Genomic DNA, 55,847 nt, shown 5'->3' with positions numbered 1-55,847 from the left:
GCGCAGTTCGGCGGCGACCAGGCCGTTCTCGGCCGCCAATGTCTCGATGCGGTGCCGCAACCGGCGCATCGGAGCGAACTCGGCTTCCCCGCAAGGGCGCTGTGCGTGCTCACGGATCCGCGTGCCGACGGTGCGGAGGTGCCGGCCGGCTTCCTGGAGTTCCGTCGCGTTCTCCGTCGTGCGTCCCGTGCGGCGCGTGTACTCCAGCACCTGCCGGTAGTGACGGAGCGTCACCACTGTCCCGACGATGCCCACCAGGGCACTCAGCAGGGCACTCAGCAGGACGTCGGCGTGCATGCCGAGGAAGGGGGTCGATCCGAGCATGACAGGGGTGCTCCTTGTCCGGGGGACACCGCGCACCGCTCCCGACGGAGCGGCGCACGGTGGGGTGAGCGGTGGCGTCAGAAGGCGTCGGAATGTCCGGGGAGTTCCGCGAACGCCCGGAGCGCGGTGAGGTCGGTCACCACGAATCGGCGGTAGTGGCTGAGTACCAGTCCCCGCTTCGACGACCCCTGGCCGCCGGGAGGACGGCGCAGCTGGCGCAGGGCGTTCTCCATGGTGGAGACGCCCATCTGCAGCGAGTCCGCGAGGTGTTTCTGACTCGGTCCCACGACGACGGCGCCGGTGCCGGTGCCGGGCGCCCCGGCCACACCGGCCGTCCTGGCCAGGTGGAACAGCAGGCCGGCGACCCGCTGGGCGGGGGCGCGGGAGACCGTGCCGTAGATCAGCTCGTCCGTGCGATTGCGCGTCTCCAGGCTGCGCAGAAGAGCCTTCTGTATGTCCGGGTGCTTGCGCAGGAGCATGTTCATCCGGTCCACGGAGCACGGCATGATCCAGGTGTCGGTGAGGCACGTGGTCCGCACCACCGCGGGCAGTTCGATGAGCTTGCCCTCGCTGAGGAGCTGGCCGGCCGCCCGGAAGCGGGTGACCTTCGGACCCTCGTCCTCCTGCCCGGTGAGGAATCGTTCCTGGCTCACACAGCCGCCCAGGACGATATGCACGAACTGGTCGTCCGGCCGGATGGGCAGCACCGTGTCCCTGGCGTGCATACGAGCGTCCGAGCCCCATGCACTCACGAACAACGGCCAGGCCCCCGAGGGCAGGTAGCGCATGAAGGTGCCCAGGGGCATGTCCTGTCGGCCGGCCAGGACGTCGGCGGGCCGGATCGCGTCGATGTGGGGGACCACGGGATCACTCCCCCATCGCACGCGGGCGTGCGGGGGTACGGCGGCGGCGCCGGGCGCCGACGTGACGGGTCCTTGGGGTGTGACAGGTCGTCCGGATATGACGGAAGGCGGCCTGCCGGGGCCCGTCGGGCCCCGGCACGACAGCGCCATCGCTGATGGCGGTTCGCATCGGTCTTCGATCCTTCCCTCGTGGCAAGGGGGCTTCCGGGTGCGTCCCTCGAGGGGCACGCCCAGGGGTGGTGGGTCCAGCGCCCGTGTCCCTCGTGTTGTCTCCGCTGGTTTAGGTCGGAGGGAGTGACACGTCGTCAGGTCGCAACCATAACTCCCCGCGCGGGAAAAGCACCAGCCACTCCGGGGCCCGAGAAGCGGCTCCGACGCACTAGCCCCGCGACAGGGAGGTATCCACTCGACATCCCTTCGCACAGGGTTTTCCTTCCCTTTGCCTGCCGCACGTGACACGGGTCACAGCGACCGGCGCAACTGAAAAGAGAAGACGGGGGCAGAAGGGCAGCGGCGTAATGGCTTCACACGAAAGGGCCGCGGACGGGGTCACGCATTCCGCTTTCACCGGCCCCATGAGGACCCCATAAAGAGGGAGCCTCGGGGAACCACCCCCGAGACTCCCGAAGGGCCTGGACCCACCAAGGACCAAGACCGATACTCAGTACAACACCCCGAGCGTCCGGACGGTTACGCACCACGCACTATCCGCCGCCTTCCCCCCTACAACGAGGGGTTTTCACCGGGCGATCGCCCGGCACCGCCTCGCGCGCCGCACGACAGTCGGACGGAATGATCAACATGGCAGTTAGGCGCGTTATGCCTTCTTCGCCCCAGTATCCCTCCCCCGCCTCCCTCAGGAACCACACAGAAACACATATCACCGATCAATATCGATCGATCGATGACCGCACAAGAAAAAGCATCCCCGCCCACCCACACAAACGCTCACACGTTCGAAGGAACGCCCACTCCCGTCGAGCCGGACAGGCACACCACTCCGGAGCCACCCCGGAATTTCCTTCCTCGCGAGGACAGGAAAATAACGGCCGGCGCACTGAATAACCGCCCCCGGTCCCACGAAAGCCCCGCCCCGCCCCGCATTCCGCCCCTTCTCGACGAAAAGTAATCGACGTCGGGAAGACGGCAGTCGGATCACCCTCGTCGCGGAATGGGGGTGATATCACCGCCCGCACGGCCGCGCCACCGAACGAAGCGGACTGCGCCCCATCGCCCTTCACAAGCCGGACGCCCGGCAACCAGACGGAACACACCGTCCCACGACGCTACGTACGGTAAGGAAATCGAGACGGAGAGTTCTCTCAATGGAAAGGCCAGACGGAACGAGGACGGCGCGACGCTTTCGGCACGGCGACCGATCCCGCGTCAGGCGATGCCGTACTGCGCCGTGATGCCCGCCAGCAGCAGGGTCAGGCCCTCCTCGAAGTGGCGGTCGAAGCCCTCGAAGATTTCTCGTCCGGCCGCCGCCGTCAGGGGGTAGTCGGACAGCACGCGGGCGCGTTCGTCGAGGTCGTAGCCCTCTCGGCGTTCGTCGGCCATGGGCTGGACGCCCTGTTCCTCGGTGACGTAGCCGATGGTGTAGAGGTACGACGTCTGGGTCGCGCGCACCGCCTGGGCGAGGGTGAAGCCGGCCCCCGTGAACACGCGCAGGGTGTCTTCCATCTGCTCGGCGTGGACGGCGCCGGTGAAGCGCGAGCCGCTGAAGACGCGGGCGCCGTCGCGGTAGCCGAGCAGGGCGGTGCGCAGCCCGCGGTTGGCCGCCAGGAGCCGTTCCTGCCAGGTCTGGGCGTGGTCCAGCGGGATGCCCGCGATCATGCGGCGGTACATCTCCGTCGCCATCTCGTCCAGCAGGGCCTGCTTGTCCTTGAAGTGCCAGTACAGGGCGGGCGCCTTGACGTCCAGCTCGCGGGCGATGGCGCGCAGCGTCAGCCCCTCCAGGCCCACCTCGTTCAGCAGCCGCAGGGCGGTGTCGGCGACCCGCGCGCGGTCCAGGGGCGCACGGCGTTCCGCGCGTGCGGTGCCCTCTGCGCGTGCGGTGGTTTCCGGCGTCGTGGCGCTGTCCGTCCGTTCTGTACTCACGTCGGAAACTTTACCGCGTGCGCTTGACAACTTAACGACGTTAAAGGCATCCTCGACACGATCGCAATTTAACGACGTTAAGGAGAGGGACATGACTGCCACCGGAAACGCCACCGGAACGACCGACGTGACGACGGACGTCCTGATCGTCGGCGCGGGCCCCACCGGGCTCGCCCTCGGCGTGGACCTGGCCCGGCGCGGGGTGGACGCGCTGGTCGTGGAGCGGACGGACGCGCTGTTCCCCGGCTCCCGCGGCAAGGGCATCCAGCCGCGCACGATGGAGGTCTTCGACGACCTCGGCATGGTGGACGCGTTCACCGCCGTCGCCGGCGACTACCCCGTCGTCATGATGTGGCGGGACGGGCAGCGGCTGGGTGAGCACCACATGTTCGACCCGGTCGAGCCGAGCGAGGACGCCCCGTACAACCGGCCGTGGATGGTGCCGCAGTGGCGGACGCAGGAGATCCTGCACGCGCGGCTGCGGGAACTGGGCGGCCGGGTCGAGTTCGGCCGGGAGTTCACCGGGCTCTCGCAGGACGCCGACGGGGTCACGGCGGCCTTCGCCGACGGCAACGCCGTGCGCGCCCGGTACGTCGTCGCCGCGGACGGCGGCCGTTCGAGCGTACGGCGGGGGCTCGGCATCGGCATGACCGGCGAGCAGGTCGACCCCTACCCGAGCATGGTCGCCGACGTGCGGCTCACCGGCATCGACCGCGACAACTGGCACTTCTTCCCGCCGGTGGAGAAGGACGCGCCGGAGATGCTCGCCATCTGCCCGCTGGCCGGCACCGATCACTTCCAGGTCATGGCGCGCTTCCCGGAGGGCGTCACCCCGGATCTCTCCCTGGAGGGCGTCCGCAAGGTCGTCGCCGACCGCAGCCACCTCGCCCCCGAGGACGTCACCGAACTCCTCTGGGCCTCGGACTTCCGCCCCCGGACAGGGCTCGCGGAGCGTTTCCGGGACGGCAGGGTCTTCCTCGCCGGGGACGCGGCCCACGTGCACTCCCCGGCCGGCGGCCAGGGCCTGAACACCAGCGTGCAGGACGCCTACAACCTGGGCTGGAAGCTGGGCGCCGTACTGCGCCTGGGGGCGCCTCGGTCGCTGCTGGACACCTACGAGGAGGAGCGCCTGCCCACGGCGGCGGGGATGCTCGGGCTGAGCACGAGCGTGCACCGCGGCGAGACCCGCCGGGGCGGCGACACGACTCAGCTCAGCCTGAACTACCCGGAGTCGTCCCTGTCGGTGGAGACCCGGGAGGGCCTGCCGGAGGGCGCCCTGCGGGCGGGCGACCGCGCCCCGGACGCCCGGGTCGACGGCGTACGGCTGTTCGACGCGTTCCGGGGACCGCACTGGACCCTGCTGGCGGTCGGCACGGCGACCGACGTGCCCGACGCGGTCCGCATCGCCCCGCGCGGCGCCTACACGGCCGGCCTGTACCTGATCCGCCCCGACGGATACGTGGGCTGGGCGGGCACCGACGAGGCGGGGCTCGCACCGTACCTGTCGGCGATCGGCGCGTCGGTGGGCTCGTCGGAACGCTCGTCGGCCGTCCAGGAGGCCTGAGGGGGCGCCGCCGTCGGTGCGGCGGCCCCGGACCGTCCGTCGCCCGCCGCGCCGGTCACCGCGGCGGGTGCCGCGCCGGGCGGTCCACGCCGCGGTGGTTTCAGAACACGTCGCTGGGGACGTAGGTGCCCCACACCTCGCGCAGCGCGTTGCAGACCTCGCCGACCGTGGCACGGGCGCGCAGGGCGTCCTTCATGGGGTACAGGACGTTGTCGTCGCCCCCGGCCGCCTTCTTCAGGGCGGCCAGGGCGGCGTCCACCGCCGGCTGGTCGCGCTCGGCCCGGAGTTTCGCGAGGCGTTCGGCCTGGCGTGCCTCGATGGCGGGGTCCACGCGCAGGGGCTCGTAGGGCTCCTCCTCGTCGAGCCGGAACCGGTTGACGCCGACGACGACACGTTCACCGGCGTCGGTCTCCTGCGCGATGCGGTAGGCGCTGCGCTCGATCTCGCTCTTCTGGAAGCCCTGCTCGATGGCCTCCACCGCGCCGCCGAGGTCCTCGACCCTGCCCATCAGTTCGAGCGCGGCCGCCTCGATGTCGTCGGTCATCCGCTCCACCACGTAGGACCCGGCGAACGGGTCGACCGTGGCGGTCACATCGGTCTCGTAGGCCAGGACCTGCTGCGTGCGCAGCGCCAGCCGGGCACTCTTGTCCGTGGGCAGCGCGATCGCCTCGTCGAAACTGTTGGTGTGCAGCGACTGCGTGCCCCCCAGCACCGCGCCCAGCCCCTGCACCGCCACGCGCACCAGGTTCACCTCCGGCTGCTGCGCCGTCAGCTGCACCCCGGCCGTCTGGGTGTGGAACCGCAGCATCCACGACTTGGGGTTCTTCGCCCCGAACTCCTCGCGCATCACCCGCGCCCAGATCCGCCGGGCCGCCCGGAACTTGGCGACCTCCTCCAGGATCGTCGTCCGCGCCACGAAGAAGAACGACAGACGGGGCGCGAAATCGTCGACGTCCATCCCCGCCGCGACCGCCGTGCGCACGTACTCGATGCCGTCGGCCAGGGTGAAGGCGATCTCCTGCACCGGCGAGGCCCCTGCCTCCGCCATGTGGTAGCCGGAGATCGAGATCGTGTTCCAGCGCGGGATCTCCGCCCGGCAGTACTGGAAGATGTCCGCGATCAGCCGCAGCGACGGCTTCGGCGGGAAGATGTACGTCCCTCGCGCGATGTACTCCTTCAGCACGTCGTTCTGGATCGTCCCCGTCAGCTCCCGGGCCGGCACCCCCTGCTCCTCCGCCACCAGTTGGTACAGCAGGAGCAGCAGCGCCGCGGGGGCGTTGATCGTCATCGAGGTGGACACCTTGTCCAGCGGGATCCCGCCGAACAGCACCCGCATGTCATCGAGCGAGTCGATCGCCACGCCCACCTTGCCGACCTCGCCCGAGGCCAGCGGCGCGTCGGAGTCGTGGCCCATCTGCGTGGGCAGGTCGAAGGCGACGGACAGACCGGCCGTCCCGTTCGCGATCAGCTGCTTGTACCGGGCGTTGGACTCCGTCGCCGTACCGAACCCCGCGTACTGCCGCATCGTCCACGGCCGCCCTGTGTACATCGTCGGATACACACCCCGCGTGTACGGATACGCCCCCGGCTCCCCCAGCCGCTCCGCCGGATCCCAGCCCTGAAGATCCGACGGTCCGTAGACCGGTTCGATCGGCAGACCGCTCTCCGTGGACCGAGCACTGCCCGACTCCCGCGCCATGGTGTGTGCCTCCGTATTGCTTGGTGATCCCGCCGGTCCCCGCCCGTCCCCGCCGCCCGGCGAACCGCCCTGGTGAGCTGCCTGGTGAGCGGCTCGCGACCGGTTGGTTACCCGCCGGTACGAACGACCCTCGCCACGGACTGTAGCGGCGGGCGTGCGCGTGGTGGAGTGCGTCGAGTTGGGACCTTGCTCACAACTGTGCCCCTTCCCGCGCGGGGGAGCACGCGTGAGCGCCCGCACGGCGGGCAGAACACGGGGTGCGCGTGTGGCATCGATCGGCGAGCGGCGAGACGGCTGGGGGCGACGTGCGTAAGAGGGGTGTGCGGCGGAGAGGTACGCGGCAGCGAGGTATCCGGAGGAAGGCTTCGGTCCCGCGGCGGTACGGCCCGCGCGGGGGACGCGGGCGGCTCGGGAGGGGCGGCGCGATGCTGGCCGCCGGCGGGGCGCTGGTGGTGATCGCGGCCGTCGGCGGCTGCACGGTCCAGCCCACGGACGGCGACGGTCGGGGCGGGGGCACCTACCCCGTCCACATCGACGTCCCCGCCACCCGCGGCACGGGCACACCGGCCACGCATGGCACCGGCACCCCGGCCGGCCGCGGCGCCGGCAAGGCGGCTCCACCCGCCGCCCCGCGCGCCACGTCCGCGCCCCGTACGGTCGCACCGGCCCGGGTGCTGTGGTCCGACGGGGACCACGGCAGGGACGTACGGGAGCTGCAGGCGCGGCTGAAACAGGCCGCCTGGCTGTTCGACGGGCCGACGGGCACCTACGACGACCTCACCGCGAAGGCGGTCGGCGGCTTCCAGGGCAAGCGCGGCCTGCCGCGGACCGGCCGCACGGACACCGTCACCTGGCAGCGGCTGCTGGCGATGACGCACGAGCCGACGAAGTGGGAGCTGTACGCGTTCGGCGGGCAGCCGGCGGCGCCCCCGGACCCGCGCTGCCTGACCGGCCGGGTGCTGTGCATCAGCAAGACGAGCCGAACCCTGCGCTGGATGATCGACGGCCGCACGGTCTCGGAGATGCCCGTACGGTTCGGCACCGAGCTCACCCCGACGAGGGAGGGCGTCTTCCACGTCTACTGGAAGTCCCGGCACCACGTCTCCACGCTGTACGACTCGCCGATGCCGTACGCGATGTTCTTCAGCGGGGGCCAGGCGGTGCACTACTCGTACGACTTCGCGGCGCGCGGCTACGCCGGGGGGTCGCACGGATGCGTCAACGTGCGGGACGAGCAGAAGATCGCGGCCCTGTTCGCGCAGGTCCGCGACGGGGACAAGGTCGTCGTCCACTGGTGAGGAGCGGTGGGCCGGCGGTTCGACGGGCGGTGAGCGCCGGCAAACGGCTCGACGGAGGAGCGCCGGCGGGCGGGCCGCCCGGGTGTGGAACCGGTCCGCGCCCGGGTGTGACGTTTTTCGGCCGCCCGGCGCAGTACGTAATGGCCGACTGGTCATCGGCCGGCGCACACGAGCCGGGGTTCCCCCCGTACCCGTGGCTCGGCGCCATCGGCGCGGGCGGGACACGTTCCCCCGGTCCCGCCCGCGCCCCCTTACGACCCTGTGCCGCTCACGGCCGCTTCGGGCCGTGGGCGCCGGAGGCATGCCCGCCGCCCCGGTGACCGGAGCCCTTGTCGCCGCCGTTGCCGTTTCCCTTGCCGTGGCTCTTGCCGGGGCCTCCGCCACCGCCACCACCGTTGCCGTTGCCGTTCCCGCCGCCGTTGGCGTTGCCGTTGCCGTTGCCCTGGTTGCCGCCGGCGCCGTTGCCGCCGCCGTTCGCGTTGCCGTTGCCCTTGGCCTTGCCGTTCCCCTTGCCCTCGCCATTGCTCTTGCCGGTGTTCCCGTTCGTGGCGGCGGGGCCGTCGCCGCCGTCGGAGGCCAGCGCGGTCCGACAGTAGGACTTCACCCGGCCGGGGCCGCTGCCGCCCGCCGCGTCCTCCAGCACATCCCGCCGCTCCGCGCTGAGGGATGTGCCGTCGCGAACGTCACGACAGGAGTCGAGCACCTCGTTCCACCACTCCCGCGATCCGCGCGGCGCGGTCCCGTCCTCCCCGGCGCCGGACCGCGCGCCCGCGCCGCCCGTGTCGTCGTGCGAGGCGCCGCCCCCGGTCGCCTCCCCCGTGCCGCCCGGTGAGGCCGTGCCACCGCCGTCCGCCGTCGCGGTGTCGGACGGCCGGGACGTGACGCCGGCCGTCACCGAGGTGCCGGGTTCCGGTTCGTCCCCGCCGAAGGGGGTCGGCAGCATCCCGGAGCCTGCCGCCACCGCGACCCCGCCGAGCGTCACCGCGGCCAGCCCGGCCGCGAGCCCGAGCCGCACGGGCCGTCGCGTCGACCGCCTGCGGGGGGCGGCCGAGGGGCGGCCGAGGCGCACGAGACCGGCGTCGGCGCCCTGGGCCGCGGTGGCCTGCCCGGATTCCGTTTCGGCGCCGTCGGCCGTCCGCGCCGCGCGGAACGCGGCCAGTGCCGCCGCCTCTCCGGGGAGTTCGGCGTCGTCGCGCGGGGGCGGCGGGGCCAGGGCGCCCAGCACCTCGGACAGCCGGTCGGCCCGGGGCCGGGCCTCGTCGTCGACGGCCCGGTGCGGCTCTCCGCGCAGCAGACGCTCCGCCGTGTCGCGGTCCAGCCACCGGTACTGCTCGTCGGCCATCACACATCCTTCTGCGTCCGCGAACGCGACCGCGTCACACTTGCGGACGTCACCGCGCGTACCCGCGGTTGCCTCTGTGGGGGGAGCGCGTCGAGGGCGCTTGTTGACTCCGCGTCCGCTCCCAGCAACTCCGCGAGCCTCTTCAGACCCCGGTGCGCGGCGGTGCGGACGGCGCCCGGGCGCTTGCCCAGCGTCTCGGCGGCGGTGCGGGCGTCCAGTCCGACGACCACGCGCAGCACCACCGCCTCCGCCTGGTCCTGCGGCAGCCGGGCGATGAGCGACAGGGCACGGTCGGTGGCGAGCGCCTCGATGGCCTCGCACGCCGTGTCGGAGTCGGCGGCCCGGGCGGCCAGCTCGTTCTCGTCGCCGCCGATCACCGGACGACGTCCGCGCATCCGTATGTGGTCCAGGGCGCGGTTGCGGGCGATACGGGCGGCCCAGCCCCGGAACCGGTCGGCGTCCCCGCTGAACCGCCCCAGGTCACGGGCGATCTGCAGCCATGCCTCGGAGGCGATGTCCTCGGCGTCCGCGTCGCCGACGAGCGTACGGACGTACCCCAGCAGTCGGGGGTGCACCGTGCGGTACACCTTCCGGAACGCGGCCTCGTCACCACCCTGGGCCGCGAGCACCGCGGCGGTCAGCTCCGCGTCGTCCCCCACCGCAACTCCCTTTGCGCACGCACTGGCGCCGCCCCCACTGTCCGTTCGTCGGTCCTCGTCCGTACGGTGGGCTTCGCAGTCCGGCGCGAATGGCACGTTACGGCCTCAATCCGCGTCCCGTCCACGTCCGTACGTCACGCAACCGTCTCGACGAGTCACGGTGTGACAGAAATCGCGTGCTCGGCGCTGTACGAAGTGCGGGCCGCCGCGCGACCCGTGCCGAGCGACGACCGGGGCCTCTCCTGTGGGGGGTGGCGGTCCCGGTCGTCGCCCTCGGCCCGGTGCCTCAGTGGGGCAGTCCGCGACCGCGGGCCCGGCGGGAGACCACCGCGCGCAATACCCGGCGGCCCTCCGTGCACACCTCCAGGGCCGGGCGCAGTCCCGCCGCGCCGTGTTCGGCGACGAGTTCCAGGACCGCGGTCTGGCGCCGCAGTTCCGCCGCGACGAGCGGGGCGGCTCCCTCCGTACGGCCCTCCCGGTAACCGGGCACCGGATCGGGCCCGTCGTCCGGGGCGGACGGATCGAGCAGCCGGTGCACCCGCAGCGCGCCGAACGAGCACTCCTCGGCCCACGCCCGCAGGGCGTCGCCGTCCCGCGTCTCGGGCATCGCGTCGAGCATCCGCCGCGCCGCCGTGACCGCGGGGTCCGTGCCCGCCGGGGACGGGGCCGCCTCGTCCGTGCCCGGCAGTTCGCCGCGCACCTCGGCGACCCGCGCCGCCCATTCCGCGTCCTCGGCACCGGCCAGGCAGGCCCACAGGGGCCGCAGCGCCTCGTCCCCGCCTCCGAGCAATGGCACGCACCGGTCCAAACAAGCCAACCCGCTCGCGGCCAGCCCCCGTGCGTCGGCCTCGCCGATCAAGTCCAACAGGCTCATCGCCCCTCCCCGGAACGCCTTGCGAGGCGCCACTTTCTCACGGGAAACGCGGTTTGCCACTACTGAGCGCGATACGCCAGGAGCACCCCAGAGCCCTCTCTCGCCTCATGCACACCACCCCGCAGGGGCAAGTATTCAGCCACCGTCCGTCAGTTGACGGGACGTCACCCGGGGCCGGGAGTTCATCCGATCCGGTTCGCCAGGCTCTGGAAATCCTTCCAGGACAGCTCCGGCTTCCCCGGGTCCCACAGCTTCTGCACCATCGCCCGCAGCGGCATCCGGATGCCGGCCGCGACCTGGTCCTGGGTCTGGGCACCCGACATGTCGCACCACACCGCGAACACCCCGCCTCGTATGCGGTCGTCGTACGAGGCCGGCACGGCGGTCGTGCCGCGCAGCACCCGCGGCGTCCACTGCTCGTAGATGCGCTGCCCGGTCGGGTAGACGAACGTCTGCGGCTGGCCGAGCACGTAGTAGAGGAACTCGTCGTTGTAGTTGACGACCTCGCGGCCGGCCGCGAGGTACTCCGTCGGCTGCCGGGCCCCGTACTCCTTCCCCGTCCAGTAGGCGACCCGTACGTCCTTCGAGACGCTCGCCTTCTTCACCGAGCGGTAGAAGCCGTCGTTCCACGCCCGGGGGGTCCGCCCGTGCCGGGCGACCACCGCCGCGCGGTCGTTCAGCCAGCCCGTCGCCAGGTCGGCGACGGTCGCCCCCGCCCCGTACCGCTTCACGACCGCCGAGGCGAGCTGCGGATAGGAGGCGGCCGGGTTCGACGCGGTCAGCGCCTGGTACTCATCGCCGCCCAGGTGCCAGGCGGAGCCGGGGAAGAGGTCCGCGTACTCCCCCAGCAGCTCGTCGACGATTCTCGCGGCCCCCGGCTTCGAGATGTCCAGCGTGCCCCGGCTCGCCGAGGCGCCCTGCGCGTTGCGCAGTTGCAGGTCGGGGTGGGCGGCGATGACGGCGCCGAGGTGCCCCGGGGAGTCGATCTCGGGGACGACGGCGATGTGCCGCTCCGCCGCGAGGGCGACGATCCGCTTCACCTCCGTCTTGCTCAGGTGCTCCTCGGAGACCACCTCGGGGTGCGTGTCCGACTCGATGCGGAAGCCCTGGTCGTCGGAGAAGTGCAGACCGAGCTCGTTGTACTTCAGGTCGCCCAGTTCCCGTACCCGGTCCTCGATCCAGCCGGCCGTGAAGTGCTTGCGGGCGATGTCGAGCATGAACCCGCGCACCGGCTTGGCGGGCCCGTCACGCACGACGCCCTCGGGTGCCGTGCCGCCGTCGTGCACCTCCTGCTTGAGCGTGCGGGTGCCGTAGAAGACGCCGGCCTGCCCCGGCCCGGCGATCCGCACCCGGCCGCCGCCGACGGTCAGGGTGTACGACTCGGCGTCCCCGCCGCCGTCGAGCGCGAGTTCCACGTCCCCCGACCGGGCCCCGTTCCGCCCGCCGTACGTCATCCTCAGTTCCCCGGCGAGCAGCTTCCCCTCGTCGGCGAGGCCGTCGTCGTCCACGACGACGCGGGCGCCGCGCGCGGGCCGCCAGCCCGGTCCGTGGGCGGCGGTGTGCGCGCGCACGGCGGGGATGGTGTGCGGCGGCTTCGACAGCGGGTAGCTGCGGCTCGGTGACGGCGAGGCGCTGGTGGACCCCGTCCCCGCCGAGGCGCTGTCGGAGGCGCGCGTCCCGCCGCCCCCGTCACCGGCGGGCCACAGCGTCACGGCCGCCGCGACGGCGCCGCCCGCCACGACGACCCCAGCGCCCAGCAGCAACCCCCGACGCCCCGCGCGCGTCCTGGGTTTCGGGGCCCTCCTCCTGCGGCCGCTCACCGAACGAGCCTCCTTCCCACGTCGATCGTCATCTCAAGCCTCACCCGCACTCACCGCACATCCCGGCACCGCACGCGCTCGCGCCCATGTGCCCGCACACATCCGCACCCGTTCACTCCTCCGAACCTACGGCCCGCCACCGACACCCACGACCTCGTCCGACCCCCTACGTCCACCGCCGGTTCCGAAACTGCCCCGTCCGGGTGAAATCCCGGGCTTTCGCGGACAGTCTTCGACCGACCTCGATAACGTGATGTCACTTCTGCCACCTCATCCCCAGCCGATCCACCCGCCGCGTGCACACGACACCGCGGCCTCCCCTCGCCGAGGACCCACGCTGCCCGCGCATCGCCCGCCCCCCACGCCGGACCCGCACCGTTTCAACACGGTCCCCGCGGACGAGGCCGAGGGCGCCCTGCTGACCTGCTGCCGCAGCCTGCGCTGGGCCCGCCGGGTCGCCGCCCACCGCCCCTACCCCGATCTGCCCGCACTGCTCGCCGCGGCCGACGAGGCGGCGTACGACCTGGCGCCGGCCGATGTCGCCGAGGCCCTCGCGGGAGAGTCGCTCACCGTGCTCCCGGACGGCGCGTACTTGGCCGCGCAGACCGCGCTCAGCGCCGCGCACGCCGCGTACGAGAGCCGGTTCGGGCACGTGTTCGTCATCTGTCTGGACGACGTGGCGCCGGACGAGGCGGCCGACCGGGTGCTGGCCGGAATCCGGTCACGATGGAACAACGATCCCGAGGACGAGCGGGTCGCGGCCGCCGACGAGCTGCGCCGGCTGGCCCGCGGCCGCCTCACCCGACTCGTCGGCAGTTACGCGGCCGGTGCCGGACAGTACACGGTCGGTGGCGTGGAGTACGCGGACGGCACCCAGGAGTACACGGCCCGGTAAGGACGGGAACGCCCCGCGATCCCCCGGTTCGGAACGTCCCAGTAGGCCGTACGTGCCTCATTGATTGCCAGTTTGATCACATCGGCAGGGGCCGGGTGAGCGTTCCGACAACACGTCGCTACGATGGCCGGGGCCGGTGGACCGTACCCGGCCGGGCCCGTCCGACACACCGAAGCCGGCCGGCCCCAGTCCCCGCTTTGGAGAGGGTTCTTCCGTGCCGGCTGGAACGCTGTACCGCGGCCGGGAAGGAATGTGGTCCTGGGTGGCTCATCGAGTCACCGGCGTCCTCATCTTCTTCTTCCTGTTCGTTCACGTACTGGACACCGCACTCGTCCGTGTCTCGCCCGAGGCCTACGACAAGGTCGTATCGACGTACAAGACGCCCGTGGTCGCGGTGCTCGAGTACGGCCTCGTGGCGGCCATCCTCTTCCACGCGCTGAACGGCCTGCGGGTCATCGCCGTCGACTTCTGGTCGAAGGGGCCGCGCTACCAGAAGCAGATGCTGTGGACCGTCGTGGGCGTGTGGGTCGTGCTGATGCTCGGCGCGATCTACCCCGTCCTCGGTCACGCCGCTCGAGTCGTGTTCGGGAGCTGACGCGCAATGTCCACTGAGACCACCGCAACCGGAATCGGCCCCGTCGAGGGCTCGGGCGCGTTCGAGGCGTCGTACGGCGTCGACAACCCGGCGCCCGTCATCGAGCCCCCGCGCAAGCGCACGAAGAAGACCCCGCGCTCCACCCGCGGCAACTTCGAGATGTACGGCTGGCTGTTCATGCGGCTGTCCGGCATCGTCCTGGTCGTCCTGGTCCTCGGCCACCTGCTGATCCAGCTCGTGCTGGACGGTGGCGTGTCCAAGGTCGGCTTCGCCTTCGTGGCCGGCCGCTGGGCCTCGCCGTGGTGGCAGGTCTGGGACCTGGCCATGCTGTGGCTGGCGATGCTGCACGGCGCCAACGGCCTGCGCACCATCGTCAACGACTACGCGGAGAGCGCGAAGAGCCGCCTGTGGCTGAAGGCTCTGCTCTACACCGCGACGGTGTGGACGATCGTCCTGGGCACGCTGGTGATCTTCACCTTCGACCCGAACATCCGCTAGGCACGGGGCTGCGAGAATCATGAAGATCCACAAGTACGACACTGTCATCGTCGGCGCCGGCGGCGCGGGCATGCGCGCGGCCATCGAGTCGACGAAGCGCAGCCGCACGGCCGTGCTGACCAAGCTCTACCCCACCCGCTCCCACACGGGCGCCGCGCAGGGCGGCATGGCCGCCGCACTGGCCAACGTGGAGGAGGACAACTGGGAGTGGCACACCTTCGACACGGTCAAGGGCGGTGACTACCTGGTCGACCAGGACGCCGCCGAGATCCTGGCGAAGGAGGCCATCGACTCCGTCCTCGACCTGGAGAAGATGGGCCTGCCGTTCAACCGCACGCCGGACGGCACCATCGACCAGCGCCGCTTCGGCGGTCACTCCCGCAACCACGGCGAGGCCCCGGTCCGCCGGTCCTGCTACGCCGCGGACCGCACCGGCCACATGATCCTCCAGACGCTGTATCAGAACTGCGTCAAGGAAGGCGTGGAGTTCTTCAACGAGTTCTACGTCCTGGACCAGCTCCTCAGCGAGGTCGACGGCGTCAAGAAGTCGGCGGGCGTGGTCGCGTACGAGCTGGCCACCGGTGAGATCCACGTCTTCCGGGCGAAGTCCGTGATCTACGCCTCCGGCGGCACGGGCAAGTTCTTCAAGGTGACGTCGAACGCGCACACCCTGACCGGTGACGGCCAGGCGGCCGTGTACCGGCGCGGGCTGCCGCTGGAGGACATGGAGTTCTTCCAGTTCCACCCGACCGGCATCTGGCGCATGGGCATCCTGCTGACGGAGGGCGCCCGCGGTGAGGGCGGCATCCTGCGCAACAAGGACGGCGAGCGCTTCATGGAGAAGTACGCGCCGGTCATGAAGGACCTCGCCTCGCGCGACGTCGTCTCGCGCTCCATCTACACGGAGATCCGCGAGGGCCGCGGCTGCGGTCCCGAGGGCGACCATGTCTACCTCGACCTGACCCACCTGCCGCCGGAGCAGCTCGACGCCAAGCTGCCCGACATCACCGAGTTCGCGCGCACCTACCTCGGCATCGAGCCCTACACGGACCCGATCCCGATCCAGCCCACCGCGCACTACGCGATGGGCGGTATCCCGACGAACGTCCAGGGTGAGGTGCTGACCGACAACACGACGGTCGTCCCCGGCCTGTACGCGGCCGGCGAGGTCGCCTGCGTGTCCGTGCACGGCGCCAACCGGCTGGGCACCAACTCACTGCTCGACATCAACGTCTTCGGCCGCCGCGCGGGCATCGCCGCCGCGGAGTACGCGCAGAAGGCGGACTTCGTGGAGCTGCCGGAGGCCGCGGAGAGCCAGGTCCTCGCGCAGATCGAGCGGCTGCGCTCCTCCACCGGCACCGAGCGGGTGGCCGAACTGCGGCGCGAGCTGCAGGAATGCATGGACGCCAACGTCATGGTGTTCCGCACCGAGCAGACGATCAAGACCGCGGTCGAGAAGATCGGCGAGCTTCGCGCCCGGTACAAGAACGTGGCGATCCAGGACAAGGGCAAGCGGTTCAACACGGACCTGCTGGAGGCCATCGAGCTGGGCAACCTGCTCGACCTGGCCGAGGTCATGGCCGTCTCCGCCCTCGCCCGCAAGGAGTCCCGCGGCGGTCACTACCGCGAGGACTACCCGAACCGCGACGACGTCAACTTCATGCGCCACACCATGGCGTACCGCGAGGTGGGCGACGACGGCAGCGAGTCCATCCGTCTCGACTACAAGCCGGTCGTCCAGACCCGCTACCAGCCGATGGAGCGTAAGTACTGATGGCAACCCCGACACTGGACAAGGCGGACGCGGCCGGCACGCCCGAGCCCGGCTTCGCCGACTCCCCCTACATCACGGTCACCCTGCGCGTGCGCCGCTTCAACCCCGAGGTGGCGGCCGAGGCGACCTGGCAGGACTTCCAGCTCGAGATGGACCCCAAGGAGCGCGTCCTGGACGCCCTCCACAAGATCAAGTGGGATGTGGACGGGACGCTGACGTTCCGCCGCTCCTGCGCGCACGGCATCTGCGGGTCCGACGCCATGCGGATCAACGGCAAGAACCGGCTGGCCTGCAAGACTCTGATCAAGGACATCAACCCCGAGAAGCCGATCACGGTCGAGCCCATCAAGGGTCTGACGGTCCTGAAGGACCTGGTCGTCGACATGGAGCCGTTCTTCCAGGCGTACCGGGACGTGATGCCCTTCCTGATCACGAAGGACACCAACGAGCCCACGCGGGAGCGGCTGCAGACCGCGGAGGACCGGGAGCGGTTCGACGACACGACCAAGTGCATCCTGTGCGCGGCGTGCACGTCGTCCTGCCCGGTGTTCTGGAACGACGGCCAGTACTTCGGTCCGGCCGCGATCGTGAACGCGCACCGCTTCATCTTCGACTCGCGTGACGAGGCCGGGGAGCAGCGGCTGGAGATCCTGAACGACAAGGACGGTGTCTGGCGCTGCCGGACGACGTTCAACTGCACGGACGCCTGCCCGCGTGGCATCGAGGTCACGAAGGCGATCCAGGAGGTCAAGCGGGCGCTGATCACGCGCCGCCTCTGATCTCCGGCGTCTTCCGCACGCAGGCCGAGGGCCCGCTTCCCCTGGGGGAGGCGGGCCCTCGGCGTACACGGTGCTCGGCGACGCGCGTGCGTGGCTCCGGAGGCTTCCGGGGTCACCCGGGGGCTGGAGCGGCAGCCCTCGGGGCGGTCGCCGGGGGTCAGCCGCGCAGGACGCGGCCCTGGCTGTCCGTGCGGTCGTTGCTCGTGAGGAAGATGATGCCGTCGATCAGGGCCCAGAAGCCCAGGCCGCCGCAGGTGAGGAGCTGGGCGATGCCGACGCCCACGGAACCGACGTAGAAGCGTCCGATACCGAGCGTGCCCAGGAAGAGCTGGAGGATGCCCGCAACGATCTTGGACTTGTCGGAGTAGGGACGGCCCTGCGGGTCGAAGCCGTAGGGGGCGTCAGGGGTGGGGACGGTCATGGTGCAGCTCCTGAATGACTGAAATGTGTCCGGAGCACATCGCTCCGGGCGCCGCAGGAGGGACCCGTGGCAAAGTCGCCAAAGGTCGCGCACGCACGCTCATCCCCCCTGTGAGCAGGGAGCCTAGGGAGCCTTGTGGGGCTTAGGCAGCACTAACGGCCATTTGTGTTCATCCCGTGATCAAACTATGACCAAGCAACGGTCAAGTCCGAAATGCGTCAGGCTCGCAGCAACGCCTCGCTCAGCGGACGTTGCGAGCCACGGTCCAGGCCACCGCCAGGAGCAGGATCAACACCTGCGTGCGCGGCCGCAGTCGGGGGCGCCAGCGCCTGCCCCGCAGCCCCTCCAGCCCCCATCGGGCGAGCAGCGCGAGGGCGAACGGTGCGGCGAGCAGCAGCATCCTGTTGTCCAGCCAGGCCTGCTCGAACCGACCGTGCATCAGGTCGTACACCATGCGGGTGCCGCCGCAGGCGGGGCAGAGCAGTCCGGTGACGAACCGGAAGGGGCAGCCCGGCAGCACGTGCCCCGGCTCGTGCGGGTCCGTCACGTAGAGGTAGCCGGCGCCCGCCGGCCCTGCGGCGCAGACCGCGAGCGGCGCCGCCTCGGGGCGGCGCAGCGCGGGGGGCAGCCACCGGAGGGCCGGCCGGGGACCGGCCGGCGCCCTCCCGGTGTGCGGGCCCGCGTCAGCCACGCAGGATCCGCCCATTGGAGTCCGTGGTGTTGTTGCTGGTCAGCAGCACGATTCCGTCGATCAGCGACCAGATACCCAGACCGCCGCAGGTGAGCAGCTGGGCGATGCCCAGGCCCACGTGCCCGAGGTAGAACCGGCCGATGCCGAGGTAACCGAGGAAGATGCTGAGGACCCCCGCGACGATCTTCGACTTGTCGGAGTACGGCCGCCCGTAGGGGTCGTATCCGTAGGGGGCGTTCGGGTCGCCGACGTACGAGCCGGGCGGCGGCACCGCGCCGCCCGGCGGGTAACCGCCGGCCTGCTGGTAACCGCCGGCCTGCTGGTAACCGCCCGCCTGCGGGTAGCCGTACTGCGGCTGCTGGTAGGGACCCGCGCCCGGCGCGGCCCCGTAGGGGTTCTGATCGCCCGAGTTCGGGTATCCGTAGCCCGGCGGCTGATTCGGGGGCTGCGGCGGCTGGTTGGGCGGCTGGGTCATGGCGACCACTCCTGGTGAAGTCAGATGCGCATAAGTATGAGTGCAGGTCATCTTGCAGGAGAACCCCTCCCGGAGAGAAGCCGGGGCCATGCCTCCTCCGCGCGGGTGACCCCGCCGCCGGTGCGCACGGGCCACCGGGAACCGGGAACCTAATCTGATGGCATGTCAGACGACGAGTCGTACGAGCTGCTCGGCTTCGACAATGTGCTGCTGTCCGTCGGCGACCTGGACGAGGCCGTGGCCTTCTACGAGGCGGCCGGCTTCCCGCTGCGGTTCCGGCTCGACGAGGCCGGGATCGCCCTGCTGGGCGTGGGCGGCGAGACCCCCGGCCTGCTGCTGCGGCACGAGGAGGGCCTCGGCCACCGGCCGCCGCCGTGGGCCGCGCCCCGCGTGTGGCTGGAGGTGCGCGACGCGCGCGTGACGGCGCGCACGCTGGCGGCCGCCGCAGTGCGCCCGCTGGACGAGCCGTTCGCCGGCGCCACGGGGTGGACCGTCGAGGTCGCCGACCCCTGGGGCAACGTCCTGGGCTTCACCGACTACGGCAAGCGGCCCGAACTGGGGCGTGTGGCGGGGCGGCACGGGGCGGGCGCGCGCTGACGGCCCGTCGCCGCCCCTCCCCCGCTCTCCTGTTCGGGATGTTCGGCACTTCCTTGGATGAGCCGTTCGACGCACCCTTGCTTGAACGTGTTCAAAAACAGGTCTACAGTCACCCGTGACAACGTTTTGAACGTGTTCAAGAAAGGTGGGGGAATGGACCTCACAGTCGTCGCGTATGTCATCTACCTGGTGATCAGCGTCGCCCTGACCATCTGGGTCGCCCGGACACTGAGCCGCAACGGGCGGCTCTTCCTCGCCGACGTGCTGCACGGGAACGAGAAGCTCGCGGACGCCGTCAACCACCTCCTGGTGGTCGGCTTCTACCTCGTCAACCTCGGCTTCGTCGCGCTGTACCTCAACGGCGACGCCACCGTCACCGACGCCCGCGGCGTCTTCGAGGCCCTGTCGACCAAGATCGGCGTGGTCCTGCTGGTCCTCGGCGTGATGCACCTGGGCAACGTGTACGTGCTCAACCGGATACGCCGGCGCGGGGCGATGGAGCGTGAGCAGTTCCCGCCGGTCCCGCCGCAGGGCTACGTCACCCCGCAGGGCCCCCTCGCCCCGCCCGCCGGAGCGTGAGGCGATGCGCACGCCGGACGCGGCGGCCGCCCCGGCCCACGCCGCCCAGCGGGCCCCGCACCCCGCGCGGCCCCCGTGGCCCCCGGTCCGCCGGCTCACCGTGCTCTACGACGACCGGTGCTCCCTGTGCCTCTTCGTCAGCGGCTGGCTGGCCCGGCAGCGGAAACTCGTCCCGCTGGACTTCGTCCCGGCCGGCTCCGCCGAGGCCCGGCGGCGGCTGCCGGAGCTCGACCACGGGGCGACCGCGGAGGAGATCACGGTCGTCGGCGACGGCGGGCAGGTCTACCGCGGCGCCGCCGCCTGGATCGTCTGCCTGTGGGCGCTGCGCGGACACCGCCGGCTCGCCCACCGGCTGTCTACCCCGGCGGGTCTGCGCACGGCCCGGGGCGCGGTGCTCGCCGCCGCGAAGTGGCGGGAGGGCTACCGGACCCGCGGGCCCGCCGGCCGGCCCCACCCCTGGGGCGGCACCGTCTACGTGCGCCGGGACGGCTGGGTCTACGACCCCCGCGCCGGCTGGACCTACCGCGGTCCCGCCGGACCCCGCCCCACCGCTCCCCGTCCCGCCGCCGCTCACCCCACCACGCCCCACCCGACCGCCGCCCGTCCCGACGGCACTCCTACGACTGGCTAGGCTCGGCCCCGTGCCTGCGAAGAACGACCCTCCGGTGACCAAGAGCGAGCAGACCCGTGCCCTGATCCTGGAGACCGCGATGCGGCTCTTCCAGGAGCGGGGGTACGACAAGACCACCATGCGGGCCATCGCCCAGGAGGCGGGGGTCTCCGTCGGGAACGCGTACTACTACTTCGCGGGCAAGGAACACCTGATCCAGGGCTTCTACGACCGGATCGCCGCCGAGCACCGGGCGGCGGTCCGGGACGTCCTGGCCCGGGAGACGGACCTGCACGCCCGGTTCGCCGGAGTGCTCCGGGCCTGGCTGGACGTGGCGGCGCCGTACCACGAGTTCGCGGTGCAGTTCTTCAAGAACGCGGCCGACCCGGACAGCCCGCTCAGCCCCTTCTCCGCCGAGTCCGAACCCGCCCGCACGGAGGTGCTCGCCCTGCACCGCGAGGTGCTGGCCGGCTCCCGCACCAAGGTGCCCGCGGACCTCAAGGACGTGCTTCCGGATCTGATGTGGCTGGCCCAGATGGGCCTGGTGCTGTACTGGATCTTCGACCGCACCGAGGGCCGTGAGCGCAGCTACCGGCTCGCCGACCGCGGCGCCCGGCTCACCGCGCGCGGCGTTGTCCTGTCCCGCTTCCGGGTACTGCGGCCCCTCGTCCACGAAGTGCACGAGCTGTTCACGGACTTCCTGCCGGGGATGACCAAGGCATTGCCGGACCCCGCCGCCAAGGGGCGACGGGGTCCGGCACGCACGGCTCGCTCGGGGGACCGGGGCCCGGAGGAGGAGGGCCAGGAGCTCCGCGGCCTCCGTGACCTCCGCGACCGGCCCTAACCGATCACGTCCACCTCGCCCGGCCGCAGTTCGACGTCGTAGACCAGGGGCGCGTCGCCCACCTCCACGCGCTGCGCCCGCGCGCCGTACAGCGTCGCCGTGACCGTCAGCAGATAGGTGCCCGGGGCGGGCGCGGCCACGATGTACGAGCCGTCGGCCAGGGAGGTCACGCCGTCCAGCCGGCGTCCGCCGCCCTTGGACAGCAGCGTGACCGAGGCGTGTTCGACGGGTCGGCCGTCCGCGTCCCGCACGAAGCCGTGCACCGCCGAGCGCCCCGTACCGGCCGAGCTCCCCGCACCGTCCGCGCCCCACGCGCCGGCCGTACCGTCCGCCTGCGCGGCCGCCGGGGCCGGCGGCTCCGCGTCCTCCGCCGGTTCCACCGCCAGGTGCGGCAGCCGCTTGTCGAGCCAGGCCGGGAGCCACCAGTTGGAGCGGCCCAGCAGGTGCATCGCCGCCGGCACCAGTGCCGTCCGCAGGATGAACGCGTCGAGCGCGACCGCCGCCGCCAGTCCGACGCCCGCCATCGCCGCGCCCGAGTTGCCGCTGAGCACGAAGGCGACGAAGACGGCGACCATGATCAGGGCGGCGCTGTTGATGACCCGGCTGGTCTCGGCGAGGCCGACCCGGACCGCGCGGGCGTTGTCGCGGGTGTGCACCCACTCCTCGTGCATCCGGCTGACCAGGAACACCTGGTAGTCCATGGAGAGTCCGAAGAGCAGCGACAGCATGATCACCGGCAGGAAGGCGTTGATCGGCCCCTCCTTGCCCAGGCCGAGCAGGTCCAGCCCCCAGCCCCACTGGAAGATCGCGACCAGTACGCCGAAGGACGCGGCGGCGGCGACCAGGTTCATCACCGCGGCCGTCAGCGGTACGACGAGCGAGCGGAAGGCCAGCAGGAGCAGCAGGAAGCCCAGGGCGATGATGGTGCCGACGAACAGCGGCAGCCGGTCGCCGGTGACGGTGGCGAAGTCCTTGGAGACCGCGGTGACCCCGCCGACGTGGGCCGTGACCCCGGCCTCGGGGATGACGTCGTCGCGCAGCCGGTCGATGAGCTGGGACGTCTCCTTCGACTGCGGTGACGTGGTCGGCACCACCTGGATGAGGCTCACCCCGTGCGCGGGCGGCAGCGCGGCGGCCCGGGCCACGCCGTCGGTGGACTCGATTCCCTTGACGAGCGCGGCGCTGTCGCCGCCGTCCACCACCACCTGCAGGGGTCCGTTGAAGCCGGGGCCGAAGCCTTCGGCGAGCATGTCGTAGGCCTGGCGGGTGGTCGTCGTGGTGTCGTCGTTGCCCTGGTCGACCGTGCCGAGGCGCAGCGACAGCACCGGCACCGCGAGGACCGCCATGACGACGACGGCGAGCGCGGCGGTGCGCCGCGGGCGCTTCTGCACCTGTGCCGACCAGCGGGCGGCGAGTCCGGTCGTCCGCTCCGGCGTGGTCTCGGGCCCGTCGGCGGCGAGCTTGCGCCGCTGCCGGCGGCTGAGCACCCGGGTGCCGAACAGGCCCAGCAGCGCCGGGAGCAGCGTGACGGCGGCCAGGACGCTCAGCACGACGGTGAGGGTGGTGCCGATGACGACACCGTCCAGGAACCGCAGGTTGGTCACGAGCATGCCGGCGAGCGCGATGCACACCGTGCCGCCCGCGAAGAGGACCGCGCGGCCGGAGGTGTTGAGCGCCGTCATCGCGGCGGCCTCCGGGTCGAGTCCGCGCAGGATGCCGCGCCGGTGCCGGGTGACGATGAACAGCGCGTAGTCGATGCCGACGCCGAGGCCGATCAGTGAGGCCAGCAGCGGCGCGAGGTCGGGGATGTTGGTGCCGTGGCTGAGCAGCTGGATGCCGAAGTCGCCGATGCCGACGCCGAAGACGGCCACGCACAGCGGCAGCAGCATCGCGAGCAGCGAGCCGAAGGCGAGGAAGAGGATGACGGCGGCGGCCCCGAGGCCGACGATCTCCGCGAGCCCGGTCGGCGGCTCCTCCACGCGCTGGATGGCCTGGCCGCCCAACTCCACCTGCAAGCCCTGCTGTTCGGCGCCCTGGGCGGTGTCGACGACGTCCTGCACCAGTTCCTTGGGCAGGGCGTCGGCCTGCTTGGTGAAGGTGACCTGGGCGTAGGCGATCCGCCCGTCCTCGCTGATCTGCGCGGCACCCCGCTTGCCGCCGTACGGGCCGACGACCTCGCCGACGCCGTCCATGCCGGCGATCTTCTTCAGGGCCGGCTCGATCCGGGTCCGTACGGCGGTGTCGGTGACCTTGCCGTCGTCGACCTTCCACACCACCGTGTCGGTGTCCCCCGAGGTCTGCGGGAAGGCCTTCTCCAGCAGGTCGTACGCCCGCTTGGAGTCGGTGTCCGGCAGCGAGAACTGGTTCGCGTAGTTCGTCCCGGCGGAAGTGGCCGCCGCCCCCACCCCTATGAGTGCCGCCAGCCACAGCAGCACCACCAGCAGCCGGTGCCGATAGCACCAGCGCGCCAAAGTTGTCACGTCTTCCTGCTCCTTCTTCAGGGTCCCCCGAGCCTGGACCCTCAGCATCCGGGACAGCGGCGGGGTGAACCACGAAGCGGGGCGCACTCTCAGGGAACTCCAAAGCGCCGACCCCCGACAACCGGGATCCCGGTGCGGATACTTGGGGGCATGACGAGCGATGCCGAGAAGAGTTCCCGCCCGGGGGACGGGGCCCACGAGCAGCAGCGTCCTCCGGGGGACGGGGCGACCGTGCTCCTCGTGGAGGACGAGGAGTCGATCGCCGACGTCCTCGCGATCGCCCTGCGCTACCACCGCTTCCAGGTGATGAGGGCGGGCACGGTCCGCGAGGCCCTCGCGCTCACCGAGCGGGTACGGCCCGACGCGGCGCTGCTCGACGTGATGCTCCCGGACGGCGACGGCCGCGCGCTCGGCAAGGAACTGCGCAGCCGGCTGCCCGGCCTCGCGGTGGTGTTCGTCACCGCGCGGGACGCGCCCGCCGAGATCGTGGGCGCGCTCGGCTTCGGCGACGACTACATCACCAAGCCGTTCCACATCGACGAGGTCGTCGCCCGGGTCACGGCGGTACTGCGCCGCACCCGGTCCGCCGACGTCCTCCCCCATCCCCCGCCGCTGCGCTACGGCGACCTGGAGCTGGACGAGACGACGTACAGCGCGCACCGCGCGGGCCGCACGGTCGAACTCACGCCCACCGAGTACGCGCTGCTGCGCTTCCTGGTGCGCAACGGCGGGCGCATCGTGACCAAGGAGCAACTGCTGCGCCATGTCTGGGACTACGAGCACACGCCGGCGGAGTCGACGGTGGTGGAGACGTACATCAGCTATCTGCGCCGCAAACTGGCTCCGCTGGGCCCGCCGCTGATCACCACGCGGCGCGGCGTCGGATACGGGCTGGCATGAGGCGTCCCCGACGCCCGCGCGCGCTCTCCCCGTCCGCACCGCGCGCCTCGGTCCGGTGGCGCGGCACGCACTCCATACACTCCCTGCGCACCCAGCTCACCCTGGCGAACGTGGCGCTGCTGGCGATCGGCGTCATCACGGCGACGGCGGTCAGCCTGGTGGGCACGGGGCACTACCTCCTCGGCCAGATCGACGCGCACCTGCTCCGCAGCCGCGACTCGCTGGACGAGTCCCACCTGACGCTGCACCAGCTCGACAACCTGGGCGCCACAGCCGTTGTACGGGAAGGGCTGCTGCCGCAGCTCGGCGGATCGGCGACGCCGGACGACATGTTCGCCGTGGTCGACGGGCACGGCACCGTGCTGAAGGTGGCCGAGCTGCGGCCGACCAGGGCGCAGCGGGCGCTCGGCGCGGCGGTCGGGGACCCCACGTCGTTCGCCACGGCCGTCGAGCCCCAGGGCCTGACCGTGAACGGCGCCTCCTACCGGGCGACCGCGAGCCGGCTGGACGACGGCACGTACGTACTGTTCGCCAGCTCGACGGACGCGCTGGACAACGGCATCCACAAGGCGCTGAAACTCGATCTGACCGTCGGGGGGCTGCTGCTGGCGCTGCTGTTCTGCCTCACCATGGTCAATGTGCGGCGGCGGATGCGGCCCCTTGAGGACATGGTGGAGACGTCGTCGGCGATCGCCGAGGGAGACCTCACCCGGCGGGTGCCCTCGCGGCGGAAGGCCAGCCTGGAGGTGGAGCAACTGCGCCTCGCGCTCAACTCGATGCTGCACCAGGTCGAGTCGGCGTACCGCACGCGCGAGCGCAGCGCGGCCCAGCTCCGCCGGTTCGTCGCCGACGCCTCGCACGAGCTGCGCACCCCGCTGTCCGCGATCCGCGGCTATCTGCAGCTCTACGACCGGGGCATGCTGACCGATCCGGACGACCGCAAGCGGGCCTGGGAGCGGATGAACGGCGAGGTGGACCGGATGGGCCGGCTGGTCGACGAGCTGCTGACCCTGGCCCGCCTGGACCAGCGCCCGGAGCTGCGGCTGCGCAACGTGGACGTGAGCCGGCTGGTGCGCGACGCGGCGGAGGACCTGCGCGCGCAGCAGCCCGACCGCCCGGTGACGGTGTCGGCGTCCGGTGCGCTGCTGGTCCGCGCCGACGAGTCCGGCCTGCGCCAGGTCCTCGGCAACCTGGTGGCCAACGTCCGCACCCACACCCCGGCCGACGTCCCCGTGTGTCTCACCGCGCGGCGGTCCGACGGCACGGTCCGTCTGACCGTCAGCGACGAGGGCCCGGGCCTGCCGGAGGAGGACGCCGCCCGCATGTTCGACCGCTTCTTCCGCACCGGCTCCACCGCGGGCAGCGGCCTGGGCCTGGCCATAGTGCAGGGCGTCGTCGAGGCCCACCACGGTGACGTCACCGCCACGACGTCCCCGGGCGACGGCCTGACGGTGACGGTGGTGCTGCCGGCGGGGGTGAAGGGGGAGTGAGCGGCGGCGCGGCCGGCCGCCGCCGCGATCGGCCGGTTGTCGGTGGCGGCTGCCATCATCCGCGCATGACCGCGGAAGACAGCGAAGCCGAGAACGGGAGCGAGCGCGAGAAGAAGGCGTTGGCGGAGTTCCTCGCGGCGCAGCGGGCGAGTGTGCCGGCGATCGTCGACGGCCTGGACGCGCGGGCCCTGACCACACCGGTCGTGCCCTCCGGATAGACACCGCTCGGGCTGACGGAGCACCTGGGGTACGCGGAGCGGCACTGGTTCCAGGAGGTCGCCACCGGGTCGGCCGAGCCGCGCAACTGGCCCGACGACCACGCGCCGCTGACGACGCCCCGACCGCCGGAGGTGGTGTTCGCCTTCTACCGCGAACAGTGCCGGCGCTCCGACGCCGTCCTGTCCGCCACGCCGCTGTCGGCCCCACCGGTGGGCCGCCACCCCGGCCCCGACGGCGACGACGTCACCGACCTGCGCTGGATCGTCCTCCACATGATCGAGGAAACCGCCCGCCGTGCCGGCCACCTGGACCTCGCCCGCGAACTGCTCGACGGACGCACGGGGCTGGGGCCGCGTGAGCGGAGCCGCGGGAGGGCGAGGTCGGGGCGAGCGGTTCCCGCCGGCTGCGGTCAGTGGCCACCTGTGTAGGCGAAGGAGCTGGCCTCCCGCTGCCTCATGTACTGCGTGAAGAAATCGTTGATCGTCGCAACCGCAGAGATGTCGCCGTGGAAATAGGCCGCTGCGAGCTGCTCAACGGTGACGTATCCCCCAGCGATGGCGTCTCGGACGAATTTCAGCTCACCTTGGTAGACCCGGCTGTCACTGTTGCGGGAACAGCGGAAGTCGACACCAGTGGCCCGGGTTGTCCAGTATTCGGTGATGCCTTCGACCAGCCCGTTCTCCAAGCCTCTCGTCGAGCCGTGTTCCAGCACGTGGAAGAGCTCGTGCACGACTGCGGGGAAGGTGTAGTTCGCCCTGTTCATACCGACGGTGCGCTGCCCACGCGGATCTGCGGTGGTGATGCCTTCGACCGACTCCGCATCGCCGTGGGACTGTTGCCGCACCACCCATTCCCACAAACGACGGTCATGGAAGGTGACGCTCACACTCTGAAGGGCTTGCTCAACGCTCGTCTCTTCGAAGTGGCCTATGCCCATGCGCTCGAGGAACCGGGTCACGAGAAAAGTGGCTTGGCGGACCTTGGCCTCCTCGGTGGCTTCTCTGACCGTGTCCCGCCTCCCGTGCCCACTGCTCTCGACCAGCTCGACCTCGTCGTTTCGGGCGTTGGTGAACCTGATCTCCCCTTGCGGCCTGTGCAGTTGCTGGGCGATCTCCTCTCGCTGGTCGGGATCCGTCCCGCTGGGCAGGAAGACCACCCAGGGCTGCTGGGGATTCTTGCGCTCGCAGAGGACTTTGACCTTTGTACCGCGCGTGCCAATGCCTACGTGTACGGTTCTTCGCTCCGGACCCGAAGGCCCGTCCTTCTTCCGCTGCACAGCAGGCGGCCCAGCCTGTCCGGCCACTTGTGTCCGGTGTACCGCCGCGCGTTGCACGGCCGCCTCGGTATGGCCACACCCCGGGCCGTGTTCGTGCCGTTGTGCCTCCACCGCGCGCGTCACCGCCCGATTGCCCGCTGCGCGCTGCAGGGCCACCAGATGCCCACCGGCAGCGCGTCCCGGACCCGGCGGCGGTGTCACCGTACGGCGACCGACCGTTCGGCCTCCGGCCTCGTCGACCCGCTCTTGACCCCTGGCACGCACGGATGCTCCTTCCTGCAGCTGATTCCTTCATGCTTACCGCCGGGACCGTGGGCGGGCCAGAGTCTCAGGGGCAGCAACACTTGCCCGCCGGTCACTGGTCACTCCGGCCGCTCCGAGGTCGGCGAGTTCCGCCGGGCCGGGCATCGGAAAGGCGACCGACCCCGCGCCGTCGGTCTTCACGGCCGCGCCGTCGGTCTTCACGGCCGCGCCTTCGCGTCATGGCCTCAGGCCTGGCGGGAGGCCAGTTCCACCACCGTGATGTCCGACGGGGCGCCCACCCGGGTCGGCGGGCCCCAGGCGCCGGCGCCTCGGGTGACGTAGAGCTGGGTGTCGCCGTAGGTGTCCAGGCCGGCGACCGTGGGGTTGGCGGCCTCGGCGACGAAGTTTCCGGGGAAGAGCTGGCCGCCGTGGGTGTGGCCGGAGAGTTGCAGGTCGACGCCGTGTCTCACCGCGTCGTGGATCTGGGCGGGCTGGTGGGCCATGAGCACCACCGCGCGGGAGGTGTCGCGGTCGCCCAGGGCGCGGTCGAAGTCCGGACCGTGCCCCTCTCTCTCGCCCTGGAGGTCGTTCACCCCGGCGAGGTCGAAGCCGGGGAGTTCCGTGCGGGCGTTCTCCAGGGGATGCAGGCCCAGGTCACGGACCTCCTCGATCCACTGGGCGGCGCCGGAGAAGTACTCGTGGTTGCCCGTGACGAACCACGCGCCGTGGCGGGCGGTCAGCCCTGCCAGCGGGGCGGCGGCCGGGCCCAGGTCTTTCACGCTGCCGTCGACCAGGTCGCCGACCACCGCGATCAGGTCCGGCTGCGTCGCGTTCACCGTGTCCACGACGCGCTGCGCGAAGCTCCGGCCGAGCACCGGGCCCAGGTGGATGTCGCTCACCACCGCGATCCGGAACCCGTGCGCCGCGCGCGGGAGCTTCGCCAGGGGGATGGTGATCCGCTTCACCCGGGGGCCGTTCAGGACGCCGTACGTGCCGAGGCCCACCGTACCGACGGCCGCCGTGGCGACCGCGCCGCCCACCACCCGCGAGACGAACAGGCGGCGGGAGGGGGCCGACGGTGCCTCGGGCACCCCGGCCGCCCCGGGTTGCGGCGTCGGCGGGACCGTCTCCGGGACCGCCTCCCTCGTCCGCTTCGCGGCCCGGCCCGCCACCAGCCGCCGTACCAGCGGACGTACCGCCTCGCCGGCGATGAGCGCGAGCAGCAGATACAGGCACAGCGCCATCCACAGGAATCCCGGCCAGCCCAGCGTCCGCTGGAGCCAGAACGGGGCGTGCGCCTGCTCCGCGACCAGCGCGCCGAACATCAGCACCGGTCCGGCCACGAGCACCGCCGTGCCGGTGCGTCGTGCGGGGCCCGGGCCCGAGGTGGTGTCGCGCACCAGGCGGCACCAGGCCCACCGGTGCAGCGCCACGAACGCGGCCAGCACCAGGAGTGCGACCACGACGAAGACGACGATCACGGTTCCCCGTTCCTCCAGCCGTACAGCCCTGCGCGGTGCGGTGCGGTGCGGCAGGTCACCCGCCGTCCCGATGCTAAGGCACTGAGCTGCGAGGGGGACACTTGCGGTGCACGGCTCCCCCTCACACCTGGCGTACCCGTCGTACCTGTCGCACCAGAGGACTCCTTCCATGAAACTCGGCCGCTCCGCCTCCTGGTTCCTTCTCGCCTTCGGCGTCTGGTCGTGGGTGATCTGGGTCACCTTCGTCAAGAACCTGATCAAGGACGCGAGCGGACTCGCCTTCGACGACGGCAGTCCCACGGCCTACTTCTGGGTGCACCTCACTCTGGCCGTCACGTCGTTCGTCCTGGGGACGGCCGTCGGCGCGATCGGCTTCCGGAGTCTTCGCGTGCACGCCAAGGAGTCCGTCTCCTGAGCCGAGGCCGGTCAACCGCCCCTCAACTCGCCCTCTCCAGCGCGCTCTTGATGCGCCGGGCCTGCTTGACCGTCTGCGACGAGCCCGGGCGGGCCGCGAGTTCGTCGATCTCGGGTATGGACCCGCGGGCTCCGCAGCCTTCCGCCGACTCGGCCGCGAGGGTGAGCACGGCGGGGAGCCCGTGCGGTGCCTCCTGCGACAGCAAGGAGGGCAGGGCGGCCGAGAGGACCGCCCACACCGTGGCGTGGGCGCGGGTGCGCACGATCTCCCGCAACGCCGTGGCGACCCGGTGGAGGGCGAGCCGGCGCAGGCTCGTCAGTTCGGCGATGTCCCGGCCGAGCCGGTCCGCGTCGAGTTGGCCGCGCGCGGCCAGGACGAGCAGCGCGTCCACGGTGAACAAGCGCTCGTCCGCGCGCCGGGATCCGAGGCCGTACGCCAGGAGCAGGTGGGTCGCGGGCCCGGCCGGTCCGTGCGACTCGGCGAGTGCGGGCAGTACGGAAGCGGCCTCGCCGATGTAGTCGCCCCCGGCCGTCCCGGCGACGGTCACCAGCATCCGTGCCGCGACGATCTCCCGGTGCTGGGGCAGCAGTGCCAGCGACTGCGCGGTGCAGTCCCCGCCGCCCTGGCACCGGCACCTGCTCCTGAGGGGGTCGTACGCGTCGAGCAGGGAACGGAACGGCTCGGAGAAGTCCTCGTGTCCGGCGACGGCCTCGGTGCGGACCAGCACTCCGGGGCGCGGGGTCCGCAGCCCCAGCCGCTCCTTCTCGCGGAAGACGGCGGGATCGGGCAGGGGGCCCGCGGCGAGCCGGGCGGCCAGCCGCCGCCCGGCCGCGGAGGTGAGCTGCGCGGCGGCCGCCACCGCGCCGGGCGGCACCTCCCGGTCGAGCCGCAGCAGCGCCAGGTCGAGGTCGGCCCGGCCGGGCTCGGTACCGGCGCGTTCGTACGCGGCGAGCCGCTCCACCAGCACCGAGGGGTCGATGGTCCCGGTAGACCAGGTGGGGGTGGCCAGCAGGAACGGCAGGGGATCGGTGTGCAGCCGCGCCGCGATCTCGGCCACCCGGAGGAGGGGGACGCGCCCGACGGCCGAGTGCGGACACTGCCTGTCGAGTTCGCGGCGGCGGATGGGCTCCACCTCCTCCTCCGGCAGGGCTCCCATGACGGAGACGAGCAGGGACGGCTGCCAGTACCAGGCGAGGTAGAGGTTCCCGTCCCGGGTCCACGTCTCCGTCCAGCGCCCTACGACCGGTTCCAGAGCGGCCCGCAGGCCCGGCAGGTCGGCGTGCGCATGCGTCACGAGGGCGCTCAGCACCCGTTCCTGCCGCACCGGCTCGGCGTCGCCCCAGGGCAGGGCGGCGATCTCCTCCACGAGCTCCGCGGTGGTGAGCGGCGCCGCCTCGAGGGGCTCGGGACTCGGCACGGGCGGCAGCCCGTCACCCTCGTCGGAGGGCAGGAGGCTGCTCTGGCCTGCGAGGACGTCCCCGAACGCTTCCGTCGCGCGGACGCGCAGGTCGGGGCCGAGCTGGTCCAGGCCCGCCGCGATCCCGGCGAGGACGGCGTCGCTCGCGTGCTTCCGGTGGCGGACGAGCAGGGCGAGGCCACGCTCCTGAAGGCTGTGCTCCTCGTGGCCGAAGACGTCGGTGGCGGCGAGGAGCAGCTCCTGTACGCCCGGTCCGCCACGTTTGACGGCCTTGTCCAGCATGGTCAGCTGGGCCCGCACGATCTTCTTCTCGGGCCGGGTGAGGGCGGCCCGGGAAACCTCGACCAGGTGCTCGCTCTCCAGGCGTCCCGCCGCGTCGAGCCCGGCCAGCACCTCCTGGGCCCGTGCCGCCGCCAGCGGGTGGGCGTCGGGCACCATCCGCACCCAGGTGAGGGTGCGCGCCGCGTACTCGTCCTCGGTCGGGGCCAGGGCGGTCAGCAGGATGAGGAAGCCCCGCACGAGACCGAGCCGGGTCTCGCGCGAGAGCCGGGACAGGCAGCCGTCGAGCAGCGTCTCCCGGTCGAGCCGGCCCTCCTCGGCGAGCCCGGCGAGGGCCGCGGCCCACCCGGGGTCATCGCTCCAGGCGGTGTACTGGAGGTTCGAGCCGGCCTCCGGCACCTCGAACAGCCGGGGCACCATGACCGTCAGGAAGGGGTCGTCGCCCAAAGCCTTCCTGACCGGGGAGCCCACGGATCCGATGCCCGACAGCTCCCAGCCGAGGACGAAGCCGTCCGTCGTGGGCGGCTCGCAGCCCGCGGCCCGCACCAGCCCGGCGATCAGCGGGTACTCGTCCCGCGCGACCGCGCGGCGCTCGGCCATCCGGTGCGCCACCTGGCCCAGCCAGTCGGGGTCGCGGTCACCCAGGGCCTCGAGGATCGGTGACGAGTCTCTCGCGGACCATCGCAGTTCAGCGGCCGCGAGCCACTGGACGGCGGCCGTCACGCCGGTGGAGCAGGCGGCGCCGGCCGTTCTCAGGGCCGTGCGGATCCTGTCGTGCCCGTCGGCCCAGTCGTTGCGCACGCCCTTGCGCCACGACTTCAGGACCGGCAGGCACGCGCGCCGCTCGGCGGCGGTGAGCGGCGCGACCAGCTCGGCGACGTCCTCGGCACGGCCCTCGCGCACGGCGTGCAGCAGCGCGTGGGCGTCCGTGGTGATCTCGTCGGGGATGTCGTAGTCGGGAAGTCCACGCATCAGACGGCTCCGGTGGAAGAGGTGGGGGTGTCGGTCACGGTGTCGGTCACGGTGGTGTTCGCGGTGCCGGCCGCGGTGCCGGCCGCGGTGCCGGTCGTGCGTGGTGTGGCCGCGCGGCGGACGATGCGGACGGCCAGCGCGTGCCTGCACGGCCCGCGGCCGCCGCGGTACGTGGCCCACCACAGGCACGTACAGCTCAGGCGTCCCTCGGCGGACCTGACCCGGTGGACATGGTCATCGACGGCGACCGTGGCCATTTCGGCGTCGTCGAGCCGCACCGCGCCCGCTTCGACCAGGGCCCGGGCGGCGAGCAGCCGGGGGTTGTGGCGCTCGGCCCGCCCGGTGTCGTACGGCAGTTCGCGGTGGAAGTAGGCCGCCTCCGCCACGTCGTAGCCGATGCGTCCGGCGGTGCCGAGCCGGGTGAGCGCCGCCCGTACCCGCGCGGGGGTGAGCCCGCTCTGCTCGGCGAGCCGGGCGGGGTCGACGGCGGGGTCCCAGGCGAGCAGTACCGACACCAGTTCGGCGTCCTCGCCGGACTCCTCCGTCGCCAGGGCGTCCAGGACACCGCCCTCGCCGGAGAAGCCCCGCGAGGGGTCCGGGGACAGGGTGAGGGTGAGACGCATGCCGGGGAGCCGCATCTCCCACGCGCTCGCCACGGCGCCGCTGCCGGACGTGACGGCCGGCCCGTGCAGGCGCAGGCCCGTCGCATGGCGCAGTACCCGGCTCAGTGCGGCGAGCCGGTCGGGGCCCGGCAGGCACACCGCTCCGGGGACCGGCCGGGTGGTGGCGCGCAGCGAGCGTCCGGCCGGGACGACCCAGCGCACCGCCCGGGAGCTCCCGGTCCCGGAGCGGGGCAGTGACCGCAGGAAGCGCACGGCCTCGGTGGCGGAGAGCTCGGCGCGCAGGTCGAACCCGGAGGCGATCACCTGGGTCTCGGCGAATCCGCGCAGCCAGCGGTCGGGCAGCGGCACCTTCTTCTCCACCACGGGCCCGTCGAAGGTGGTGAGGGTCAGCTCGTCGGGCCCGACCTCCAGAAGCATCGGGTCGGCCGGGCCGATGCGGGTCAGGGCCTCCCGGAGCGGGAGGTTCACGTCGACGTTGGTCGTGCCGTGTCCGACGTCGTCCCCGTCGAGCGCGTCGCCGAGCAGGTCGAGCCGCGCGTAGACGCCGCCGCAGCCGGAGAACGACTCGAACCGCAGCCGGTCCCCGTTCCCGGTGACCACCGGGTCGCGCCAGCCGGGGCGCAGCGGCTGGTAGTAGCGGGCGGCGGCCACGTCCGCGACGCACAACAGCCCGGCCGCGGCGATCGGGGGGCGCGTCAGGAAGCCGCGGAAGAAGCTCGGATGGGCCTCGGGCCCCGCGGGTGTCGTCCCGCCGGAGGTCTGCAGGCTGAGGGTGCCGCCCTCGGCCGTGCGATGCACCGCGGAGGGACGTAAGTAGGCGTACGTCTGCGCGTGGTGAGTCATGCGCCACAAGCTACGGCCCACCACTGACAACGCCCCCCGGCCCTCCCGTCGCACCCCGTCCGCCCCTCCACCGCAACCCTCACGGGGTCCCGACGCTCTTCTTGGGGAGGGAGGCGACGAGCACGCACGCCACACACGCTCGCCCGCCCGCCCGCTCGTGAAAGGTGATCCGGATGACCCAGCTCCCCACCCCCACCCCCACCCCGCGGCCCGGGCCGCGTGCCCGGCGGGCGGGTGGAACGGCGGGTTCCGGCCGCGTGGCGGAGGGACGGCCGGGGATACGGCCGAAGGGGGGTGCGACGCCGGACGGGGCGCCCGGTACGTTGCACTGCGTGCCCGCTTCCCACACGAAGACCGGCAGGCGCCGCGCGCCGGTCGCCGCCGTCGTCCTGCTGTCCCTGCCCGCGCTGCCGTTCGCGCTGCCCGGCGCCGCCTTCGCGGCACCGATGCCACCGATCCCGGGGTCGGGCAGCAGCACCGCACCCGGCCTGCCCTCGGGGTCCGGCACGAGTACGACCCCGGGGCCGGGCACGAGCGCGACCCCCGGGTCGAGCGCGAGTCCGGGGGCCGGGGCGAGCAGCGGCGCCGGTACCGGTGCGACACCCGGCGGCAGCCCCTCCGCCACTCCCCCGGCGACGATGTCGGCCGTCGGCGGGGCGCGGCTCGCGCTGCCCGGGACGCAGGCCGAACTCGGCAGCGGTGCGCCCGTGCTGCCCAAGGACGTCACCGCCCGCTCCTGGATCGTCGCCGACGCCGAGTCCGGCGACGTCCTGGCCGCGCACAACGCGCACTGGAAGCTGCCCCCGGCCAGCACCCTGAAGATGCTGTTCGCGGACACCCTGCTGCCCAAGTTCCCCCGCACCACCGAGCACGAGGTGACCGCCTCCGATCTGGCCGGCATGGGCGCCGGATCCAGCGTGGTCCCGCTGCACAAGGGCGAGACGTACTCCGTGCGCGACCTGTGGCTCGGCGTCTTCCTCAAGTCCGGCAACGACGCCGTGCACGTGCTCTCCGCCATGAACGACGGCGTCGCCGCGACCGTCGAGGACATGCGGGCGCACGCCAAGGAGCTGCGCGCCCTGGACACGACCGTGGTCAGCCCGGACGGGTACGACGCCCCGAAGCAGGTCTCCTCCGCGTACGACCTGACGCTGATCGCCCGCTCGGGGCTGCAGAAGAAGGACTTCCGCGAGTACTGCTCCACCGTGAAGACCGATTTCCCCGGGGAGACGACGAAGGGCGCCGACGGGAAGAAGACCCGCAAGACCTTCGAGATACGCAACACCGACCGGCTGCTGGCCGGTGACACCGACGTCCCCGCCTACCCGGGCCTCGCGGGCGTGAAGAACGGCAACACCACCAAGGCCGGGGCCACCTTCACCGGTGTGGCCGAGCGCGACGGCCGGGTGCTGCTCGTCACGGTGATGAACCCGGAGAACCACGCGCACAACGAGGTCTACAAGGAGGCCGCCAAGCTGCTCGACTGGGGGTTCGCGGCGGCGGGCAGGGCCACGCCGGTCGGCGAACTGGTCGCCCCCGAGGGCACGGGGAACGACGGCTCCGGCACCGGGACCGGGATGCCGGGTTCCACGCCGGGGCCGTCCACCGAGCCGGTGGCCGCCGCTTCCGTACCGGGCCGGTCCGGCGGGATGGGCGTGGCGCTGGGGGTGGCGGGCGGCCTGCTGGTGCTGGTCGCCGCCGGGATCTGGCTGGTCAACCGCCGCTGGCCGCTGCCGGGTTCGGCACGCCGCGGGAAGGACGGATGATCCCCTCCTCGGCCTTGCTGCCGGTGGCGGTCCAGGAGGCGCAGTACAGCACCAGTTTGGCCGTGAAGTTGATCCACAGCAGCAGTGCGACCGGCACGCCGAAGGCGCCGTACATGCTCTTCGCGGCGATGCCCTGGATGTAGCCGCTGAGCAGCAGCTTGAGGATCTCGAAGCCGAGGGCGCCGAGCAGCGCGGCGACGAACAGCCGGTGCCGGGACGGCTCGACGCCGGGCAGCAGGGTGAGGACGTACAGCAGGAGGAGGAAGTCGGCGAGGACGGCGACGGCGAACGCGGCGGCCTGCAGCAGCGCGCGGCCCCAGCCGGCCTCCTCCACGCCGAGCCGGTCGGCGCTCCAGCCGACCAGGGCGGTGGCGCTCACGGACACGGCCAGGGTGAGCAGGACGGCGCCGCCGAAGCCGACGAGGACACCGGCGTCCTTGACCCGGCGCAGGACCGGGTTCTCCTCGTCGTCGGGCAGTTCCCAGACCGTGCGCAGACAGTCCCGCATGGCGTCGACCCAGCCGATGCCGGTGAACAGCAGCACGACGGCCGCGATGACGCCGACGGTGCCGGCGTTGTCGACCAGGCCGTGGATGTCGAGCTGGTCGGCGATGCCGGGGACCTGGTCGGCGACGCGGTCCTGGAGGGTGCGCTGCTGGGCGTCGCTGAGGGCGGCGGCGCCGAGGGTGGCGGCGAGGGTGAGGACGGGGAAGAGGGCGACGAAGCTGGTGAAGGTCATCGCGGCGGCGAGGCGGGTCCACTTGACGCGGTCGAGGCGTTCGTAGGAGCGCCAGGCGTGGGTGGTCTCCAGCTGGGCCAGGGCGGGGCCGATGCCGGGGAGTCTTTTCAGCCAGTCCATGATCCTGACGATCCCCTCTTGTCCGCGTCCGCATGCCGCGATGCCGCGCTGCTTGCATTGCGGTTACCCCCCGGCGGGGGTGGTAGCGGCGCGGAGAACGGCGTGTTCTGAGCAGGTGCATACGGTTTCGACCGATACCGTCGGCCACATGATGGACGGCTATCGCCCCCCCGCCTCCCTGCTCGTGCTCGGGGGTACGTCCGAGATCGCGCTCGCCACCGCCCGGCGGCTGATCGCGCGCCGGACGCGGCTCGTATGGCTGGCCGGGCGGCCCTCGCCGGCGCTGGAGAAGGCCGCCGAGCAGATCCGCCGGGCCGGCGCGGAGGTCCGCACCGTCGCCTTCGACGCGCTGGACCCCGAGGCGCACGAGGCCGTGCTCGGCAAGGTGTTCGCCGAGGGCGCCGTCGACATGGTGCTGCTGGCCTTCGGCGTGAGCGGCAACCAGGCCACCGACGAACGCGACCCGGTGGCCGCCGCCCGGGTCGCGCAGACCAACTACACCGGCGCGGTCTCGGCCGGCCTGGTGTGCGGGAAGGCGTTGCAGACGCAGGGGCACGGCTCGCTGGTCGTGCTGTCGTCCGTCGCCGGGGAGCGCGCCCGCCGCTCGGACTTCATCTACGGCTCCAGCAAGGCGGGCCTGGACACCTTCGCGCAGGGCCTGGGCGACGCCCTGTACGGCACCGGGGTGCACGTGATGGTCGTCCGCCCCGGGTACGTCCGCACGGCGGCGAGCACCGAGCGGCCGGACGTGCCGTTCACGACCACGCCGGAGGCGGTGGCGCGGGCCGTGGAGCTGGGGCTGCGGCGCCGTTCGGAGACGGTGTGGGTGCCGGGACGGCTGCGGGTGGTGATGTCGGCGCTGCGGCACGTGCCGCGGCCGCTGTTCCGGCTGCTGCCTATGTGAGCGGAGCTGCCGGTGCGGGCGGGGCGGCCGATGTGAACGGGCCGGCGCCGCCCGGTCAGCGGGCGTGCAGGGAGGTGTCCTCGGGGGCCGTCGCCTGCGGCGGGACGACCGTGGAGCCGAAGGGGAAGTCGCGCAGCTTGCGCCACACCCCGTCGTCGCCCTGCTCGTGCAGGCCGAAGCCGCGTGCAGGGCCACTCGGCCGCGTAGTCGGCGAGTTCCTCGTAGGCGCGGTCCATGGCCGCCTCGTCGATGCCGTGCGCCACGGTGACGTGCGGGTGGTAGGGGAACTGCAGTTCGCGGGCGACGGGCCCGGAGGCGTTCCGTACCTGCTGCTGCAGCCGGGCGCACGCCTCGGCGCCCTCCACCACCTGGACGAACACCACCGGTGACAGCGGCCGGAAGGTGCCCGTGCCGGACAGCCGCATCGGGAAGGGCCGGCCGGCCGCCGCGACCCGCGCCAGGTGCGCCTCGAGGGCGGGCAGGTCCGCCTCCTCGATCTCGGTCGGCGGCAGCAGGGTGACGTGCGTGGGGATGCCCCGCGCCGCGGCGTCGCCGAAGCCGACGCGCCGCTGCTGGAGCAGGGTGCCGTGCGGCTCCGGGACCGCGATCGACACACCGATCGTTACGGTCCCCACGTCGTCTCCTTCGTCGTCGGGTCGGGCGTTGCCCGTCGGGGCGGGCGTTGCTCGTCGGGCGGGTCTCGCCGGCCGGCTGTGCGCCGCCCGGCTATCGACTGTACGGCCACGGCTGTGCCCCGGGCAGGCGCAGCGGGAGTGATGTGCAGCGCTCTGCCCGGTGGTACACGGTGTCCGTACGGTGCTGGTGCGTGCTCGTCGCGCGGTCGTGCGCGGGTCGGCCGGTGGGACCGGCCGGTGTCAGCGGCGGCCGGGCAGGAAGCCGACCCGGTCGTACGTCAGGGCCAGCGTCTCCGCGGCGACGACGCGGGCCTTCTCGGCGCCCTTGGCGAGGATCTTGTCGAGCGTCTCGGGGTCGTCCAGGTACTCCTGGGTACGCTCCCGGAACGGCGTCACGAAGTCGACGATGATCTCGGCGAGGTCGGTCTTGAGCGCGCCGTACCCCTTGCCCTCGTAGCGCTGTTCCAGTTCGAGGATGCCCGCGCCGGTGAGCGTGGAGTAGATGGTCAGCAGGTTGCTGACGCCCGGCTTGGCCTCGGCGTCGTAGCGGACGACCGTGTCGGTGTCGGTGACCGCGCTCCTGACCTTCTTCGCGGTGGTCCTCGGCTCGTCCAGGAGGTTGATGAGGCCCTTCGGCGTGGACGCCGACTTGCTCATCTTGCTCTTCGGGTCCTGGAGGTCGAAGATCTTCGCCGTCTCCTTGAGGATGTACGCCTCGGGGACGGTGAAGGTCTCGCCGAAGCGGTCGTTGAAGCGCTTGGCGAGGCTGCGGGTGAGCTCGATGTGCTGGCGCTGGTCCTCGCCGACCGGTACCTGGTTCGCCTGGTAGAGCAGGATGTCGGCGACCTGGAGGATCGGGTACGTGAACAGGCCGACGGTGGTGCCTTCGGGGCCCTGCTTGGCCGACTTGTCCTTGAACTGGGTCATGCGCTGGGCCTCGCCGTAGCCGGTGAGGCAGTTCATGACCCAGGCGAGCTGGGCGTGCTCGGGCACGTGGCTCTGTGTGAACAGCGTGCAGCGGTCCGGGTCCAGACCGGCGGCGAGGAGCGCTGGGCGGCGGCGAGCCGGGTGTTGGCGCGCAGTTCGGCCGGATCCTGCTGAACCGTGATGGCGTGGAGGTCGACGACCATGTAGAACGCGTCGTGCGTCTCCTGGAGAGCCACCCATTGGCGGACGGCGCCAAGGTAGTTTCCGAGGTGGAACGAGCCTGCGCTGGGCTGGATTCCGGAGAGCACGCGGGGTCGGTCAGTCGCCATGCCCACCATTCTCTCAGGTCCGGGGACCCGCTTCGGACGCGACGGGAACAGGCGGGCATCGAACGGTTCTTCGGGATGCCACAAGGGGCAAGGGCCCGGTGGCACGAGCGGTATGGCCGGCACGACCGGCACGAGGCGTGCGGGCACGAAGGCACGAGGACTTACGTGGAAAGGGTTGCGGCGTGATACGTCGTACGGCCGTGGTGGTGGCGGGTCTGGTGGTGTCCGGGGCGTTCCTCGGGGTGGGTGCGCCCGGGGCGTGGGCGGCCGGAAAGGACGTACCGGATCTGGCCATCGTCGTGGCGAACGATGCGGACGGCGGTGCGCGGACGAGCACGCTCCGCTCGGGGGACGCGCGGTTCGCCCGGCTGTGGGACCTGTTCCGGCCGGACGAGACGCGGAGCGAGAAGGTGCCCTGGGCGTGGCAGCGGGGGCGGCTCCCGCGGGTGCGGGCGACCGTGGTGTGGGGGCTGACCGGGATCGGGGGGTGGCCGTACACCGAGCGGACGCCGGGGGGCGATGTCGCGATCGAGCGGCAGGACCAGATGTTCCTGGCGGAGGACGGGACGCCGTGGATCCGCAGTGATCCGGCGCCGGACGTCGCCGACGACGACGTGCGGTGGCACCGGGGGGCGCGGGCGGCCTACGACCGGCTCGACCGGGCAGGGGTGTTCGGCTCCGCCGAGGGGGCGGGGGACTCCGGTGCGGGGGTGCGGGTGCGGTGGGGGGGCTGGGGTGTGCTGGTGGGGCTGCTGGTGGGGGGTGGGGGTGTGTCGTGGCTCCGGTGGTGGGGCGCGCGGCGGGACGAGGCGGTCGTGGTGCGGGAGCCGCGGCAGGCGTTGATCGATCTTTAGGGGGTGGGGCGGAGGGGTGGGTGTGCGCGGACTTCTCTCGCCCCCGCCGCCCCTGCCCTTCCCGTCCTTGACCTGGGGCGCTGCCCCGGGCCCCCCGGGCGCGGGAGAGCTCGGGGGGCGGGGTGCGCGGGCGGGTACGGGTCAGGTCAGGTCGACTTCCGGGTAGAGGGGGAAGCCGGAGACCAGGGCCGTCGCGCGGTGTGCGGATTCTTCCGCGATCTTCGGGTCCAGCACGTGCTGGGCCTTCGACGGCGCGCCCTTCGCCGTCGTGCCCGGCTCCGTCGCCGTCAGGACACGGTCGATCAGCGCGGCGATCTCGTCCATCTCCGCGATGCCCAGGCCCCGGGTCGTCAGCGCCGGGGTGCCGACGCGGATGCCGGACGTGTACCACGCGCCGTTCGGGTCGGCGGGGATCGCGTTGCGGTTGGTGACGATGCCCGAGTCGAGCAGCGCCTGCTCGGCCTGGCGGCCGGTGAGCCCGTAGGAGGAGGCGACGTCGATCAGGTTGAGGTGGTTGTCCGTGCCGCCGGTGACCAGCGTGGCGCCGCGCTTCATCAGGCCCTCGGCGAGCGCGCGGGCGTTGTCGACGATGCGCCGCGCGTAGTCCTGGAAGGACGGCTGCCGGGCCTCCGCCAGGGCGACCGCCTTGGCGGCCATGACGTGCGGGAGCGGGCCGCCCAGCACCATCGGGCAGCCGCGGTCGACCTGGTCCTTGAGGGAGTCGTCGCACAGGACCATGCCCCCGCGCGGACCGCGCAGCGACTTGTGCGTGGTCGTGGTCACGATCTGGGCGTGCGGCACCGGGTCGAAGTCGCCGGTGAGGACCTTGCCCGCGACGAGACCGGCGAAGTGCGCCATGTCGACCATGAGGGTCGCGCCGACCTCGTCGGCGATCTCGCGCATGATCCGGAAGTTCACCAGGCGCGGGTACGCCGAGTAGCCCGCGACGAGGATCAGCGGCTTGAACTCGCGGGCCTGCGCGCGCAGGGCCTCGTAGTCGATGAGGCCGGTGACGGGGTCGGTGCCGTAGGAGCGCTGGTCGAACATCTTGCCGGAGATGTTCGGGCGGAAGCCGTGGGTGAGGTGACCGCCGGCGTCCAGGGACATGCCGAGCATGCGCTGGTTGCCGAAGGCCTGGCGCAGCTCGGCCCAGTCGGCCTCGGAGAGGTCGTTGATCTGACGGACACCGGTCTTCGCCAGGAACGGCGCCTCGACGCGGTCGGCGAGGACGGCCCAGAAGGCGACGAGGTTGGCGTCGATGCCGGAGTGCGGCTGGACGTAGGCGTGCCGGGCGCCGAACAGTTCGCGGGCGTGTTCGGCGGCGAGCGACTCGACGGTGTCGACGTTGCGGCAGCCGGCGTAGAAGCGGCGGCCGACCGTGCCCTCGGCGTACTTGTCGCTGAACCAGTTGCCCATGGCCAGCAGCGTGGCCGGGGAGGCGTAGTTCTCGGACGCGATCAGCTTGAGCATCTCGCGCTGGTCGGCGACCTCCTGGCCGATGGCGTCGGCGATGCGGGGCTCCACGGCGCGGATCACGTCGAGGGCACTGCGGAAGGCGGTGGTCTCGGTGGACAGGGGCGGCTGCTCTGACATCTCGGCCTCCGGGGCTGCGTGGCGTTCAGCGGTCACGTGTCACGGTTTCGGCCCAGGCGCACGGCTCACACACGCACGGATCCTGACGGTCGAGGCAGGCCCGGGGCCGCTTCCCGATGGTCGGTCCCATCCCAGCGCGCCAGTCACGGCCCGCGGCCAGCCTACCGGGCGGGACGCGGCGTTCGGGTCCCGCGTCCACCATGCGGGCGAGGAGGGGAGGTGCGGCGGGATCTCTTCCGCACGGGCGGAAACGGTACGGAACGGAGGGGAGACCGCACCGACGGAAAGGGGATCCCCCGTGAGCACCGCCGACGACCTGATCGCCGAGGCCGACGCGCACTGCGCGCGCACCTACCACCCGCTGCCGGTCGTCGTCGCGACGGCGGAGGGCGCCTGGATGACGGACGTGGAGGGGCGCCGCTTCCTGGACTTCCTGGCCGGGTACTCGGCGCTCAATTTCGGCCACGGCAACCGGCGGCTGCTCGACGCCGCACGGGCCCAGCTCGAACGGGTGACGCTGACCTCGCGGGCGTTCCACCACGACCGGTTCGCCGCGTTCTGCGCCGAGCTGGCCGCGCTGTGCGGCAAGGAGATGGTGCTGCCGATGAACACGGGCGCGGAGGCGGTCGAGACGGCGGTGAAGACGGCCCGGAAGTGGGGTTACCGGGTGAAGGGGGTACCTGCGGGACGGGCGAGGATCGTCGTCGCGGACGGCAACTTCCACGGCCGTACGACGACGGTGATCAGCTTCTCCACGGACCCGGAGGCCCGCGCGGACTACGGCCCCTACACGCCCGGCTTCGACATCGTCCCGTACGGCGACCTCACCGCGCTGCGCGGTGCCGTCACCGAGGACACCGTGGCCGTCCTCCTCGAGCCGATCCAGGGCGAGGCGGGGGTGCGGGTGCCGCCGCCGGGCTATCTGGCCGGGGTGCGGGAACTGACCCGGGAGCGGGGCGCGCTGTTCGTGGCGGACGAGATCCAGTCGGGGCTCGGCCGCACCGGACGGACGTTCGCCTGTGAGCACGAGGGCGTGGTGCCGGACGTGTACGTGCTGGGCAAGGCGCTCGGTGGCGGGATCGTGCCGGTGTCGGCGGTGGTGGCCGACGAGGAGGTGCTCGGGGTGTTCCGGCCCGGCGAGCACGGCTCGACGTTCGGCGGCAATCCGCTGGCCTGCGCGGTGGCCCTGGAGGTGCTCGCGCTGCTGCGCACGGGCGAGTACCAGGAGCGGGCGGCCCGGCTGGGCGAGGTGCTGCACCGGCGGCTGTCGGAGCTCGCGCGCGGCACGAGCGGCACCGGTCCGGTGACCCAGGTGCGCGGGCGGGGGCTGTGGGCGGGGGTCGACGTGGACCCGGCGTTCGGCACCGGGCGGGAGATCTCCGAGCGGCTGCTGGAGCGGGGCGTCCTGGTCAAGGAGACCCACGGCTCCACGCTCCGCCTCGCCCCGCCACTGGTGATCTCCGAGGAGGACCTGGAGTGGGGGATCGACCGGTTCGCGGCGGTGCTCGGTGCCCCGCGGGGCTGACGCGACCGCTCAGAGGATGACGTGCGGCAGGAAACGGGCGTACTCGTCGGTGATCAGCCCGGCGGACTCGCGGATGCCGAGGCCCGCCGGCTCGTCGCCGACGACCCATGCGCCGAGCACGACCCGGTTGCCGTCGAAGTCGGGCAGCGGGGCGAACTCCTGGTAGCAGCAGGGCTCGTCCCGCAGGACCACCCCGGCGCCCGCCGCGGCACCGGTGTTCTCTCCGGTTCCCGCCCCGCCGCCCGGCTCGTGCACGGTGATGCCGGCGCCCTCCCGGCCGAGCAGCGGCTTGGCGACGTAGCCGGTGGTGGCGGCCAGTTCGCGGGGGCCGTCGAGGTAGGCGGGGAGCAGGTTCGGGTGGCCGGGGTGGAGTTCCCAGAGGATCGCCAGCAGCGCCTTGTTGCTGAGCAGCATCTTCCAGGCGGGCTCGATCCACAGGGTGCTGCCGGTGCCGCCGCCGTTGTCGAGGGTGGCGAGGACGTGCTCGGCGAACGCGTCGGAGGTGAGCCACTCCCACGGGTACAGCTTGAAGCAGGCGCGGATGAAGCGGAGTTGGTTGTCGACGAAGCGTCCTGAGAGTGTGTCCCAGCCGATCTCCTCCATGGAGATCCAGTCGGTGTCGAGCCCGGCCTGTTCCGCCGTCTCCTTCAGATAGGCGACCGTCATCAGGTCCTCGCCGAGTTCGTCCGCCGAGGAGTGCGCGAAGTACAGCGGGCTGCCCGGCGGGAGCAGCGCGGACTGCTTCCGCCAGGCGTCGACCAGGCGTTCGTGCAGGGAGTTCCACTGGTCGGCGCCGGGGAACCGGTCCTCCATCCAGAACCACTGGGGGGAGGCGGCCTCGACCAGCGAGGTCGGGGTGTCGGCGTTGTACTCAAGGAGCTTCGCCGGGCCACTCCCGTCATAGCGCAGGTCGAAGCGGCCGTAGAGGGAGGGGAGTTCGGCGCGCCGGTGCCAGGCCTCGGTGACGGCCGCGGCGATGCGCGGGTCGGTGATGCCGAGGTCGGCGAATCGGTTCTCCGCGACGATGTGGGCGGCGGCGTCGAGGCACATGCGGTGCAGTTCCCCGACCGTCTCCTCCAGCGCCTCGACCTCGGGCAGCGAGAAGACGTAGGCGGCGCTCTCGTCCCAGTACGGCACCCAGGCGTCGTCGGGGACGGTCTCGCCCGCCGCCCGGGCGGACTCCCGGGCGGGGGGCAGGGTGAGCGGGTAGATCAGTCCCTGGGCCTCGACCGTGCGCTGCCAGTCGGGGCGGGGGGTGAGGATGCGGCGTTCCATGCGGGCTTCCCCCTCAGCTTCCGGAGCCGCCGCCCTTGCCGCCGAACCCGCCCCGTTCGACGCCGCTGCCGCCCGAGGAGCCGTGCCCGGAGCGGGACTTGGTGAGGGAACCGCCGCTGACGCGCTGCCCCTTCTTCGTGCCGCCGTAGTACCAGACGCCGTGGACGCCGGACTTGGTGGAGGAGGAGTCGCAGTACTTTTTGTCGACGGTGCGGTAGCCCTTGCCGGCGGTGTAACTGTCCTTGTCCACGCACCGCTTGTCCGGATCGGACGAGCAGGCCGTGAGCGCGGCGGCGAGCAGCCCCACGCTTCCCAGCACGACCGTCGTGGACCGCATTCGCCGGCGTATGTCCGCCATGTCCGCACTCCCCCGTTGCCGCTGTCGAGCGTCTGCGCGCGGTACCTTACGGCACCGCCCGGCACAGGGCGTCGAGGGCTCCGGACCAGGCGTGGTCGGGGGGCGTGCCGTAGCCGACGACGAGGGCGTCCGCCGCCGGGGCGGGGCCGGCCTGCGGGTGGCGGTGCGAGGACAGACCGTGCAGGGCGAGGCCCTGCCAGACGGCCTCCCGCACCACCGTCTCCTCGGTGCCCGGGGGCAGCCGCAGCACCGCGTGCAGTCCGGCCGCGATGCCGGTGGGCCGCACCTCGGGGGCGCGGACGGCGAGCGCGGCAATGAGCTGGTCACGGCGGCGCCGGTGACGCAGCCGGGAGGCGCGCACATGACGGTCGTAGGCGCCGGAGGCGAGGAACTCGGCGAGGGTGAGCTGGTCGAGGACGCCGCAGCGGCTGTGGCCGCCGGTCGCCTCCGCCGCCTCCCCGGCCAGCGCGGGCGGCAGCACCAGCCAGGCCAGCCGCAGCCCGGGGGCGAGGGCCTTGCTGGCGGTGCCCGCGTAGACGACGCGGTCGGGGTCGAGGCTCTGGAGCGCGCCGACCGGCTGGCGGTCGTAGCGGAACTCGCCGTCGTAGTCGTCCTCCACGACCACGCCGCCGGTGCGCCGGGCCCAGTCCAGGACCTCCGCGCGCCGGTCGGGGTGCAGGGGCACGCCGAGCGGGAACTGGTGCGCGGGGGTGAGGAGGACGGCCCCCGGTCCGCCGCGGGCGGCGGTCAACCCGGTGGTGCGGGTGCCGTGTTCGTCGACCGGGAGGGGGACGGTGCTCAGCCCGGCGCGGGTCAGGACGTTCCAGTGGACGTCGAGGCCGTACTCGTCCACCGCGACCGTGCGCACCCCGCGCTCCCGCAGCACGGTGCCCAGCAGCGACAGCCCGTGGGTGAAACCGGCGCAGACCAGGATGCGTTCGGGGTCGGCGCGCACACCGCGGGCGCGGGCGAGGTAGTCGGCGAGCGCGACGCGCAGTTCGGGGCGGCCGCGCGGGTCGCCGTAGCCGAGGGCCTCGTGCGGGGCGCGGGCCAGGGCGCGGCGGGCGGCGCGGAGCCATTCGGCACGGGGGAAGGAGGCGAGGTCGGGGGTGCCGGGGGTGAGGTCGTACGTGGGACGGACGCGGGCGCGGGGCGGGACCTCGGGGCGGCTGGGTGCGGCGACCGGACGCTCGGCGACCCGGGTGCCGGAGCCCTGGCGGGCGGTGAGCCAGCCCTCGGCGACGAGGTCGGCGTAGGCGTCGGCGACCGTGTTGCGGGCGATCCCGAGGTCGGCGGCGAGGACGCGGGAGGAGGGCAGGCGGGTGCCGGGGGTGAGACGACCGGTGCGGACGTCCTCGCGCAGGGCGGCGGTGAGACCGCGACGCAGGCCGGTGCCGGGGCTCCGGTCCAGTTGCAGGTGGAGGTCGAGTGCGGAAGTGGCCCGCTGATTCGGCATGGAAGTGGACCATACCGTTGGGCTGCCCTGCTCCTAGGGTCGACGGCATGACGACGAACGAGACGATGACGGTGGCGGAGACCGAGTACGCGGCCGAGCACGAGCCCCGCCTGCAGTGGGCCAAGCACGCGCCCGAGGTCTACAAGGCGATGGTCCGGCTGGACGCGGCCGCGGCGGAGGGGCTCGACCCGAAGCTGCGGGAACTGGTGAAGATCCGCGCCTCGCAGCTCAACCACTGCGCGTTCTGCCTGGACATGCACACGAAGGACGCGCTCGCGGCGGGCGAGAGCGTGGAGCGGATCGTGCAGCTCTCGGCGTGGCAGGAGTCGCGGCACTTCTACACCGAGCGGGAGATCGCGGCCCTGGAGCTGACGGAGGCGGTGACGGTCCTGACGGACGGGTTCGTCCCGGACGAGGTGTACGCGCGGGCGGCGGAGCACTTCGAGGAGGGGGAGCTGGCACGGCTGATCGCGGCGATCACCGTGATCAACGCGTGGAACCGGTTCGGGGTGTCGACGCGGATGGCGCCGGGGCACTACCGGCCGGGGCAGCGGGGCTGAAGGGGAGCGCGGGAACCGCGCCCCGAAGGGGCGCGGGGAACCGCGCGAGCAGCCACGGGCGGCCCGCTGCCGCCGGCGCACCGTACCCGCCGAGCTATTCGGCGGCGCCGGCACCGTCCGTCGACAGGTGGGCCAGTGCCACGCGTGCCGTCTCCTCCGTGGCCGACCAGTCGTCCTGCGGCCCCGCCGCGACCATCGCGTACTTCTTGCCGTCGTCCGCGGTGAACGCGTACTCCACGCACTGCTTGCGGGTGCCGAGCTTCTCGCTGTCGTAGGCGTAGACGAGGCGTGCCGCGTCGTCGCCGACGGCGGGGGACGCGTCCTCGGGGGCGGCGCCGCGGTCGAGGGAGATCTCCTCGTACCCGGGCTGCTGCGCGTCCAGGTTCTTCGAGGACTGCCGCACCGCCTCGTAGGGGGTGAGCCCCGGCTCCGTGACGACGAAGATCTGCAGCAGGTCGCGGTCGCCGTCCGTGGCGTAGAAGACGCCGGAGTCACGCTCGGTGCGCTCCCACCCGTCGGGTACGGCCAGCGAGTACCCGGCGGGGTCGTCGACCTGCTGGTAGCCGGCCGGGAGTCCGCCTTCCGTCCCGGAGGGGGACGGGGAGGAGGACGTGGAGGCGGAATCGGAGGTCGGGCCGCCGCCCACGCCGGAGTCCTCGTCCGTGGGGACGCCGTCCTCGCTCGGCGGCGCCGTCGCGGCCGTACGGGTGCGGTCGGAGCCGTCGTCGCCGGTCAGCCGGTGCACGCCGTAGCCGGTGCCGAGCAGGACGACGAGCGCGGCGGCCGCGGTCAGGGTCTTCTGCCGCAGCGCCCGCCCGCCCCCGCCCGGCGGCGGCACGGGCGACGGGACCGTGGGCGCGGCCGGCGGCTCGGGCATGTACGGCAGGTGTTCCGGCAGCGGTGGCGGAAGCTGCGGAAGCGGCGGCGGGGCGGCGGCGCCGGACACACCGGTGTCCTCCCACCGCTGCGTCTCCTCGTTCCAGACGCGCCGTCTCTCGCCGGTCACGACCCGATCCCGAGCAGTCCGGCCACCGCCCCCGCCGAGGCGAGCACGCTCAGCAGGGACTCGGAGTCGGCGAGCAGGGTCCGCAGCCGTTCGCGCCGGGTCGGCCCGGCCTGCCCCGTGCCGGTGATCTCCTCCTCCGTCTCAGCGAGCGCGGTGTCCAGCTCGGCCGTCCGGTCGGTGGAGCGCACCCGGGTCAGATCGGCGCGCAGCTCGCGCACCGCCGCCAGCAGCTCCTCCGTCGCGGCGTCCCGCCCCGGCGCGGTGCCGTGGTGGCTCACCGCGCTGGCGTGGCTGCCGATGGCGAACGTGCTGCCCGAGACGTTCCCCAGGGAGACGCTGGGCTCATTGGTGCCGGCCATCGCTAGTCCGTTCCCTTCTGCGGTGCGGCGGCGCCGCTGCCGCTCTGCGCGGTGGCGTGGTCGCCGACGGCGAAGGTGGAATCCTCCACCGATTCGATGTTCACGCCGCCGTTGCTGATGTTGACGATCTTCTGGACGAATTCGCCGGTCTGGTAACCGGCGTCGGCCAGCGCGGTGCGCACCCCGTGCGCGATCCGGTCCTGCACGGCCCGCAGGTAGCGGTCGACGTCCATCGTCTGGAACAGCGACCCGTCCGGCGCCGCCCCCAGCTCGCGCACCGACAGCCCCGGCCCCTCGGGCAGCGCGCCCGCGTTGCCCGAGGTCACCAGGCGCCAGCCGAACACGACCTGCCGGCCGAGCTGGTACACCGCCGCGGCGGCCGCCGACGGCACCCGCGGCACGGCCCAGGCGGCCTTGCCCAGCAGGCTGTTGTGGTTGTAGCGGTGGGCGGTGCGGTCGGCCTCCTTGAAGTCCTCGCGCACCGGGGTCAGGACGTGCGGGGCGATCTCCAGCATGAGCATCCGGCCCTGTGTGTGGACCCGGACGAAGACGCTGACGATCAGCTCCTCCTCCCAGCCCCCGACCCGCACCCGCAGGAAGTGCCGCCGCTTCTCGGCGCCCTCCTCGACCGCGCGCACCAGGTGGCTCTCGAAGTCCCCGGGGCCGTACGGGGCGTCCTCGCGCCGCAGCAGCCCCTCGACCGGCAGGAACACGCACTCGTCGATCTCCAGCCGGCGCAGCCGGTCGCGCACCGGGTGCTCGGCCGTCGCGGCGGACTCGCGGAGCTGTTCGAGCAGCGGGCGCACGGTCTCCAGGACGGCCCGGTTGCTCAGCGGGCGCTGCTTCTTCATCCCGTCGGGGCGCAGTTCGACGGCGAGCACCCAGGTGTCGTGCGCGGCGCCGGCCCCGCAGAACGGACGGGCCTCGTGGTACATGACCAACGGCTGCCACTGCTCGGCCCGGACGCGCTGCGCCAGCCGCCGGAACCGCCGTCCCTCCGACTGCTCGGCGGGGTCGTCCGCGACCTCCTGGAAGCGCCGCGTCGAGAGCTCGGCGGCCAGCGAGCGGGTGACCTGGCCGCGCTGGGCGACGAGGAAGACGACGGTGAGCGCGAGGACGGCGAGGGTCACCCAGGCGCCCAGGACGCCGAACCACTGGTGCAGGGTGTCGGAGGGCGAGACGTCGGAGCCGCTCGACGTGCCGTACATGTCGTCGTACGAGGGGGCGGCGGAGGTGTCGTCCCCGCCTCCGCACGCGACGTACAGGGCGGCGGCGAGCAGGGCCGCGATGCCGATGCGGCTGTACCAGCGCAGCAGGAAGGCGAACACGCGTCGGTACATCGGCGGGTGCTCGGCCTTGCCGCGCACCCAGGGCGCCGCGGCGGAGTAGGCGCCGAAGACGAGGAAGAGGAGGAGGAAGTACCGGGTGAGCGGCATGCCCACCACCCACAGGCCCAGGATCGCCCCGGACCAGGCCAGTTCCAGCCGGCGGGCGCGCAGGGCGTGCGCCAGGACCCGGGCCGCGTCGAGCCCCAGGGAGGGCGCGGCCAGGCGCTGTTCGTTGAGGTACAGCTCGTCGATGACCTGGTCGCGGTACGCGGAGTCCAGATAGGTCCCGGCGCACAGCAGCCGGGTGGCCTCGCTGGCGTACGGCGGTGTCGCCGGCGGTTCCGGGAGCGACCCGGTGGCCCGGGCGGCGCCGGCCCGTGCGTGCGGGTCCGGCTGTGGCTGTGGTTGTTGCGGCACGTAGGCGGTACTCACGCCCATCCCCCGATGGTCGAAACGCGCGTACATGACACGCGCTGTGATGGACCATCAGCATAGTGCGGCACAGCCGCCCCAGGAAGCGAAATGTCACCGCCGGGCAGCCCAGCGTGACCCCGCGCGCGGCGGGGCGCTCACGTGGCCGGGCAGCTCGCCCCGGTCGGGCAGAACGAGGTGAACGCCGCGTCGAACGGCTCCCGCACGTCCGAGCCCTCCGGGCCGCTGGAGCGGATCGCGTAGAGCGTGCCGTCGGCGGCGGTGAAGCGGCGGTCGACGACCCGGGTGGCGCCGGAGGACGTGTCGTCGTACCGGTAGTCGAGCTCCGCCCAGTCCGGCCCGGAGGAGCGGTCGAGGACGCGGTAGCCGGCGAGTTTCCCGGTGAAGCCGCCGGGGCCGTTCTCGGCGAGGTCCAGGGAGGCGGCGGGGCTCTCCTCGACCACCTCGAAGATCAGCAGGCTGCGCCCGTCGGCGGGCGAGCGGTAGGTGACGACCTCCGCGCTCACCCCGCGCTCCTCCTCGCGCACCCACCCCTCGGGCACGTCCACCCGGTAGCCGACGGGGTCCTCGGCCCGGCGGTACCCGGGCGAGGGCCCCGCGGAGTGGGCGAGGGCCCGCTCGGTGTCCGACGGTGACGGTGGGCCGTCGCCGGTGTCGGCCGGGGGCGCCACCGACCGGTTCCCCGTGGCCGAGCCGGCCGCGGACGGGCGGGCCTGCGCCTGCCGCGCCGAGTCGTCGCGGGTCAGCCACCACACCCCGGCGGCGGCGCCGCTTCCGACGAGCACGGCCAGCACCGCGACCAGCACGAGGGTGGTGCGGGGGCGTCGGGGGTGCGGCCCCGGCGCGGGTACGGATGCGGTCCCGGGGAACGTCGCCGGGACGTACTCCGGCTGCCGGGGGTACGACGGGGCGGCCGGGGGTGGGGGTGGAGGGGCCGCGTACGTCGGAGGGGCCGCGTACGCCGGGGCGGCCGGCGCGTCCGGGACCGACGGCGGACGGACGGTGCCGATCTGCGTCTCGGCGCCGGCCCACCAGGGCCGCTCCTCCCCGTGCCGGGGCGGGCCCGCCTGCCCCTGCTGTCCGGCCTGTCCGGCCTGTCCCGCCTGTCCCGTCGGCGGTTGCGCGCCGACCGCACCCGCGTCGTCGTCGATCCAGCGCTGCTGCTCCGCGTCCCACCGTTGGCGCATGTCCTACCGTCCCCCCCGATCCCGCCCGGAACTCGACGATAGCGGCGTACACGCCGACAGGCCCCGTCCCGTACGAAAACGGGACGGAGCCTGTGCGGAGGGTGTAGGCGCGGCCGGCCGGGCCGGTGGGGCCCGGAGGGCTCAGGGCCCTACGGGAGTCAGATCAGACCGAGGCCGCGGACCGCGTCGCGCTCGTCCGTGAGCTCCTTGACGGAGGCGTCGATGCGGGCGCGCGAGAACTCGTTGACGTCCAGGCCCTGGACGATCTCGTACCGGCCGTCCTTGGTGGTGACCGGGAAGGAGGAGATGATCCCCTCGGGCACGCCGTAGGAGCCGTCGGACGGGACGGCCATGGAGGTCCAGTCGCCGTCGGCGGTGCCGTTGACCCAGGTGTGGACGTGGTCGATCGCGGCGTTGGCGGCCGACGCGGCGGAAGAGGCGCCGCGGGCCTCGATGATGGCGGCACCGCGCTTGGCGACGGTCGGGATGAACTCCTCGGCCAGCCACTTCTCGTCGCCCACGACCTCGGCCGCGGACTTGCCGTCGATCCGGGCGTTGAAGATGTCCGGGTACTGGGTGGCGGAGTGGTTGCCCCAGATGGTCAGGCGCTGGATGTCGGAGACGGTGACGCCGGCCTTCTTCGCGAGCTGGGTCAGCGCGCGGTTGTGGTCCAGACGGGTCATCGCGGTGAAGCGCTCGGCCGGTACGTCCGGGGCGGCGGCCTGGGCGATGAGCGCGTTGGTGTTCGCCGGGTTGCCGACGACCAGGACCTTGACGTCGTCCGCGGCGTTGTCGTTGATCGCCTTGCCCTGCGGCTTGAAGATGCCGCCGTTGGCCTCCAGGAGGTCGCCGCGCTCCATGCCCTTGGTGCGGGGGCGGGCGCCGACGAGGAGGGCGACGTTGGTGCCGTCGAACGCGACGTTCGGGTCGTCACTGATGTCGATGCCCCGCAGCAGCGGGAACGCGCAGTCGTCCAGCTCCATGGCGGTCCCCTCGGCGGCCTTGAGCGCCGGGGTGATCTCCAGCAGGCGCAGCTTGACCGGCACGTCCGCGCCGAGCAGCTGGCCGGAGGCGATGCGGAAGAGCAGGGCGTAACCGATCTGGCCGGCCGCGCCGGTGACGGTGACGTTCACGGGAGTGCGGGTCATGGCGTTCTCCGTAGGAGGGCTGGCGGGGCGGATGATCGATCTCTTGGCGTCAAGAGATCGACGTCAGGCTATCGCGCATCCGGCATCCCGCACGGTCGGGGTCGCTGTGGCCCGGCCCACAGGGGGTGACAGGGGCGTCACGGAGGTCGGCGGCCGCCGGTCCGGGAGAGGAGGGACCGCAGACGGCCGCCGGCCGGGGACCGGAGAGCCCGGATCCCGTGGGGGTACTGTCCGCGTGCCCGGGCTCGGCGCGGCCAACCGCACACAGAGGTGATGGTTCTGTGTGCGAAGGGGGTGGAGGGGAAGAAGGGTGGGTGCTCTCCGGCTCCGGCTCCGGCTCCGGCTCCGGCTCCGGCTCCGGCTCCGGCTCCGGCTCCGGCTCCGGCTCCGGCTCCGGCTCCGGCTCCGGCGGGTCCTACTCCGCGCATCCGTCCAGCCCGGACGCCAGCATCGCGCACACCTCGGCGCCTCCGGCGCCCCCCACCCGCACCATCGGGGTGTACGCGTCCGTGTCCGCCGGGTTCTCCCCGGCCGCTCCGTCCGCTCCGTCCGGCCCGCCCCCGACGGTTCCCCGCTGCACGCGTCCCTCGGCCGTGGCTCCGTCGGGGGCCACCACCCGCACCGTGACCCTGTCTCCCCGGACCGCCCGGGTGATCCTTCCCCAGGCCGCCCCGCACACCTCGCTGTAGCGCACCTCCACCAGCGTCGTCCCCACGGTGACGCTCGTCGTCGTCCGGGCCCGCGCCCCGCCGCAGCCCATCCGCTCGGGGTCCTTGCCGACGCAGGCGTCCCCTGCGCACCGGACCCCGGCGGGCAGTGTCGGCACGGTGCTCGCCGCGGTGGCCGGGGTCGTGGCGCGCGGCCGTGCCTCCGGCCGCCGCTCGCCGTCCGAGGTGAGCCACACCGCGCCCAGCACCACGGCGAGCGTCCCGGCGACCGCCGTGAGGAGCAGCACCGGACGGCGCCGCCGCGCCCCCGGCCGGGGCCGGTCCTGCGCACCCGGCGGCGCGGCGTCCCTCGGGACACCGTCGGCCCGGGGGCCGCTGCCCGACGCCTCGGGCCGCGTCGGCATTGACGACGACGACGGCGGAGTCGGGCCGGCTCCGGCCGCACCACCGGCCACCCCGGGCCGGACCGCCGCGGAGGGGGCGGGCGCGGGATCCGCGAGTGCGTCCCGTGCCCGCGCGATCCGCAGCGCCTGCCTCGTCATGTCCTGCCGTGTCTCCGAGCGGCTCCATGCCCGTTCCGCCGACTCCCACAGCGTGGTGAGGTCCTCGGGGTCGGTCCCCGTGACCTCGGCCAGCGCGACGACCGCGCCCTTGGGCGCGAGCAGCCGCCCGTGGAGATACCGGTCCCAGGACGTCCTGCTGTAGCCCGTCCGGTCGGCCACCGCGGCGACACTCAGCCCGCTGCGGTCCACGAGCCACCGAAGCCGGCCCACGAACTCCCCGAGCCGTGGATCGAGTTCCTCCGGCAGGCCCTTCCACCGAGGCATGACGTCCCCTTCCCCCCTCGCTCCCGGCGCTCCGTACCCGCGCGCCCGGCTCCCCCCGCCCGACGCGCACGAGGACAGGATTCCAGGTCCCGGGGCGGAGCCGCAGCGGGGCACCCGCGGCCCGGCGGCCGCCGGGCCGTCAGCCGCCGGGTGTGACCAGTCCCGTCTCGTACGCCACGACCACCGCCTGGGCCCGGCTGTCCAGGTCGAGCTTGGTCATCGTGCGGTTGAGATGGGTCTTGACCGTGGCCTCGCTGATGTAGAGCCGGTCGGCGATCTCCATGTTGGACAGGCCGCGGCCGATCAGCCCGAGGACCTCCACCTCACGGGTGGTCAACGCGTCCAGTTCCGGCGGCGGTCCGGGCTCCTGGGGGCGATGCCCGAACCGTCCCGCGTACGCCTCCACCAGCCGCCGGGTGACACTGGGCGCGAAGAGGGCGTCGCCGCCCCGTACGGCGGTCACGGCGGCCAGCAGGCGTTCGGGACCCGAGTCCTTCAGCAGGAACCCGGAGGCTCCCGCGCGAAGCGCCCCGTAGACGTACTCGTCGAGGTCGAAGGTGGTGAGCACCAGGACGCGCGGCACGGGGTCGGTGGCCTGGGCGAGGATGCGTTCGGTGGCCCGGACGCCGTCGGTGCCGGGCATCCGGATGTCCATCAGGACGACGTCCGGCAGGACCTCGGCGGCGACGCGGACGGCCTCGTCGCCGTCCTCCGCCTCGCCGACGACCTCGATGCCGGGGGCCGCGTTCAGCAGGCCCACGAGGCCGGCCCGGATCAGGTACTGGTCGTCGACGACGAGCACCCTGATCATGCGCCCCGCCCGCCCGGCCGGTCCGGGAACCCGCACCCGCCACGCCGCCCGACGGTCCCGTACCCGGTCGTCCCGTGCCGGGCCGCCTCACGTCCGGTCGTCCCGTGTCCGGTCATTCCGTCCGGTCGTCCCCCTGTCGAGCGGCCGCGGCCGAGGTCGGCAGGGTCAGCCGTACGGCGAACCCGCCCTCGCTCCGCGGGCCGACGCTGATCGTCCCGCCGTAGAGCTTGGCCCGCTCGCGCATGCCGAGCAAGCCGTGTCCGCCGCCACCGGCGACTCTGTCCGGAATCACCCCCTCCCCGTCGTCGGTGACGGAAACCGTCACGTGGTGCGGGAGGTAGCGGACCTCGACATCGACGGCGTCGGCGTGGCGGGCGTGTTTGAGAACGTTGGTCAGCGCCTCCTGCACGACCCGGTACGCGCACAGGTCCACGCCGGGCGCGAGGGGGCGCGGGTCGCCCTCGACCCGGAGGCCGACCGGGACGCCACCGGCGCGCACGCGCCGCACCAGGTCCTCCAGCCGGCCGAGTCCGGGCATGGGCGCGGCCGGTGCGTCGCCCCGGCCGCCGCCGGGGCCGGTCAGGTCCTCCTCCCGCAGCACCTGGAGCATGCGGCGCAGTTCGTCGAGCGCCTCCGCGCTGGTGCCGGCGATCGTGTCCAGGGCGGTGCGGGAGGTCGTCCGGTCGGAGTCGAACACGAACCGGGCGAGGCCCGCCTGCACCGAGATCACCGACATGTGGTGGGCGACCACGTCGTGCAACTCCCGTGCGATGCGCCCGCGTTCCTCGGCGACCTCGCGGCGGGCCCGCTCGGCCTGTTCGGCGCGCAGCCGGCGGGTGAGTCCGGCGGAGCGGCGGGCCAGGGCGCCGAAGCGGACCAGCACGGCGGAGAACAGCAGGCCCTGGCCGACGACGGACGGCATGGAGGAGCCGTCGGTGACGAGTCCGGCGTAGATCCACAGGCCGGTGAGGACGGCGGCGCAGCACAGGGCGGTGCGCAGCGGGCGCAGGGCGGCCACGGTGTAGAGGGCGAGCATCGGGCCGAAGGTGCACACCACGGGCCAGTAGCCGAGCCCGACGTAGACCGCGTCGGCGGCGCCGA

Annotated in this window: 50 protein-coding genes and 2 pseudogenes (2 of these 52 cut by a window edge); 21 read left to right on the top strand and 31 right to left on the bottom strand. The window is 72.8% G+C overall.

The window, feature by feature from the left end; all coding sequences use genetic code 11:
• From QFZ64_RS21530 to QFZ64_RS21520, 3 genes are all read right to left on the bottom strand, one after another.
• Positions 1-324, bottom strand: partial view of a hypothetical protein gene (locus QFZ64_RS21530; RefSeq protein WP_307068144.1) — the 5' portion only. It extends 192 nt beyond the left edge of the window; 324 of the gene's 516 nt are visible here — the first part of the coding sequence; the start codon lies at positions 322-324; the stop codon falls past the left edge of the window.
• Positions 325-401: 77 nt separating this feature from the next.
• Positions 402-1,187, bottom strand: a complete 786-nt coding sequence (locus QFZ64_RS21525; protein ID WP_307068143.1) for a Crp/Fnr family transcriptional regulator — start codon at positions 1,185-1,187, stop codon at positions 402-404.
• Positions 1,188-2,573: 1,386 nt separating this feature from the next.
• Positions 2,574-3,200 (bottom strand): TetR/AcrR family transcriptional regulator, encoded by a 627-nt coding sequence (locus QFZ64_RS21520; RefSeq protein WP_307071803.1) that lies wholly within the window; start codon positions 3,198-3,200, stop codon positions 2,574-2,576.
• Positions 3,201-3,378: 178 nt separating this feature from the next.
• On the opposite strand from QFZ64_RS21520, the gene QFZ64_RS21515 reads away from it, so the two are divergent.
• Entirely contained in the window at positions 3,379-4,851 is a 1,473-nt protein-coding gene (locus tag QFZ64_RS21515) for an FAD-dependent oxidoreductase (protein WP_307068142.1), read from the top strand.
• A 100-nt stretch (positions 4,852-4,951) separates the two neighbouring features.
• On the opposite strand, the gene QFZ64_RS21510 is transcribed toward QFZ64_RS21515, so the two are convergent.
• Positions 4,952-6,550, bottom strand: coding sequence for a methylmalonyl-CoA mutase (locus QFZ64_RS21510; protein ID WP_307068139.1), 1,599 nt, complete (start codon positions 6,548-6,550; stop codon positions 4,952-4,954).
• 425 nt (positions 6,551-6,975) lie between these two features.
• On the opposite strand from QFZ64_RS21510, the gene QFZ64_RS21505 reads away from it, so the two are divergent.
• Positions 6,976-7,848, top strand: a complete 873-nt coding sequence (locus tag QFZ64_RS21505) for a L,D-transpeptidase family protein (RefSeq protein ID WP_307068137.1) — start codon at positions 6,976-6,978, stop codon at positions 7,846-7,848.
• A 268-nt stretch (positions 7,849-8,116) separates the two neighbouring features.
• On the opposite strand, the gene QFZ64_RS21500 is transcribed toward QFZ64_RS21505, so the two are convergent.
• From QFZ64_RS21500 to QFZ64_RS21485, 4 genes are all read right to left on the bottom strand, one after another.
• The gene (locus QFZ64_RS21500) at positions 8,117-9,190 is read right to left on the bottom strand and encodes a hypothetical protein (RefSeq protein ID WP_307068135.1); all 1,074 of its coding nucleotides are present in this window, start codon (positions 9,188-9,190) and stop codon (positions 8,117-8,119) included.
• Entirely contained in the window at positions 9,190-9,849 is a 660-nt protein-coding gene (locus QFZ64_RS21495) for an RNA polymerase sigma factor (protein ID WP_307068133.1), read from the bottom strand. The genes QFZ64_RS21500 and QFZ64_RS21495 overlap by 1 nt, the downstream gene beginning before the upstream one ends.
• 286 nt (positions 9,850-10,135) lie before the next feature.
• Entirely contained in the window at positions 10,136-10,723 is a 588-nt protein-coding gene (locus QFZ64_RS21490; RefSeq protein ID WP_307068131.1) for a hypothetical protein, read from the bottom strand.
• Between the two features lie 182 nt (positions 10,724-10,905).
• Entirely contained in the window at positions 10,906-12,486 is a 1,581-nt protein-coding gene (locus tag QFZ64_RS21485; protein ID WP_307068128.1) for a glycoside hydrolase family 20 protein, read from the bottom strand.
• 310 nt (positions 12,487-12,796) lie between these two features.
• Between QFZ64_RS21485 and QFZ64_RS21480 the strand changes: the two genes are divergently transcribed.
• The 5 genes from QFZ64_RS21480 (at position 12,797) to QFZ64_RS21460 (ending at position 17,084) form a co-directional block, all read left to right on the top strand.
• Positions 12,797-13,438: a 2-oxo-4-hydroxy-4-carboxy-5-ureidoimidazoline decarboxylase gene (locus tag QFZ64_RS21480; protein WP_307068126.1), complete on the top strand. Its 642-nt coding sequence runs from the start codon at positions 12,797-12,799 to the stop codon at positions 13,436-13,438.
• Between the two features lie 214 nt (positions 13,439-13,652).
• Positions 13,653-14,033 (top strand): succinate dehydrogenase, cytochrome b556 subunit, encoded by a 381-nt coding sequence (gene sdhC / locus QFZ64_RS21475; protein ID WP_307068125.1) that lies wholly within the window; start codon positions 13,653-13,655, stop codon positions 14,031-14,033.
• Between the two features lie 6 nt (positions 14,034-14,039).
• The gene (locus tag QFZ64_RS21470) at positions 14,040-14,531 is read left to right on the top strand and encodes a succinate dehydrogenase hydrophobic membrane anchor subunit (RefSeq protein WP_307068123.1); all 492 of its coding nucleotides are present in this window, start codon (positions 14,040-14,042) and stop codon (positions 14,529-14,531) included.
• A gap of 19 nt (positions 14,532-14,550) precedes the next feature.
• Entirely contained in the window at positions 14,551-16,305 is a 1,755-nt protein-coding gene (gene sdhA, locus QFZ64_RS21465) for a succinate dehydrogenase flavoprotein subunit (protein WP_307068121.1), read from the top strand.
• Positions 16,305-17,084: a succinate dehydrogenase iron-sulfur subunit gene (locus QFZ64_RS21460; RefSeq protein ID WP_307068120.1), complete on the top strand. Its 780-nt coding sequence runs from the start codon at positions 16,305-16,307 to the stop codon at positions 17,082-17,084. Before sdhA ends, QFZ64_RS21460 begins: the two co-directional genes overlap by 1 nt.
• Before the next feature lie 157 nt (positions 17,085-17,241).
• On the opposite strand, the gene QFZ64_RS21455 is transcribed toward QFZ64_RS21460, so the two are convergent.
• The 3 genes from QFZ64_RS21455 to QFZ64_RS21445 form a co-directional block, all read right to left on the bottom strand.
• Entirely contained in the window at positions 17,242-17,505 is a 264-nt protein-coding gene (locus QFZ64_RS21455) for a TM2 domain-containing protein (RefSeq protein WP_307068118.1), read from the bottom strand.
• A 241-nt stretch (positions 17,506-17,746) separates the two neighbouring features.
• On the bottom strand, positions 17,747-18,133 hold the full coding sequence (locus QFZ64_RS21450) for a DUF2752 domain-containing protein (RefSeq protein ID WP_307071802.1): 387 nt from the start codon (positions 18,131-18,133) through the stop codon (positions 17,747-17,749).
• Between the two features lie 55 nt (positions 18,134-18,188).
• Positions 18,189-18,671, bottom strand: coding sequence for a TM2 domain-containing protein (locus QFZ64_RS21445; RefSeq protein ID WP_307068116.1), 483 nt, complete (start codon positions 18,669-18,671; stop codon positions 18,189-18,191).
• Positions 18,672-18,833: 162 nt separating this feature from the next.
• On the opposite strand from QFZ64_RS21445, the gene QFZ64_RS21440 reads away from it, so the two are divergent.
• From QFZ64_RS21440 to QFZ64_RS21425, 4 genes are all read left to right on the top strand, one after another.
• The gene (locus QFZ64_RS21440) at positions 18,834-19,268 is read left to right on the top strand and encodes a VOC family protein (RefSeq protein WP_307068114.1); all 435 of its coding nucleotides are present in this window, start codon (positions 18,834-18,836) and stop codon (positions 19,266-19,268) included.
• 153 nt (positions 19,269-19,421) lie between these two features.
• On the top strand, positions 19,422-19,847 hold the full coding sequence (locus QFZ64_RS21435; protein WP_307068112.1) for a hypothetical protein: 426 nt from the start codon (positions 19,422-19,424) through the stop codon (positions 19,845-19,847).
• Between the two features lie 4 nt (positions 19,848-19,851).
• On the top strand, positions 19,852-20,478 hold the full coding sequence (locus QFZ64_RS21430; RefSeq protein WP_307068110.1) for a thiol-disulfide oxidoreductase DCC family protein: 627 nt from the start codon (positions 19,852-19,854) through the stop codon (positions 20,476-20,478).
• Between the two features lie 10 nt (positions 20,479-20,488).
• Entirely contained in the window at positions 20,489-21,301 is an 813-nt protein-coding gene (locus QFZ64_RS21425) for a TetR family transcriptional regulator (protein ID WP_307068108.1), read from the top strand.
• Here the strand turns inward: QFZ64_RS21425 and QFZ64_RS21420 are convergent.
• On the bottom strand, positions 21,298-23,772 hold the full coding sequence (locus tag QFZ64_RS21420; RefSeq protein ID WP_307071801.1) for an MMPL family transporter: 2,475 nt from the start codon (positions 23,770-23,772) through the stop codon (positions 21,298-21,300). The two genes, QFZ64_RS21425 and QFZ64_RS21420, sit on opposite strands and share 4 nt — an antisense overlap.
• Positions 23,773-24,012: 240 nt before the next feature.
• Here QFZ64_RS21420 and QFZ64_RS21415 point away from each other — a divergent pair, with 240 nt between their 5' ends.
• From QFZ64_RS21415 to QFZ64_RS21400, 4 genes are all read left to right on the top strand, one after another.
• Positions 24,013-24,681 (top strand): response regulator transcription factor, encoded by a 669-nt coding sequence (locus QFZ64_RS21415; protein ID WP_307071799.1) that lies wholly within the window; start codon positions 24,013-24,015, stop codon positions 24,679-24,681.
• The gene (locus QFZ64_RS21410; RefSeq protein WP_307068105.1) at positions 24,678-26,171 is read left to right on the top strand and encodes a cell wall metabolism sensor histidine kinase WalK; all 1,494 of its coding nucleotides are present in this window, start codon (positions 24,678-24,680) and stop codon (positions 26,169-26,171) included. Before QFZ64_RS21415 ends, QFZ64_RS21410 begins: the two co-directional genes overlap by 4 nt.
• Positions 26,172-26,236: 65 nt before the next feature.
• A complete protein-coding gene (locus tag QFZ64_RS21405) occupies positions 26,237-26,389 on the top strand; it encodes a hypothetical protein (protein ID WP_307068103.1) in 153 nt (50 codons plus the stop codon).
• 12 nt (positions 26,390-26,401) lie between these two features.
• Complete coding sequence (locus QFZ64_RS21400; RefSeq protein WP_307071798.1) at positions 26,402-26,818, top strand: DUF664 domain-containing protein; 417 nt, start codon at positions 26,402-26,404, stop codon at positions 26,816-26,818.
• Here the strand turns inward: QFZ64_RS21400 and QFZ64_RS21395 are convergent.
• Both QFZ64_RS21395 and QFZ64_RS21390 read right to left on the bottom strand, forming a co-directional pair.
• Positions 26,800-27,822, bottom strand: coding sequence for a hypothetical protein (locus QFZ64_RS21395; protein WP_307068101.1), 1,023 nt, complete (start codon positions 27,820-27,822; stop codon positions 26,800-26,802). The genes QFZ64_RS21400 and QFZ64_RS21395 overlap by 19 nt on opposite strands.
• A 332-nt stretch (positions 27,823-28,154) precedes the next feature.
• On the bottom strand, positions 28,155-29,390 hold the full coding sequence (locus QFZ64_RS21390) for a metallophosphoesterase (protein WP_307068099.1): 1,236 nt from the start codon (positions 29,388-29,390) through the stop codon (positions 28,155-28,157).
• A 169-nt stretch (positions 29,391-29,559) separates the two neighbouring features.
• Between QFZ64_RS21390 and QFZ64_RS21385 the strand changes: the two genes are divergently transcribed.
• Positions 29,560-29,805, top strand: a complete 246-nt coding sequence (locus QFZ64_RS21385; protein WP_307068097.1) for an SCO4848 family membrane protein — start codon at positions 29,560-29,562, stop codon at positions 29,803-29,805.
• Positions 29,806-29,827: 22 nt separating this feature from the next.
• Here QFZ64_RS21385 and QFZ64_RS21380 read toward each other — a convergent pair whose 3' ends face one another.
• A complete protein-coding gene (locus QFZ64_RS21380) occupies positions 29,828-32,473 on the bottom strand; it encodes a DUF6493 family protein (protein WP_307068094.1) in 2,646 nt (881 codons plus the stop codon).
• Positions 32,473-33,939: an SWIM zinc finger family protein gene (locus tag QFZ64_RS21375; protein ID WP_307068092.1), complete on the bottom strand. Its 1,467-nt coding sequence runs from the start codon at positions 33,937-33,939 to the stop codon at positions 32,473-32,475. Before QFZ64_RS21375 ends, QFZ64_RS21380 begins: the two co-directional genes overlap by 1 nt.
• Positions 33,940-34,271: 332 nt before the next feature.
• On the opposite strand from QFZ64_RS21375, the gene QFZ64_RS21370 reads away from it, so the two are divergent.
• Positions 34,272-35,705 (top strand): D-alanyl-D-alanine carboxypeptidase family protein, encoded by a 1,434-nt coding sequence (locus tag QFZ64_RS21370; protein WP_307068090.1) that lies wholly within the window; start codon positions 34,272-34,274, stop codon positions 35,703-35,705.
• Here QFZ64_RS21370 and QFZ64_RS21365 read toward each other — a convergent pair.
• Complete coding sequence (locus tag QFZ64_RS21365; RefSeq protein ID WP_307068088.1) at positions 35,653-36,564, bottom strand: YihY/virulence factor BrkB family protein; 912 nt, start codon at positions 36,562-36,564, stop codon at positions 35,653-35,655. The genes QFZ64_RS21370 and QFZ64_RS21365 overlap by 53 nt on opposite strands.
• Before the next feature lie 148 nt (positions 36,565-36,712).
• Here QFZ64_RS21365 and QFZ64_RS21360 point away from each other — a divergent pair, with 148 nt between their 5' ends.
• A complete protein-coding gene (locus tag QFZ64_RS21360) occupies positions 36,713-37,468 on the top strand; it encodes a decaprenylphospho-beta-D-erythro-pentofuranosid-2-ulose 2-reductase (protein WP_307068086.1) in 756 nt (251 codons plus the stop codon).
• Positions 37,469-37,523: 55 nt separating this feature from the next.
• Here the strand turns inward: QFZ64_RS21360 and QFZ64_RS21355 are convergent.
• Positions 37,524-38,103, bottom strand: a pseudogene (locus QFZ64_RS21355) (2'-5' RNA ligase family protein).
• A gap of 240 nt (positions 38,104-38,343) precedes the next feature.
• Positions 38,344-39,359: pseudogene (gene trpS, locus QFZ64_RS21350) on the bottom strand (tryptophan--tRNA ligase).
• 182 nt (positions 39,360-39,541) lie between these two features.
• Between trpS and QFZ64_RS21345 the strand changes: the two are divergent.
• Positions 39,542-40,213 carry a hypothetical protein gene (locus tag QFZ64_RS21345; RefSeq protein WP_307068084.1) on the top strand — a complete coding sequence of 224 codons (672 nt, stop codon included), beginning with the start codon at positions 39,542-39,544 and terminating at the stop codon, positions 40,211-40,213.
• Between the two features lie 141 nt (positions 40,214-40,354).
• Here the strand turns inward: QFZ64_RS21345 and QFZ64_RS21340 are convergent, their stop codons facing one another.
• Positions 40,355-41,806, bottom strand: coding sequence for a glycine hydroxymethyltransferase (locus tag QFZ64_RS21340; RefSeq protein WP_307068082.1), 1,452 nt, complete (start codon positions 41,804-41,806; stop codon positions 40,355-40,357).
• A gap of 298 nt (positions 41,807-42,104) precedes the next feature.
• Between QFZ64_RS21340 and rocD the strand changes: the two genes are divergently transcribed.
• A complete protein-coding gene (gene rocD / locus QFZ64_RS21335) occupies positions 42,105-43,331 on the top strand; it encodes an ornithine--oxo-acid transaminase (RefSeq protein WP_307068081.1) in 1,227 nt (408 codons plus the stop codon).
• A gap of 9 nt (positions 43,332-43,340) precedes the next feature.
• Here rocD and QFZ64_RS21330 read toward each other — a convergent pair whose 3' ends face one another.
• Genes QFZ64_RS21330 through QFZ64_RS21320 form a run of 3 tightly spaced genes read right to left on the bottom strand, consistent with a single transcriptional unit; the run spans position 43,341 to position 46,420 of the window.
• Complete coding sequence (locus QFZ64_RS21330) at positions 43,341-44,606, bottom strand: glutathionylspermidine synthase family protein (RefSeq protein WP_307068079.1); 1,266 nt, start codon at positions 44,604-44,606, stop codon at positions 43,341-43,343.
• Positions 44,607-44,619: 13 nt separating this feature from the next.
• Positions 44,620-44,964, bottom strand: coding sequence for a hypothetical protein (locus QFZ64_RS21325; protein ID WP_307068077.1), 345 nt, complete (start codon positions 44,962-44,964; stop codon positions 44,620-44,622).
• A 46-nt stretch (positions 44,965-45,010) separates the two neighbouring features.
• Positions 45,011-46,420 (bottom strand): PLP-dependent aminotransferase family protein, encoded by a 1,410-nt coding sequence (locus QFZ64_RS21320; RefSeq protein WP_307068075.1) that lies wholly within the window; start codon positions 46,418-46,420, stop codon positions 45,011-45,013.
• A gap of 47 nt (positions 46,421-46,467) precedes the next feature.
• On the opposite strand from QFZ64_RS21320, the gene QFZ64_RS21315 reads away from it, so the two are divergent.
• On the top strand, positions 46,468-46,980 hold the full coding sequence (locus QFZ64_RS21315) for a carboxymuconolactone decarboxylase family protein (RefSeq protein ID WP_307068074.1): 513 nt from the start codon (positions 46,468-46,470) through the stop codon (positions 46,978-46,980).
• A gap of 94 nt (positions 46,981-47,074) precedes the next feature.
• Here the strand turns inward: QFZ64_RS21315 and QFZ64_RS21310 are convergent, their stop codons facing one another.
• The 8 genes from QFZ64_RS21310 to QFZ64_RS21275 form a co-directional block, all read right to left on the bottom strand.
• A complete protein-coding gene (locus tag QFZ64_RS21310) occupies positions 47,075-47,986 on the bottom strand; it encodes a hypothetical protein (RefSeq protein ID WP_307068072.1) in 912 nt (303 codons plus the stop codon).
• Positions 47,983-48,345: a hypothetical protein gene (locus tag QFZ64_RS21305; RefSeq protein ID WP_307068070.1), complete on the bottom strand. Its 363-nt coding sequence runs from the start codon at positions 48,343-48,345 to the stop codon at positions 47,983-47,985. Before QFZ64_RS21305 ends, QFZ64_RS21310 begins: the two co-directional genes overlap by 4 nt.
• A gap of 2 nt (positions 48,346-48,347) precedes the next feature.
• On the bottom strand, positions 48,348-50,105 hold the full coding sequence (locus QFZ64_RS21300; protein WP_307071797.1) for a hypothetical protein: 1,758 nt from the start codon (positions 50,103-50,105) through the stop codon (positions 48,348-48,350).
• A 137-nt stretch (positions 50,106-50,242) separates the two neighbouring features.
• Positions 50,243-51,292, bottom strand: a complete 1,050-nt coding sequence (locus QFZ64_RS21295) for a hypothetical protein (protein WP_307068066.1) — start codon at positions 51,290-51,292, stop codon at positions 50,243-50,245.
• A gap of 158 nt (positions 51,293-51,450) precedes the next feature.
• The gene (locus QFZ64_RS21290; protein ID WP_307068064.1) at positions 51,451-52,440 is read right to left on the bottom strand and encodes a malate dehydrogenase; all 990 of its coding nucleotides are present in this window, start codon (positions 52,438-52,440) and stop codon (positions 51,451-51,453) included.
• Between the two features lie 415 nt (positions 52,441-52,855).
• Positions 52,856-53,935, bottom strand: coding sequence for an XRE family transcriptional regulator (locus QFZ64_RS21285; RefSeq protein ID WP_307068062.1), 1,080 nt, complete (start codon positions 53,933-53,935; stop codon positions 52,856-52,858).
• 139 nt (positions 53,936-54,074) lie between these two features.
• Positions 54,075-54,746: a response regulator transcription factor gene (locus QFZ64_RS21280; protein ID WP_307068060.1), complete on the bottom strand. Its 672-nt coding sequence runs from the start codon at positions 54,744-54,746 to the stop codon at positions 54,075-54,077.
• Positions 54,747-54,858: 112 nt separating this feature from the next.
• Positions 54,859-55,847, bottom strand: the 3' portion of a protein-coding gene (locus tag QFZ64_RS21275) for a sensor histidine kinase (RefSeq protein WP_307071796.1). Its footprint extends 145 nt past the window's final position; 989 of the gene's 1,134 nt are visible here — the last part of the coding sequence; the start codon falls outside the window, past its right edge; it ends in the stop codon at positions 54,859-54,861.

The sequence above is a fragment of the Streptomyces sp. B3I8 genome (assembly GCF_030816915.1).
GTDB lineage: Bacteria > Actinomycetota > Actinomycetes > Streptomycetales > Streptomycetaceae > Streptomyces.
Note: the sequence above shows the minus strand (reverse complement) of the source record. Positions and strands in the feature narration are given on the sequence as shown.

What these genes read in the sequence shown, in the direction of transcription:
- QFZ64_RS21460 (WP_307068120.1), top strand. Translation starts at nt 16,305, where the DNA reads ATGGCAACCCCGACACTGGACAAGGCGGACGCGGCCGGCACGCCCGAG.
- QFZ64_RS21320 (WP_307068075.1), bottom strand. Translation starts at nt 46,420, where the DNA reads ATGCCGAATCAGCGGGCCACTTCCGCACTCGACCTCCACCTGCAACTG.
- QFZ64_RS21515 (WP_307068142.1), top strand. Translation starts at nt 3,379, where the DNA reads ATGACTGCCACCGGAAACGCCACCGGAACGACCGACGTGACGACGGAC.
- QFZ64_RS21385 (WP_307068097.1), top strand. Translation starts at nt 29,560, where the DNA reads ATGAAACTCGGCCGCTCCGCCTCCTGGTTCCTTCTCGCCTTCGGCGTC.
- QFZ64_RS21455 (WP_307068118.1), bottom strand. Translation starts at nt 17,505, where the DNA reads ATGACCGTCCCCACCCCTGACGCCCCCTACGGCTTCGACCCGCAGGGC.
- QFZ64_RS21285 (WP_307068062.1), bottom strand. Translation starts at nt 53,935, where the DNA reads ATGCCTCGGTGGAAGGGCCTGCCGGAGGAACTCGATCCACGGCTCGGG.
- QFZ64_RS21330 (WP_307068079.1), bottom strand. Translation starts at nt 44,606, where the DNA reads ATGGAACGCCGCATCCTCACCCCCCGCCCCGACTGGCAGCGCACGGTC.
- QFZ64_RS21360 (WP_307068086.1), top strand. Translation starts at nt 36,713, where the DNA reads ATGATGGACGGCTATCGCCCCCCCGCCTCCCTGCTCGTGCTCGGGGGT.
- sdhA (WP_307068121.1), top strand. Translation starts at nt 14,551, where the DNA reads ATGAAGATCCACAAGTACGACACTGTCATCGTCGGCGCCGGCGGCGCG.
- QFZ64_RS21435 (WP_307068112.1), top strand. Translation starts at nt 19,422, where the DNA reads ATGGACCTCACAGTCGTCGCGTATGTCATCTACCTGGTGATCAGCGTC.
- QFZ64_RS21375 (WP_307068092.1), bottom strand. Translation starts at nt 33,939, where the DNA reads ATGACTCACCACGCGCAGACGTACGCCTACTTACGTCCCTCCGCGGTG.
- QFZ64_RS21445 (WP_307068116.1), bottom strand. Translation starts at nt 18,671, where the DNA reads ATGACCCAGCCGCCCAACCAGCCGCCGCAGCCCCCGAATCAGCCGCCG.
- QFZ64_RS21505 (WP_307068137.1), top strand. Translation starts at nt 6,976, where the DNA reads ATGCTGGCCGCCGGCGGGGCGCTGGTGGTGATCGCGGCCGTCGGCGGC.
- QFZ64_RS21500 (WP_307068135.1), bottom strand. Translation starts at nt 9,190, where the DNA reads ATGGCCGACGAGCAGTACCGGTGGCTGGACCGCGACACGGCGGAGCGT.
- QFZ64_RS21430 (WP_307068110.1), top strand. Translation starts at nt 19,852, where the DNA reads ATGCGCACGCCGGACGCGGCGGCCGCCCCGGCCCACGCCGCCCAGCGG.
- QFZ64_RS21280 (WP_307068060.1), bottom strand. Translation starts at nt 54,746, where the DNA reads ATGATCAGGGTGCTCGTCGTCGACGACCAGTACCTGATCCGGGCCGGC.
- QFZ64_RS21480 (WP_307068126.1), top strand. Translation starts at nt 12,797, where the DNA reads ATGTCACTTCTGCCACCTCATCCCCAGCCGATCCACCCGCCGCGTGCA.
- QFZ64_RS21325 (WP_307068077.1), bottom strand. Translation starts at nt 44,964, where the DNA reads ATGGCGGACATACGCCGGCGAATGCGGTCCACGACGGTCGTGCTGGGA.
- QFZ64_RS21365 (WP_307068088.1), bottom strand. Translation starts at nt 36,564, where the DNA reads ATGGACTGGCTGAAAAGACTCCCCGGCATCGGCCCCGCCCTGGCCCAG.
- QFZ64_RS21410 (WP_307068105.1), top strand. Translation starts at nt 24,678, where the DNA reads ATGAGGCGTCCCCGACGCCCGCGCGCGCTCTCCCCGTCCGCACCGCGC.
- QFZ64_RS21510 (WP_307068139.1), bottom strand. Translation starts at nt 6,550, where the DNA reads ATGGCGCGGGAGTCGGGCAGTGCTCGGTCCACGGAGAGCGGTCTGCCG.
- QFZ64_RS21380 (WP_307068094.1), bottom strand. Translation starts at nt 32,473, where the DNA reads ATGCGTGGACTTCCCGACTACGACATCCCCGACGAGATCACCACGGAC.
- QFZ64_RS21315 (WP_307068074.1), top strand. Translation starts at nt 46,468, where the DNA reads ATGACGACGAACGAGACGATGACGGTGGCGGAGACCGAGTACGCGGCC.
- QFZ64_RS21305 (WP_307068070.1), bottom strand. Translation starts at nt 48,345, where the DNA reads ATGGCCGGCACCAATGAGCCCAGCGTCTCCCTGGGGAACGTCTCGGGC.
- QFZ64_RS21490 (WP_307068131.1), bottom strand. Translation starts at nt 10,723, where the DNA reads ATGAGCCTGTTGGACTTGATCGGCGAGGCCGACGCACGGGGGCTGGCC.
- QFZ64_RS21295 (WP_307068066.1), bottom strand. Translation starts at nt 51,292, where the DNA reads ATGCGCCAACGGTGGGACGCGGAGCAGCAGCGCTGGATCGACGACGAC.
- QFZ64_RS21440 (WP_307068114.1), top strand. Translation starts at nt 18,834, where the DNA reads ATGTCAGACGACGAGTCGTACGAGCTGCTCGGCTTCGACAATGTGCTG.
- QFZ64_RS21405 (WP_307068103.1), top strand. Translation starts at nt 26,237, where the DNA reads ATGACCGCGGAAGACAGCGAAGCCGAGAACGGGAGCGAGCGCGAGAAG.
- QFZ64_RS21340 (WP_307068082.1), bottom strand. Translation starts at nt 41,806, where the DNA reads ATGTCAGAGCAGCCGCCCCTGTCCACCGAGACCACCGCCTTCCGCAGT.
- QFZ64_RS21470 (WP_307068123.1), top strand. Translation starts at nt 14,040, where the DNA reads ATGTCCACTGAGACCACCGCAACCGGAATCGGCCCCGTCGAGGGCTCG.
- QFZ64_RS21290 (WP_307068064.1), bottom strand. Translation starts at nt 52,440, where the DNA reads ATGACCCGCACTCCCGTGAACGTCACCGTCACCGGCGCGGCCGGCCAG.